This is a genomic window from Rhodococcus pyridinivorans (assembly GCF_900105195.1).
In the GTDB taxonomy this organism is placed as follows: Bacteria; Actinomycetota; Actinomycetes; order Mycobacteriales; family Mycobacteriaceae; genus Rhodococcus; species Rhodococcus pyridinivorans.
The window spans coordinates 288087-345757 of record NZ_FNRX01000002.1 but is presented as its reverse complement, the minus strand read 5'-3'; the positions used below and the strand labels follow the sequence as shown (position 1 = coordinate 345757).

The window sequence follows — 57671 nt, the reverse complement described above, 5'->3', positions numbered from 1 at the left end:
GCCCAGAACGGCAAGGCCCAGGTGCAGCGTCTGGCCGACCGGATCTCCGGCATCTTCGTGCCGATCGTCCTGCTGATCGCGGCCGGCACCCTCGGTTTCTGGCTCGGCACCGGCAACGGGCCCGCGGCGGCCTTCACCGCGGCGGTCGCCGTGCTGATCATCGCCTGCCCCTGCGCCCTCGGCCTGGCCACCCCGACCGCGCTGATGGTCGGTACCGGTCGCGGCGCTCAGCTCGGCATCCTCATCAAGGGCCCCGAGGTCCTCGAATCGACCCGCTCGGTCGACACCGTGGTTCTCGACAAGACCGGCACGGTCACCACCGGCCGGATGACCCTGCGCGAGGTCGTCGCCGACGACGGTGAGAACGCCGACGAGGTGCTGCGGTACGCCGGGGCACTCGAGTCGGCGTCGGAACACCCGATCGCACGTGCCGTCAGCGATGCTGCTGCGGACAGGTTCGGCGGCCTGCCCCAGGTCGAGGACTTCACGAACGTCGAGGGTCTCGGTGTCCAGGGAGTGCTCGTCGAGGGCGACACCAGCCGCGCGGTGCTGGTGGGACGCCCGAAGCTGCTGGCCGACTGGTCGCAGCACCTCTCCGAGAAGCTGCAGCAGGCGTTCGAGCAGGCCCAGAAGTCCGGTGGCACGGCCATCGCCGTCGGCTGGAACGGAAAGGCCCGCGGCATCGTCGTCGTGGCGGACGCAGTCAAGCCGACCTCCGCGAAGGCCGTCGCCGAACTGCGGGAACTCGGCCTGCGTCCGATCCTGCTCACCGGCGACAACGCCGCCGTCGCGCACACCGTGGCGGCCGAGGTCGGCATCGACGAGGCCGACGTGATCGCCGACGTGCTGCCCACCGACAAGGTCGACGTGGTCGAGCGACTCCAGCGCGAAGGCGCGGTGGTCGCGATGGTCGGCGACGGTGTCAACGACGCCGCGGCGCTCGCCCGCGCCGACCTGGGCCTGGCGATGGGCACGGGCACCGACGTCGCGATCGAGGCGAGCGACCTGACGTTGGTCCGCGGCGACCTCATGGTCGCGGTCGACGCCATCCGGTTGTCGCGCCGGACGCTGACGACGATCAAGGGCAACCTGTTCTGGGCGTTCGCATACAACGTCGCGGCACTGCCGCTGGCGGCCGCGGGCCTGCTGAACCCGATGCTCGCCGGTGCCGCGATGGCGTTCTCGTCGGTCTTCGTGGTCTCCAACAGCCTGCGACTGCGACGGTTCCGCGCACACGCGGCCTGACCGCTTTAGGCTGCAGGGAGGAGGACGGCCTGTCAGGATCGGATCCATGACACAGCAGTCCTCCTTCCGTGCCCTGGTCGTCGACGACACCGACGACGGCCAGGTGGCACAGTTCCGCGAACTGACCGACACCGACCTTCCCGACCACGACGTCCTCGTCGAGGTCGAGTACTCCTCGCTGAACTACAAGGATGGTCTCGTGGTCGCGGGACCGCAGAAGATGGCGCGACGCACCCCGCTGGTCGCCGGAGCCGATCTCGCCGGGACCGTCCTCGAGAGCAGCAATCCCGACTGGAAGCCGGGCGACCGCGTCGTCGTCAACGGCTGGGGTCTGTCCGAGACCCAGTCTGGCGGGTACACCCGGCGCCAGCGTGTGAAGCCCGAATGGCTCGTGCGCATCCCCGACGCCTTCTCCACCCGCGACGCCATGGCCATCGGCACCGCCGGCTACACGTCCGCCCTGTGCCTCGACGCGCTCGAGCGGTACGGGATCGCATCGGACGCGGAACTGCTCGTCACCGGCGCGGCCGGTGGCGTCGGGTCGATCGCCGTCGCCCTCGCCGCTTCCGCGGGACACACGGTCGTCGCCGCGACCGGCCGTCCCGAGACCCACGACTTCCTGAGCGAACTCGGTGCGTCGTCGTTCGTCGACCGCGCCGAACTGCAGGGCAAGGGCCGGCCCCTGGGCAAGGAACGCTGGGATGCCGCGGTGGACGCGGTGGGCGGTTCGACGCTCGTGAACGTGCTGTCGCAGATCCGCTACGGCGGTGCCGTCGCCGCGTGCGGTCTCACGGAGTCGCCGTCGATGCCCGATGCCACGGTGATGCCGCACATCCTGCGCGGCGTCGCCTTGCTGGGCGTCGACTCGGTGATGGCGCCGGCTCCGCTGCGCCGGTCGGCATGGGATCGTCTCGCCCGCGATCTGCCTGCGAGCACCCTGGATTCGCTGTCGCGGGTCGAACCGCTCTCGGACGTCCCACGACTAGCCGAGGAGATCCTCGCGGGCAAGGTGCGCGGCCGGGTGGTCGTCGACGTCACCGCCTGAGAACGGTTCCGGAGAACGACCGGTGGGCAGCCACTTCGACAAGTGACTGCCCACCGGGCCGAGACGGACGGACGCTACGAGGACGCGTGGACCTCGCGCTCGTTGGGCACGCAATGCGTCATCTGTAATCCGGTCACATCACGGGGACCGTTCTTGCCGAGATTCGCTGCGCGTTGCAGTTCGTCCTCGTCGAGGGTCTGGCTCTGCAACGGAGGTAGATCCCGTACGTCGTCGGCACTGATACCGAGTCCGTCGCCGACGCGTTGTCCGAGCTCGTCGTCGCACATGAAGAAGTGCCACACCATCCGCTCCTGCACGTCGCGGACGGCCTGACCGATACCGTCGACGAGGTTCTTCACCAGGTCGTCCTTCTCCCACTGCTCCATGAGCTGGTAGCGCTGACCTGCCTGCTCGTAGTCGTTGGTACGCGGAATACGTTTGCGCGTGAGACGACCCCGGATCTCCGGCCCCTGATCGTCGTGGGTCGGGAACTCGGCCTCGCGCAGACCGCCGGTGATGGACGGTTCGTAGTTCACGTGCGGGTTGTCGCCGACATCGTCGACGCCGTATGCCATCGGTCCGCCCTGCTGATTGGTGGCCACGTGGGCGTTCTTCGCCGAGTTGACCGGAAGTTGCAGGTAATTGGGACCCACCCGGTAACGCTGCGTGTCGGAATAGGAGAACGTGCGTCCTACGAGCATCTTGTCGTCGGAAAAGTCGAGTCCGTCGACGAGGACGCCGGTGCCGAAGGAGATCTGTTCGTTCTCGAGGAAGTGGTTCTCGACGTTGCGGTCGATCACCATCCTGCCGACCGGCATGGCGGGGAATTCGTTCTCCGGCCAGACCTTCGTGTCGTCCAGGGGGTCGAAGTTCAACTCCGGATGGTCGTCGTCGCTCATCATCTGTACGCGCAGTTCCCATTCGGGATGGTCACCGCGCTCGATGGCCTCGTACATGTCCTTGCTGGCATGCCCGAGATCGTGCGCCTGAATGGCCGCCGCGTCGTCCTCGGTCAGGCTCTTGACACCGATCTTCGGAATCCAATGGTATTTCACGAGGTGTGTCACGCCCTCGGCGTTGACCCACTTGTAGGTGTTGACCCCGAAGCCCTGCTGAGTCCGGTAGTTGGCCGGAATGCCCCGGGGACTGAACAGATTCACCAGCATGTGCATTGCTTCGGGGGTCTGCGACATGAAGTCGAAGATGCGTGCGGGTTCCTGCCGGAAAGTGACGGGGTCGGGCTTCAGCGAATGGATGACGTCGGGGAACTTGATCGCGTCGCGAATGAAGAAGACCGCGAGGTTGTTTCCGACAAGATCCCAGTTACCGTCCTCGGTGTAGAACTTGACCGCGAAACCTCGCGGATCGCGGGCGGTTTCCGACGAGTCGCGTCCACCGATGACCGTGGAGAGCCGGATGGCGACGTCGGTCCGCTTCCCCGGCTCGGCGAAGAGTTTCGCGCGCGTGTAGTTCGTGATGGGTTCATCGCCCCATTTCCCGGTGGCTTCGAAATATCCGTAGGCGACGAAACCGCGCGCGTGCACCACTCTTTCCGGAATGCGTTCTCGATCGAAATGGCTGATCTTTTCGAGGAACTGATAGTTCTCCAGCGTCGCGGGTCCGCGTGGGCCCACCGTCCTCTGATTCTGGTTGTCGTATACGGGATGGCCCTGGCGGTTCGTCAACACACGTCGGTCGTCTCTCCGGGCCGGGCCCTGCGACGAAACATCGGTCACGGTGTTCTCCCCTCGGATGCAGTTGATGGGCTTTCTCGTAATCGAGTTGTCGACCGTCCTGTGCGGGGGCGACATCCTCTCACTATTACGTTCTTTCCGGGTTCTCGTCGGCCTTTCGCGAACAACAACCCGGATGCCCGACAACCGGCGCACCGTCTACACGATCAACTCGCGGTCTCCGCGTTCGGCAGTTGTTTCGGTGAGGCGGAGTCCGGATCGGTCCGCCGACCGAAGGCGAGCCAGAGCAGGAATCCGAATCCGGCCGTGACGTAGAGCGTGCCGAGCAGGTGCTGCCATGCGGCCCAGCCGAGTTCGAGATCGCCTCCCGTGGGGAACAGGTGGTGCGGGCCGATCAGGAAAACGAGCGTGACGCCGACGGCGATCGCGGTGAGTCTCTGCGCATCGGTTGCGCGCCCCGCCGCTAGTGCGAGGGCCAGCAGTGCCGGCGCGACCCACACCCAGTGGTGCGACCACGACACCGGCGACGCCAGCAGCACGGCCGTCGCGTTCGCCAACAGGGCGAGCACGAGATCGCCCTGCTCGAGGGCACGGCGGATGGCCACCACCGCGACCAGCAGCATCACCGCGACGGCCAGCAGCCACAGCACGGAAGCCATGAGTTCGGGCGGCCCGAAGCGGGAGATCACGGCCTTGAAGGACTGGTTGGTGGCGAAGTACGCGGCGCCGATCCGGCCGGTGTCGGGCAGGGTGTCCAGCCAGTACTTCGCGGAGGTCGCGGGCATCACGGCGAATGCGAGGGCGGTGAACCCGAAGGTCGACGCGATGATGGTGGCACTGGTCCGCCGGTCGCGCCGCAGCAGGAACAGCAGCAGGAACGCGATGGGCGTGAGCTTGACGGCGGCGGCCAGTCCGATCAGCATTCCGCGCGGCCACTTCGGGGTCTTCACCAGGACGTCGAGGGCGACGAGCGCCATCAGGACGAGGTTGATCTGCCCGAACGAGATCGTCTCACGCACGGGTTCGAGCAACAGTGCTCCGGCGACCGCGACCGCGGTGACGATCCACGCCGTCCGCGCCTCGAAGTCCGGACGGAGCCGGTCCAGCACGACCCGTAGGGTGACGACGAGCGCGGCGACCGAGACGAGGGTGAAGACGATCTTGCCGAACGTCACGGGGATCAGCGCCAGGGGAGCGAAGAGCATCGCCGACAGCGGCGGGTAGGTGAACGGCAACGCGAAGTCATCGGTCACCGGAGGCATCTGCCCGTAGATGTCGGCGCCGTCGAGCAGGACCCGCGCGCCCATCCGGTAGACCAGGAAGTCGATGAGTTCGCTTCTGACGAGGATCGCGATGAGCACACCCGCGGAGACGAGCGACGCGATCACCGCGACGGCGGTACCGCGAGATCCGGTGAGGAACGGAGGCGTCGTCGAACCGGTCGGAGTCAGCCGTGATTGTCGCACCCGGCAACTTTAGTCAATTCCGATATTCGTTCCGGTCCGACGTGGGGAACGCCATACGGCCGAAATATCACGAATCGACAGGACGCAGCAGGTCGGGGTTGTTGTTCCGCGGCGAATTGACCGCCGTGCTCACCTCGTACGGTTCGAGGGTCGGTTCGGGAATCGAATTCAGCAGGGCGTCGACGTCGTCGCGGTTCTTCAGGTCGGGATCGAGCCACGGATCGACGAAGGTGTCGGGCAGGATCACCGGCGACCGTTCGTGGATGTGCCCGGCGGCGTCGGTCGCCGGACGGGTCAGCACGGTGCACGTCCACAACCAGCGGTCGGGATGGTCCTCCGGCAGCTCCGGGTCCGGCCACAGCTCGTAGAGCCCGGCCATCGAGATCGGCCCGTCCGCGTGCAGGAAGAACGGGATCTTCTTCCCGTCCTCACCCTTCATCCACTCGTAGTATCCGTCGGCCGGCAGCACGCACCGCCGCTTCGCCGCGGCCGCCTTGAAGGCCGGCTTCTGGGTGATGGTCTCGGACCGGGCGTTGATCATCCGCGACCCGATCTTCGGGTCCTTCGCCCAGAACGGCACGAGCCCCCACTTGATCTGCGAGGACACGATGCGGATCGGCTCGGCATCCGGGTCCTCGCGTGGCGCCCGCTCGAGCACGACGTTCACGCGCTGGGTGGGGGCGATGTTGTACGACGGGGGCAGTTCCTCACCCACTGCCTCGACGGCGTCGTAGGCCGCGAGCAGATCCCCACGGGTACTGGTGCTGGCATAGCGTCCACACACGATGCATCTCCCGTCGGCGACTCCGGAGCGACGATTCGATTCTCTCTCATCGATCGCTCCGGAGCGGATCGCTCGGACGGAGACGGAGCGGGGGGGGTCGCTCCATCGGAGACAGCGTGGATCGCTCAGACGGCGACCTCGACCCCCAGTGCCTCGAGCAGGGTGCGGCGGTACTCCGCGATCTCGACGACGTGATCGGCTCGCGGATGCGGCAGGTCGATGGTCAGTTCGACGGCGAACGAGCCGTGGTCGAGCACGAGCACGCGGTCGGCGAGAGCGATGGCCTCGTCCACGTCGTGGGTGACGAGCAGGACCGCGGGCCGGTGCTTGGCGCACAGTTCCTGCAGCAGTCCGTGCATCCTGATCTTCGTCAGTGCGTCGAGGGCACCGAACGGTTCGTCGGCGAGCAACAGTTCGGGTTCGCGCACGAGCGACCGCGCCAGCGACACCCGCTGCTGTTCACCCCCGGACAGCTCGGTGGGCCAGGCCTTCTCGCGTCCGGCGAGCCCGACCTCCGCCAGGGCCGTGCGGCCGCGCTCGGCGGCGTCGTCGCCGTCGAGGCCGAGGATCACGTTGTCGAGCACCCGCGCCCAGGGCAGCAGTCGCGAGTCCTGGAAGACCACCGCCCGCTTCTGCGGCACCTCGAGGGTGCCAGAACCGGGCACGCCGTGGTCGAGTTCGGCCAGGGCACGCAACAGGGTGCTCTTGCCCGAGCCGCTGCGGCCGAGCAGTGCCACGAACTCGCCGGGGGCGATCTCGAGGTCGATGTTGTTCAGCACCGCGCGTCCGTCGAAGCCGCGGCTCAGTCCCCGGGTGCGTACGGTCAGTTGCCGATCGTCCTGCGCCATGCCAGCGCCTTCCTCTCTGCCGCACGGACCAGCAGGTCGCTGCCGAATCCGAGGATCGCGTAGACCACCAGTCCGACGATGATGATCTCGGTCATGCCGTAATTGCGGGCCTGGTACATCAGGTAGCCGATACCGCTCGAAGCGTTGACCTGCTCGACGACCACCAGGGCCAGCCACGAGATGGTCACCGCCAGGCGCAGGCCGGTGAAGAAACCGGGCAGCGCCCCCGGCAGGGCGATGCGCCGGACGAACTGGGCGCGGGACAGATCCAGCGTCTCGGCCAGTTCGACGTAGCGGGCGTCGATGCCGCGTAGCGACGAGTAGGTGTTGATGTAGACGGGGACGAAGACCGACAGGGCGATGAGCAGGATCTTCGTCTCCTCGCCGATGCCGAACCACAGGATCGCCAGCGGCATCAACGCCAGGGTGGGGATGGAGCGCTTGATCTGCACCGGTCCGTCGATCAGCGCCTCACCGATGCGCGACAGGCCGGCGGCCAGTGCGAGCACCAGTCCGAGGACGACGCCGATGACCCCGCCGATCAGGGCGCGCTGGACGGAGGTCCACAGGTTCGACTGCAGTCGCCCGTCGCCGATCAGTTCCCATGCGGTGGTGACGACCGTCCACGGCGCCGAGAGGGTCTTCGGATCGAGTACCCCGGTGGCCGAGGTGACGATCCATGCCACCAGCAGCAGCGCCGGGCCGATCGCCAGGCCGAACTTGATCGGCTTGCCGGGAGCGAGGCGGCTGCGGGTCGTGCGCGGCGACAGGTCGGCCGTCGCGCCGGAGTCGGGCTTCTGGTCGGTGTCGGCGTCACCGGCCAGGCCACTGCCGAAACGCCGGGGTTCGACGGAGACGCTCATGGCTCCAGTCCTTTCGTCGGTTCGATCAGACGCCGGACAGTGCGAAGTCGCCGGTGGCGCCGCCCGGTGCGAAATCACCGGTGGCACCGGACAGGGCGAGTTCGTGTGCGTACTGGCTCTCCGGACGCGGCAAGCCGTAGTGGTCGCGCAGGGTGGTGCCGGTGTACTCGGTCCGGAACAGGCTGCGCTCCTGCAGGATCGGCACCACCTGGGAAGCGAACGCCTCGAGGCCCTGCGGGTACTGCGGCGGCATGATGTTGAAGCCGTCGGCGGCGCCGTTGGTGAACCACTCCTCGATGATGTCGGCGATCTGCACCGGCGTGCCCGCGACGACGTTGTGGCCGCGTGCGCCGGCGAGCTTGTGCAGCAGCTGACGCAGGGTCGGCTGTTCGCGCTCGACGATCTTCGCGAAGACCAGGCGGCGGCTGTTGTTGTTGTCGGTGATGTCGCCTGCGCCGGCGAACAATTCGACCGGCACCTTCTCGTCCAACTCGAGCCGGGACACGTCGATGCGGCCCATCTTCTGGAGCTGCCCGAGACCGTATTCGACGATGGTGAGTTCGTTGAACTCGCGATGCAGTTCCTTCGCTTCGGCCTCGGTTGCGCCGATGAACGGGCTCAGGCCGGGAAGGATCTTCACGTGATCGGGGTTGCGTCCGAATGCTGCTGCGCGGGTCTTGATGTCGGTGTAGAAGGCCTGGGCGTCCTCGATGCGCTGGTGCGCGGTGAAGATCGCCTCGGCGTAGGTCGACGCGAAATCGCGGCCGTCGTTGGAGGATCCGGCCTGCACGAGCACCGGGTGCCCTTGCGGCGAGCGGGCCGAACCGAACGGGCCGCGCACCTTGACGTAGTCACCCTCGACGTCGATGCGGTGGATCTTGTCCGGGTCGGCGTAGACGCCGGCGGCCTTGTCGAGGACGAGTGCGTCGTCCTCCCACGAATCCCACAGCTTGATCGCGGCGTCGACGAATTCGCGTGCCCGGGCGTATCGTTCGTGCACGTCGGGGTGTTCGGTGTACCCGAAGTTCGCTGCCGCTGCGTCGGTCGCGGTGGTGACGATGTTCCAGGCGGCGCGGCCACCGGAGATGTGGTCGAGCGAGGAGAACAACCGGGCGAGGTTGTAGGGCTCGTAGTAGGTGGTCGACGCGGTGGCGATCAGCCCGAGATGCGTGGTGACCGTGGCCATCGCGGCGAGCGTGGTGATCGGTTCGAGGCCGTAGTCCGGACGGTATTTCACCTCGGTGCGCAGAGCCGGACCGTCGGCGAAGAAGACCGCGTCGAGTTTCGCGCTCTCCGCGAGGCGGGCGAGTTCCTGGAAGTAGGTGACGTCGTAGAGACGCTCGGGCACGCTGCCGGAATGGCGCCACGAGGCCTCGTGGTGGCCGGTCGGGTAGATGAAGGCGTTGAGGTTGAGTTGGCGGTTCGTCATGTCGGATTTCCCCTCGGAAGGTCAGCTGCGGGTGTGGGAGGCGCCGGTCTCGGCGACCGCTTCGGTGACGACCTCGTCGAAGCGCAGATCGAAGGCGTCGGCGGCGTCGACGGGCTTGGGCAGTTCACCGGCGGCATTGATCACGTCGATGGTGTGCTGCTGGGTCGCGATGAGCTCCTCGTCGAGGTGTGGGAAGGTGGTGATCCCGGAGGTGTCGAGGATGCGCTCGCCGGCCTCGGCCGTCAGGCCCTGGCTCTTCACGAAGTAGGTGTCGATGTACGCGTCGCGGTTGTTGTCGGCCCAGTCGACGGACGTGATGTACGCGGTGACGTAGGCGCGGACCGCTGCGGCGGTCGCCGGGTCGGACAGGGCCTTCTTGCTCGAGTAGAGGTACGAGATGCCTTCGCTGAGGTCCTCGATCTCGGGGCGCGGCAGCGACGTCGCACCCGGGGTCTGCATGTACCGGGAAAAGACCGGCTCGCTCATCGGGGCGGCGTCGATCTGGTTGGAGCGCAGTGCATCCGGGAAATCCGGTAGCGACATCGACACGAGCTCGACGTCGTCGACCGACAGGCCTGCCTTGTCGAGACCGCGGAGCACGAAGGCCTGCTGCGAGGTGCCCTCGGCGTAGCCGATGCGCTTGCCCTTCAGGTCCGCGAGCGTCGTGACGTCCGATGCGTTCGGGGCGATGCCCATGTTGAGGCTGTTGTTCGTCTGCATGGCCGCGACGACCTGCACGTCGTCACCGGCGACCAGCGACTGGACGGTCATGATCTCGCCGGCCCACGCGACGTCGACCGCGTCGGCGCGGAAGGCCTCGAGGATCGCGGGCGCGCCCTGGAAGGTCGCGAACTCGTACTCGAACGGCAGGGCGTCGAGTTGTCCGGAACCGGTGAGGAGGGACAGCTGTCGCTCACCCTGGTCGGCGATGACGAGCTTGGTGCCCGCCGGGATCTCCGTGGGCAGCGCGCTGTCGGAAGCGAGGCCGTCGCCCGAGGAACCGGAGCTACATGCCGCGACCGCGGTCAGAAGGAGCGCGATGACGGCCGTCGATCCGGCACGACGTAGACGGGGCATGGACTTCCTCACGGTACTGGCGATGGGGGAGCGAACTTCGACGGCGTCGAAGTCGTCACCGATCCTGTGCGATCCGTCGGCGGGGGACCAGGGTTTGCGTCAGCGTGAGCGAAAGGTCCTCGATCCGGCTCATCGGTGCTGTTCGCGGGCCGATATCGCCGGTATCCGCGCATTGCGGCGGTTACCGTGCGAGGAGAACCGGAGGCGGGAGGTGGTGCGCATGGGTGCGGACGGTCGGCACATGTCGCAGCCGGATCTGATGTCGTGGCGGATGGAGAAGGACCCCGTCCTGCGGTCCACGATCGTCGCGGTGGCTCTGCTCGACCGGTCACCCGACCAGGAGCGCTTCGTCCGGATGATGGAGCGCGGAACACGTGCGGTGCCGAGCTTCCGCCGCAAGCTCGTCGAATCCCCGTTCGGACGGACCCCACCGCGATGGGTGGACGACCCCGACTTCGACCTGTCCTGGCATCTGCGGCGCATCGCGCTCCCGCATCCCGGGGGACTGGACGCCGTGCTCCCGCTCGTGCGCGCCGCGGCGATGTCGGCCTTCGACAAGGACCGTCCCCTCTGGGAGGCGACGATCGTCGGCGGCCTCGCCGACGGTCGCGCCGCGATCGTTCTCAAGGTGCACCACTCGCTCACCGACGGCATCGGCGGCATTCAGATCGCGAACGAGATGGTCGACTTCGAGCGCGACGGTACCGACCGCGGGCCACTGCCCGAGGATCCGCCGACCTCGGCTCCGGCGTCGGCCCTCGCCGATTCCGTGGGTTGGTACCTCTCGACGGCCGGCGAGATGGTGGGGAGGGGTGTGCCGTGGCTCGTGCGTTCCGGTCTGAGGTCGGTGACGAATCCGGTCGCGGCGCTGCGCAGCGTGGTGGACACGACCCGCTCGACGGCCCGGTTCGTGCAACCGGTGTTCACGACGCTGTCCCCGGTGATGGTCGGCCGCAGCACCGTCCGGGAGGTCGCAGCCCTCGATCTGCCGCTCGACGCTCTGCGGCAGGCCGGACGGGCAGCGAACTCCTCGCTCAACGACGCTTTCCTGGCAGGAATCCTGTTGGGGCTGAAGCACTACCATTCCCGGCACGGCGCGCAGGTCGCCGAACTGAGGGCGACGCTGCCGATCAGTCTCCGGCGCGAGAGTGACGCGATCGGGGGAAACCGGATCACCCTGGCGCGGTTCGCTCTTCCCCTCGATGTCGCCGATCCGGTCGCGTCGATGCACCGGGTGGACCGGATCGTCCGGTCGTGGCGGGACGAACCGGCCGTGCCGCTCTCGTCCGCCATCGCGGGTGTGCTGAACGTGCTCCCGGCCGGTGTGCTGGGTGGGATCCTCGAGCACATCGACTTTCTCGCGTCGAACGTCCCGGGTTCCCCGATCCCGCTGTACATGGCCGGTGCGGAGGTGCTGAGGTACTACCCGTTCGCTCCCACCGTCGGTTCGGCCGTCAACATCACGCTGATGTCGCACACGAGCCACTGCTGCATCGGAATCAACGCAGACTCCGCCGCCGTCCCCGACCTGCCCGTCCTCGTCGAGTCGCTGGTGGAGGGCTTCGGCGACGTGCTCGCCGTGGGAGGCGAGGGCACGCGCATCGAGGTCTCGCTCTCCGCTACGACGACCGCGCAAACCTGATCGTCAACCCAAGGTTGACGCAAACCATGCGTCAACTTAGAGTTGACGCATGGAACCCATTCGGCCGTCCCATCTCATCCGGCTCGACGACCTCATCGATGCGATCAAAAAGGTCCACGACGATCCGCTCGAACAACTCTCCGATGCCGTCATCGCGGCCGACCACCTCGGTGAGGTCGCCGATCACCTGATCGGCCACTTCGTCGATCAGGCCCGACGGTCCGGCAAGTCGTGGTCCGAGATCGGGCAGAGCATGGGCGTGTCCAAGCAGGCAGCCCAGAAACGGTTCGTCTCGAAGAGCGACAACGACCTCGACCCCGAGCAGGGGTTCTCGCGATTCACCCCGCGCGCGCAGAACACCGTGATGGCGTCGATGAACGAAGCGCGTGCCACGGGAAGCCCCGAGATCACGCCCGTCCATCTGATTCTCGGTCTGCTCGTCGACACCGAGTCGCTCGCCGCCCGCGCACTCGCGGCCCAGGATGTCGACTTCGCGGCGCTGCGCTCGGCCGCCGTGGCGACGCTCCCCGAACCGTCGAGCGACGTCCCCGAACTCATCCCGTACGACGCGGGTGCCCGCAAGGCCCTCGAGCTGACCTTCCGCGAAGCCCTGCGAATCGGGCACAACTACATCGGCACCGAGCACATCCTCCTCGCGCTCCTCGAACTCGAGAACGGCGACGGCGTGCTCTCGGCGGCCGGCGTGAACAAGAGCGCCGTGGAGAAGAAGGTCGCGGAGGATCTCGCCGCGATCGTCGAGGCACAGAAGGCCGAGGACGGCGAGGCCGGGTCGTAACACCGGGCAGGACCTGCGCGCCCCCGGCGCGGGCACGTTCCCCGCGGCCAGGTTCGCCGACGGCCCCTCGGGGTACGTCGAAGTCATGAACACACGTCACGCATGTCTCGTCGCGGGCTTCTCCGTCGCCACGCTCGTGGCTGCCGGGTGCAGCAGCGACGACTCGTCCACCGACACCGAGACCACCGTCGAGACCCCACCCACTTCGCTCACGACCACCACCACCGATTCCATGCCCACGCCGCTGCCCGGGATGAGTGGCGACGCCTTCGGGCTCCCGAACGAGGGAGGCGACGACGACAACGCCTTCACCTACGACGAAGCGGCCGTGCCGGTCGGCGCGACCTTCGACGTCGAATCCGAAGAGGAGAACGGCCGGACCACCGTCACCCTCAGGGTGATGGGTCTGCAACCCGATCGGGACTTCGGGGCGCACGTCCACACCCGGCCGTGCGGGCCGAACCCGTCCGATTCGGGGCCGCACTACCAGAACCGGGTCGACCCGGCGGCGAACCCCGACTCCCCGTCCACCGATCCCGCCTACGCCAATCCGCAGAACGAGATCTGGCTCGACATCACCACCGACGCGCAGGGCAACGCCGAGGCGTCCACGACCGTCGACTGGGAGTTCCGCGACGGCGAAGCCAACTCGGTGGTGCTCCACGCACAGCACACCAAGACCGCACCGGGTGAGGCCGGACAGGCCGGCGACCGGCTCGCCTGCATCGACGAGGACTTCTGACCCGACGGCCCCGCCGCCGCGTTTGGCCGCCGTCCTTCCGGGTAGCCGTGGAAAAGACGTGTCCAGCCCCGACGACAGCACACGAATCGGAGTTCCCATGCCCGCCGACACCCCGAAGATCCCCGGTGTTCCCTCGTCCACCGTGCCACCCGTGGAGGAGCCCACGACGCCCACGACTCCGCCCGAGCCCAAGCCCGATCAGGCGGAGCCCGAGGTCAGGACGGCCACCGGCACTCCCGCGGATCTGCCGCGCGGCCGTGCCCAGCAGGGCGAGTACCTGACGACGGCTCAGGGGGCGCGGCTGACGGATACCGACCACTCGCTCAAGGCCGGTCGGCGCGGGCCGATCCTGTTGCAGGATCATCACTTCCGCGAGAAGATCACCCACTTCGACCACGAACGCATCCCGGAGCGCGTGGTGCACGCCCGCGGCGCCGGTGCCCACGGCGTCTTCCGCGCGACGGGTGCCGCAAGCTCGATCACGCGTGCCCAGTTCCTCCAGAAGGACGTGGAGACACCGGTGTTCGTGCGGTTCTCGACGGTGCTCGGTTCCCGTGGCTCGGCCGACACGGTGCGCGACACTCGTGGCTTCGCGACGAAGTTCTACACCGAAGAAGGCACTTTCGACCTCGTCGGCAACAACATCCCGGTGTTCTTCATCCAGGACGCCATCAAGTTCCCGGACGTCGTCCACGCGGCCAAACCGCACCCGGATCGCGAGATCCCGCAGGCACAGAGCGCTCACGACACGTTCTGGGATTTCGTCTCGCTCCACACCGAGGCCACGGCGCACACGATGTGGAACATGTCCGACCGCGGCATCCCGCGCTCCTACCGCATGATGGAGGGCTTCGGCGTCCACACCTTCCGTGTGGTCAACGCCGAGGGTGATACCGCGCTGGTGAAGTTCCACTGGAAGCCGCGGCTCGGCGTGCATTCGCTGGTGTGGGAGGAAGCCCAGCTCATCAACGGCTTCGATCCCGACTTCCACCGCCGCGACCTCGCCGACGCGATCGAGGCCGGTGCCTACCCCGAATGGGATCTCGGCGTACAGGTCTTCCCGGACACCCCGGAGCAGGTCTTCGAAGGCATCGACCTGCTCGATCCCACCAAGATCGTCCCCGAGGAACTCGCGCCCGTGCAGATCATCGGCACGATGGTCCTCAATGCCAACCCCACCAATTTCTTCGCCGAGACCGAGCAGGTCGCCTTCCACCCGGGCCATCTCGTCCCGGGCATCGACGTCACCGACGATCCGCTGCTGCAGGGTCGCCTGTTCTCGTACCTCGACACCCAGCTGACGCGACTCGGTGGACCGAACTTCGGGCAGATCCCGATCAACCGTCCGCATGCACCCGTCAACGACATGTTCCGCGACGGCTTCCACCAGCACGCCGTCCACACCGGTGTCGCTCCGTACAAGCCGAACTCGCTCGACGCGGGATGCCCGTTCACGGCCGGTGTCACCGAGGGTGCCTTCGTCGACCTGCCGGTGGAGGTACCGGCGGCGAAGAAGGAGCGTGAGGTCTCCCGGTCGTTCGACGACCACTACACGCAGGTCCGCCAGTTCTACCTGAGCCTGTCGGAGATAGAGCAGGACCACGTGGCCTACGCCTACACCTTCGAGCTGGGCAAGTGCTACGAGCAGTCCATCAAGGAGCGGCAGCTGCAGATCCTGGCGAACATCGACACCGGGTTGTGCGAGAAGGTGGCGGCCGGTCTCGGTCTGCCCGCTCCGAAGCCGACCGTCGAGGTCTCCGATCTCCCGCAGAGCCCCGCGCTGGCGCAGGTCGGCAAGACGTGGCCCGTGCAGGGCCGGTTGATCGGCATCGTCGCCGACGACACCACCGACGTCGATCAGGTGCTCGCGGCCGTGCAGGCCGTGGACGCGGCCGACTGCGTCCCGCTGGTCGTCGCCCAGCACGGCGGGATGCTCGGGGGAGTCGTGCCGATCTCGCGCACCTTCCTCACGGCCCGCTCGATCGAGTTCGACGCGGTCATTCTGGCCGCTGCACCCGCAGATAAGAGGGTGCAGATCCTCGTGGACGAGACGTTCCGCCACCAGAAAACCTTGGCGGCGTGGGGTCCGGGAGCTGCGGCACTCGAGGGTCTGGCGGCACCGGGTGTCGTCGTCGCGGACGATCCCCAGACGGCGGTTACGCAGGTGCTCGATCTGCTCGGTACCCACCGGGTGTGGGAACGAGACACTTTGTGACAGACCTCACCTGAGACGGGCTTACGGTTTCGGGTGCCCCAAGTTATTCTTTCGTTACCTCTGGCCGCAGCTGATTCTTATCGCTGCGGCCAGTTGTTATTTACGGGCCGTTCATCTCGAGGTCAGCGCTGCCCGATCCCAGAGACGATGCGCCGGATACGCGGGTCGCCGGCCAACTCGACGCGCGCGTAGCGGGCCTGCTCGTCGGCGTCCGCGGATGCGAGGTCGTGAGCGGCGGCAATGCGAGTCGCGAGCACGTCCGGCGACCAGTTGTACGCCTCGGGCGGGATCTCGAGGGCGACGATGCGGCCGGTCGGGGTGACGCTGATACGGATGTCGTGGACCGATCCGTTGCCTACTATCCGTTCGATCGTGTCCTGCACACGCCTGACGGTGACAGAGAGTTCTTCTGGATACGTCAACACGGTTCCTTTCTCACCAGCCCGGGTAGGCGGGGAGAGTTTCGGGTGGGGTGGGGGAGATGATGAGCTCGGACCCTCTGTCCGGCACATCGGGTTCGATACTGCGACCCCACTCCTCGCAGCGATGCATCGTCTCGCCGAGGTCGGAGCCGAAGGTGACTGTCAGTCCCGTTCCGGTGAACAGATCTTCCGTTGGGGCAGACCATCGATGCTCAGAGGTGGGGAGCGCCGACAAGTATTGTGTTTCCGGCGCGGGGCGCGGTGGTTCGTGCCGTTGCATCCATTTTTCGTGGCGGTGCGCTTCGGTTGTCGGGCCGAATTCCACAAACTCTTCACGGCCGGAGAAAACCTTGATCCGATAGTCCTCATCGCGTACTCGTGTGGCCAAATTCGATTCTTGACTGCAGATGGTCGCTTTGAATCCCTCGTGTATGTCGTTGATTTCGAGGATATGTGCGCGGATGGTGCCAGCGAGAGATGTCTGCAGTGTTGTACTGATCCCGATTGCGTAGTGTGGATCGAGCGCCTCGGCGAAGCCCGGGTATGTGACATCGATTCCTGCGTAGTAGGCGATAATCTTCGATTCCTGTGCTGCACGAATCAACCTGCCACGTTCATCGAACAGGTCGACGTCGGGTTCTGCGGACCACACGAACGTGGTATTTCGGACCTGTTCGGGCGGCTGATATTCGGTGGAGGTCAACTGGGTAGCTCCCTCCGTATCCACTCGAGGTGATTCGGGCGATGCACATGCCGCTGCGAGAACCACAGTCAGCAGCATGATGTAGAGGGGCGGAGGTCCGGTTCGTTCAGTTGGGTCGAATCGATTCTTGGTCACGAGTAGTTCCACCGTTCACCGCCGGACGGGACGACATTGTTGGTCAGTACGTCTCGGAATCCTTGTTCGCCATTGCGTTGGTCTGCATAGACGATATTTCGAAGGTCGCCTGCTCCCGAGTTCGAAATGCGCAAGTACTCGGTTTGAGCCGAACTTTCGATCCCGGCTTCGTGGAGTAGATCGGGGACTTGATCGCTCAACAAACGTCCTTCCATGAGATCGCGGGGAACGAGAGAGCCGTCGGTCAACCAGCCTGGCGACACTTGTGCTGTGTCGATGGCTCCCGAATCCACCAGCGAGCTGAGCATGTTGTATCTCCGAGTATTCTCGGCACCTGTCTCGGTCAGATACATTTCGGAATCGAACCCCTCGACCCCCGACGGATGCCCCACGTATCGCCCTTCAGCATCGACGATTTCGGATTGCAACAGAACCCCTGTCGAGTACACGAGCGGACCCGTGACCACGCCACCCGGCAACGCCGTCACCGCACCGGTGACGAGGGTTTGGGCCACGGCATACGCGTCTGCTCTGGACTGGTTCCGGTTGTCGATCGCCGCCTGCTCGACCAGCTTCTCGTTCTCGTAGGTGCTGCTCAACCCCACCTCGACGAGGCTTTGCAACCGGCCCGAATACGTTCCGTAGCTGTACTTGTTCACACCGTCGAGTTGTTCGAGAGCGAACCGGCGGTCGAAATCGGTGGCCTGCGCGATTGCTGCACCGTTGAGAAGGGCACCTGCCGCGGGGTCGGTGTTCATGAGGGTGAATACGCGCGTCGCCGGGACGGGGCCGAGTTCACCGAAGCCGCTGGTGGCGGTGGCGTCGTCGACGGAACCGACCATGTCGCCGACAAACGGTGACAGGGCGGTCGCGAAGGAACGGACAGCAACAGGATTGACGTCACCTATGGTCAGGTCGGTTTCTTCCCGGGAGGCACCCGGCATATGGAGGAAACGGTTGAAGTTGTTGTCGGAGTTCCACTCAGACTCCGGCGCAGACAACACCTCGGCCAAACCGAATGCTGCCTCGCCCGCACGTTCGGCTCGGATTACTGCTGCGGGGTCACCCGGGTCGGCGGGCAACGCGTCGGCAGCGATCCACTCCGTCAGGCCGGCCAGAGTTGCTCCGTCGTCGGCCCATTCGCGGGTGAGCAGCGGAACGAGCACCTCGTCCCTACTGAAGTCCGCAGGGCTGCCGTCGACGTCGGTGCCGGTGAGCAGGTGATACGACGTGTCGGTGTTCCGGGTGGCGAGGTCGAGGAATGTGCTTGCCGTGTGGTCGTAATAGGAAGGGTCGGGGGTGGGAATGATGTGGGGATCGGCGTAGGTGGGGATGCCCGCCATGTATCCGGCGACCCGGCTCATCTCGATGCCCATCTCGGTTCCGGGTCGATACTGAGGGTTGGCCTCGCCGAGTATCGCGCCGAGTCGATCCAGCCGGTCCAGTGGTTCACCGGGGTGCTCGGCGTTCGGGTCGGGTTCGTAGCCGTATCGAATGGTGTCTCGGATGTCCTGCGGCACCGACTCCCACGACCCGCCGTATTCGGGATTCGACAGGATGAGCAGACCGTTGCCGAGACCGTCGGCCCAGCGCGCCGCGTCGGGGTTGCCTTCGGCTTCCCATGTCTTGTACGTCTCGTGCAGGTTCGCCAGTTCGTCCTCGTCGAGGCTGTTGTAGAAGGCGTCGAGGTACTCGATGCTCGCACCCGACGGTAGCGACAGGGTGCGTCCGATGCGTTCGAGATCGGTATCGCGTGCAGCCCCGGATGCTAGGAGCGCAGCGTCGGCAGCACCGTCCGGAGCATCGATGGAATGTGTGTTCTGGGAACGGAATTCACCGCCGAACGTGGAGAGCCGGTTGCTGACCTGCTCGAGTCGGACGGCGGCGTCTCGATCCAGTTCGTCGAATGTGCGCACCGCCGATTTCAGTTGGACCTCGAAGTTCATGGCGGTGTCGTCGAGACCCGCTTGCACGACGAGGTCGGTCTGCGCGTCGCCCGTGTGGGTTCGGGGTGCCTCGACCCGCGCGTCGTCGTGGACGGTGAAGCCGGCTGCAACCGCGTTGTCGACGATTCCGACGACGGTGGCGCGGGCGGGAATGAGCGTGTTCGCAGCGTCGCGGAGGGCGTCGACCTGCTCGTCGACAGCGTGGCTGATGCCTTGGCCGGCCACCCGATCACTCCACGCACGTGCCGCGGCGGCTGCCCCGCCTTCACCGTCCCATCCACCGAACGTGGCATCCACATTCCGGTCGACGCGGTGGGTCGACTCCCGGAATGTGTTGTTTGCGGACTCGACCGCCTCGGCAGCCGTGGTGAGCGCAGCCGGATCGAGCGAGCGGATCGCGGAAGGAGACAACATCTACAGGGACTTTCCTTCGAAGTCGGATCCGACGGCCGCGAGTTGGCGGCTGAATTCCTCCTCGGCCACCTCGTAGTTCCGTGCGGCCGCTTCGGTGGCCTCGGCCATGCGTCGCAGGCAGTTGGCCATAGCGCGGTAGGCGGTGTCGAGTGGTGCTCCCGCGCGTCCGGCGACACCACCGACCGCTGAGGATGGCATCGCGCCCGCTACCGACTCGAGCGCCGCGGACGGTTCCAACGCGTAGATGGTCTCGGCTTCTCCCTCCAGGGCATAGGCCAGGCTCTTCAACGAGTCCGGGTCGACCTTCAGCGCTGACATCAGCTCACCAACTCCTGTCCGGCAGACGTTCCATCAGGGTTGGACGCAGCAGCGTGACGATCGGTTCCCTCGACCGGGTGATTATCGGAACGTTTCAGGCGATGCGGCCGAATGCTGTGATGGAGGAGTCGCGGAGAGATGTCAGCCGGGACGCGGTCGCGATCCTGGCGACCGCCCGTGACGCGGGCACGAGGAGCTGGGTGCGGCGTCGACGGGCACGGTCATAGCGCTGCAGAGCGATCGGTACCGGATGCTCGGACAACAGCGTCGCGAGTGTCGTGGCGTCGACGATTGCTTCGCATGCGCCGCGGCCGAGATTCGGTGCCATCGCATGCGCCGCGTCGCCGATCAGTGCGGTGTTGCCGCGGAAGTACGACGGGAGGCGGGGGGATTCGTACAGGTCGTGGTACATGACGTCGTCGGGGTCGAGGCGGCCGAGGATGTCGCGTACGCCGGGGTGCCAGTCGTGGAAGCGGCCGTACAGGTCGTCGAGGGTGCCGCCGGTGCCTTCGGTGGTGCGGACGGCGGCGAACCAGTTGGTGAGGTCGCCGCCGCGGTCGGTGATTCCGAAGAGCGCGCCGGGACCCCAGGTTTCTCCATGGTTCGTGGTGGAGCCGCCGACCCAGCCGCGCCACGCTCCGTACCCGGTGTGCACGGGCCGGTAGGCCGGACCGAACACCTCGTCACGTACCGCACTGCCGATTCCGTCCGCGCCGATCATCACGTCGTATCCGGCGAGGGCCGTGAGCGGTGGCGCGGGGGCGTCGAACTTCACGATGTGGTCGGGGAGGCCGGACAGCAGGATGTCGAGGAGGGCGGGCCGGGAAACCATGACCGGTGCCCGGCGAAGGTCCCCGACGTGGGCGAGCACCACACCGTCCCAGCGTCTGAGCGTCGCGGAGCGCTGTGTCACGCCGAGTTGTTCCACCCGTCCGCCGACGCCGGCAACTTCGAGTGCGGCCAGGGCAGGAGGCCACATCCCGAGCGCGGTGCCGGTGCGCGGAGGCTCCGGAGATCGTTCGAACACGTCGATGTGCCATCCGTGGCGGAGGAGGGCGTTCGCGGCGGTGAGCCCTCCGATTCCGCCGCCGAGGATCGCCGCACTGCCTGGCTTCACGGTCATGTCATGACGGTACTACGTGTGTAGTGGACAGTCACTACCCCTGTAGTGATCCTCGTAGAATGTCTCTCGTGACCGACAAACGCGCCACCGTCCTCGACGCCGCAATCGAACTCGTGGGGACCGAAGGATTGCGCGCCCTCACCCACCGCCGCGTGGATGCCATCGCCGGTGTGCCGGCCGGCTCCACGTCGAACTACTTCCGCACCCGCCAGGCTCTCGTCGAAGGGGTGCTCGACAGGCTCCTCGAGCGGGACCGGGTCCAGCTCGAGGCGATCGGCGCCGCGTTGCCGGGGGACGCACGTGAGCTCGAAGACCTGGCGCACGGATATGTGATGTTCGTGACGGGGGACGACCTCGTGCGGACCCGCGCACGCTTCGCGATGTTCGTCGAGGCGATGGCGACGCCCGAACTGCGTGCCGGGGTCGAAACCCGCCGCAGCGAACTGCGCGGATGGATCGGGACCGTGCTCGCGGGCCTCGGCGTCGACGATTCCGCCACCGCCGCGCGGGTTCTCATCGACTACCTGGACGGACTGATCCTGCATCGCTGCACCTCGCAGGACGACGGGCCGGACCCGCGCGACGGCGTGTCCCGAATGGTGCGAATGCTGCTTTCCACGGCAGGGTGACGCCCGCGATTCCGGTGCGTTACGGCTGCGTTTCCGCAGGTGGGCGGAAGAATAGGGCAGGCTTGCTTGCATTACCCCCCGCCACCTGGCATATCGTTCGTTTCGAAGACGGTGGGACCACGACGTCCCACCGGTCGCCGGGTCCACGCTCGCGCTGCCGAAAAGGCACCCGCACCGTCGCGGATGAGCGGATACTGGCGATGTCGAAGGTATCGGGCACCCGGCCGATACCCGTCTACGGCAGTAGATGGCCATCAGCGCTGCTGGTCGTCGGTGCTATCGCATCAACGAAGGCTAGGTATGACTCATCTCCCCGGGCCTCGAGGGCTCTACCACCCGGCGAACGAGCACGACTCCTGTGGCGTCGCGTTCGTCGTCGACATGCATGGTCGTCGCAGTCGCGACATCGTGGAGAAGGCGATCACCGCCCTGGTGAATCTCGAACACCGCGGTGCAGCGGGAGCGGAACAGAACACCGGCGACGGCGCCGGCATCCTGATCCAGGTCCCCGACGCCTACTTCCGTGAGGTCGTCGACTTCGATCTTCCCGCCGAAGGCGCATACGCGACCGGTATCGCGTTCCTGCCCAAGGACACCGCCAAGGCCGACGCCGCGGCCGCCGAGGTCGACCGCATCGTCGCCGAAGAGGGCCTCGAGGTCCTCGGCTGGCGCGAGGTGCCGATCGACGAGTCCGAGCTGGGTTCCATGGCCAAGGACGCCATGCCCACCTTCCGGCAGATCTTCATCGCCTCCGGCGCCCGCGCGCTCACCGGCCTCGAGCTCGAGCGCCGCGCGTACGTCGTGCGCAAGCGCACCGAGCACGAGCTCGGCCACCACGGCGCGGGCGAGGACGGTCCCGGCAGCGAGACCGTCTACTTCCCGAGCCTGTCGGCGTCGACCTTCGTCTACAAGGGCATGCTCACCACGCCCCAGATGAAGGGCTTCTACCGCGACCTGCAGGACGAGCGCGTCGTCTCGGCCCTCGGTCTCGTGCACTCGCGGTTCTCCACCAACACGTTCCCGTCGTGGCCGCTCGCGCATCCCTTCCGCCGCGTGGCGCACAACGGCGAGATCAACACCGTCACGGGCAATGCCAACTGGATGCGCGCCCGTGAGGCACTCATCGACACCGAGGTCTTCGGCGGTCGCGACAAGCTCGAGAAGATCTTCCCGGTCTGCACGCCGGGTGCGTCCGACACCGCGCGTTTCGACGAGGTGCTCGAACTGCTGCACCTCGGTGGTCGCAGCCTGCCGCACGCCGTGCTCATGATGATCCCCGAGGCGTGGGAGCGCCATGACTCGATGGATCCGGCCCGTCGCGCGTTCTACGAGTACCACGCGGCCCTCATGGAGCCGTGGGACGGACCGGCCTCGGTGTGCTTCACCGACGGCACCGTCATCGGCGCCGTGCTCGACCGCAACGGCCTGCGCCCCTCGCGTGCCTGGGTCACCGACGACGGCCTCGTCGTCATGGCCTCCGAGGTGGGTGTGCTCGACATCCCCACCGAGAAGATCGTCAGCAAGCGTCGCCTGCAGCCGGGCCGCATGTTCCTCGTCGACACGGCCAAGGGCCGCATCGTCGAGGACGAGGAGATCAAGCGCGAGCTCGCCGCCGAGCATCCCTACGAGGAGTGGGTCGCAGGCGGCGTCACCCGTCTCGAGGATCTGCCCGAGAGCAAGTACACCTACATGTCGCACGAGCGTGTCGTGCTGCGGCAGCAGGTATTCGGCTACACCCGCGAAGAGGTTGATCTCCTCGTCAAGCCGATGGCGGCCTCCGGAGCCGAGGCGCTCGGCTCGATGGGCACCGACACGCCGATCGCCGTGCTGTCGTCGCGTCCGCGTCAGCTGTTCGACTTCTTCTCGCAGCTGTTCGCCCAGGTCACCAACCCGCCGCTCGACGCGATCCGCGAGGAGATCGTCACCAGCATGGGCGGCATGCTCGGCCCCGAGGGCGACCTGCTGAACCCGACCGAGGCGTCGTGCCGGCAGATTCTCATCGGTGCGCCGGTCATCGACAACGACGACCTGCAGAAGCTCATCCACGTCAACGACGAGAAGCAGTTCCCCGGCTTCAACAGCGTCATCATCCGCGGCCTGTACCCGGTCGCGGAGGGCGGTGAGGGTCTGCGTCGCGCCCTCGCCTCGATCCGCGAGCAGGTCTCGCAGGCCATCGAGAAGGGCGCACGCCTGATCGTGCTGTCCGACCGCGAGTCCGACGAGAAGCTGGCGCCGATCCCGTCGCTGCTGCTCACCTCCGCGGTGCACCACCACCTCGTCCGCGAGAAGACCCGCACCAAGGTCGGTCTGCTCGTCGAGGCCGGCGACGCCCGCGAGGTCCACCACATCGCCGCCCTGTGCGGTTTCGGTGCGGCCGTGGTCAACCCGTACATGGCGTTCGAGAGCATCGACGAGCTGTTGCAGAACGGCGACCTGCCCGAGGGCATGACCCTCGACAAGGCCATCGCCAACTACATCAAGGCGGCCTCGAAGGGCGTGCTCAAGGTGATGTCCAAGATGGGCATCTCCACGCTCGCCTCCTACACCGGTGCGCAGCTGTTCCAGGTCATCGGCCTGTCGCAGGAACTCGTCGACGAGTACTTCACCGGTCTGCAGTCGCAGCTCGGCGGTGTCGGTCTCGACGAGATCGCCGCGGACGTCGCGGCCCGTCACCGCACGGCCTTCCTCGACCGCCAGTCCGAGCGCGCGCACCGCGAGCTCGAGGTGGGTGGCGAGTACCAGTGGCGTCGTGAGGGCGAGTACCACCTGTTCAACCCGGACACGGTGTTCAAGCTCCAGCACGCGACCCGCACCGGCCAGTACTCGATCTTCAAGGAGTACACGAAGCTCGTCGACGACCAGTCGGAGCGACTCGCGTCGCTGCGCGGTCTGTTCGAGTTCAAGAAGGGCGTGCGCCCGCCGGTGCCGCTCGACGAGGTCGAGCCGGCGAGCGAGATCGTCAAGCGCTTCTCGACCGGTGCGATGAGCTACGGCTCCATCTCGGCCGAGGCGCACGAGACCCTCGCGATCGCGATGAACCGTCTCGGTGGCCGCTCGAACTCCGGTGAGGGCGGCGAGCATCCGAGCCGTTTCACCCCGGACGAGAACGGCGACTGGCGGCGCTCGGCGATCAAGCAGGTCGCCTCGGGTCGCTTCGGTGTGACCGCGCACTACCTGAGCAACTGCACCGACATCCAGATCAAGATGGCGCAGGGCGCTAAGCCCGGTGAGGGCGGCCAGCTGCCGCCGCACAAGGTGTACCCGTGGGTCGCCGAGGTCCGTGGTTCGACGCCCGGCGTCGGCCTGATCTCGCCGCCGCCGCACCACGACATCTACTCGATCGAGGATCTCGCGCAGCTGATCCACGACCTGAAGAACGCCAACCCGAAGGCCCGCATCCACGTGAAGCTGGTCTCCGAGCTCGGTGTCGGCACGGTCGCCGCGGGTGTGTCGAAGGCACACGCCGACGTCGTGCTCATCTCGGGTCACGACGGTGGTACCGGCGCGTCGCCGCTGACCTCCCTCAAGCACGCGGGTGCTCCCTGGGAGATCGGTCTCGCCGAGACCCAGCAGACGCTGATGCTCAACGGTCTGCGCGACCGCATCGTCGTGCAGGTCGACGGCCAGATGAAGACCGGCCGCGACGTCGTGGTCGCCGCTCTCCTCGGCGCCGAGGAGTACGGTTTCGCGACCGCGCCGCTCGTGGTCTCGGGCTGCATCATGATGCGTGTGTGCCACCTCGACACCTGCCCCGTGGGTGTCGCGACGCAGAACCCGGTGCTGCGCAAGCGGTTCACCGGCAAGCCGGAGTTCGTCGAGAACTTCATGCTGTACATCGCCGAAGAGGTGCGCGAGTACCTCGCCGAACTCGGTTTCCGCAGTCTCGACGAGGCCATCGGCCAGGTGGACGTCCTCGACACCCGCAAGGCCGTCGAGCACTACCGCGCGTCGAAGCTCGACCTGTCGCCGCTGCTCGAGAAGGTCACCTCCCCGATCTTCGGGGAGCAGGACATGCACTGCACCAAGGAGCAGTACCACGCTCTCGACAAGGCACTCGACAACGAGCTGATCGCGAAAGCGCAGCCCGCTCTCGAGTCGGGTACGTCGGTCTCGTTCGACACTCCGATCACCAACGTCAACCGCACCGTCGGCACGATGCTCGGCCACGAGCTCACCAAGAAGTACGGTGCGGAAGGGTTGCCGGACAACACGATCGACATCACCTTCGCAGGTTCGGCCGGCAACAGCTTCGGTGCGTTCGTCCCGCGCGGCATCACGATGCGGCTCAACGGCGACGCGAACGACTTCGTCGGCAAGGGCCTGTCGGGTGGTCGCATCATCGTGCGCCCGCCGCACAATGCGGCCGAGGGTTTCGTGCCCGAGGACAACATCATCGCCGGCAACGTCATCCTGTTCGGTGCCACCTCGGGTGAGGTCCTCATCCGTGGCATCGCGGGTGAGCGCTTCGCGGTCCGCAACTCCGGAGCCACGGCCGTCGTCGAAGGCGTCGGCGACCACGGCTGCGAGTACATGACGGGTGGCAAGGTCGTCATCCTCGGCAAGACCGGCCGCAACTTCGGTGCGGGCATGTCCGGTGGCGTCGCGTTCGTGTACAACCCGGACAAGGACTTCGAGAACAACCTGAACACCGAGCTGGTCGACCTCGAGGATCTCGAGGGCGAGGACTTCGCGTGGCTCAAGGGCGCCGTCGAACGGCATCGTGACGAAACGGGCTCCGAGGTCGCAGCCCGCATCCTGGCCGACTGGTCACAACAGGTCAGCCACTTCGCGAAGGTCATGCCTCGCGATTACAAGAAGGTACTCATGGCTATCAAGGACGCCACCATCCGTGGTGCGAACGTGGACGAGGCGATCATGGAGGCTGCTCGTGGCTGATCCCACCGGTTTCCTCAAGCACGGTTCCCGCGAGACGCCGGTCCGCCGGCCTGTCCCGCTGCGACTCCTCGACTGGAAGGAGGTCTACGAGCCGTTCCCGCTCGACACCCTCCGGACCCAGGCAAGCCGTTGCATGGACTGCGGTATCCCCTTTTGCCACAACGGTTGCCCGCTCGGGAATCTCATCCCCGAGTGGAACGACCTCGCCTACAAGGGTAAGTGGGAGGACGGGATCGAGCGTCTCCACGCCACGAACAACTTCCCCGAGTTCACCGGCCGGCTCTGCCCAGCGCCCTGCGAGGCGTCGTGCGTGCTCGGCATCAACCAGGACCCGGTGACCATCAAGCAGGTCGAGGTCGAGCTGGTCGAGAAGGCCTTCGACGACGGCCGCGTCAAGCCGGTTCCGCCGTCGAAGCTCACCGGCCGCAAGGTCGCGGTAGTCGGCTCCGGGCCTGCCGGTCTCGCTGCGGCACAGCAGCTCACGCGTGCCGGTCACTCGGTGACGGTGTTCGAGCGGGCCGACCGCATCGGTGGTCTTCTCCGTTACGGCATCCCCGAGTTCAAGATGGAGAAGCGCTTCATCGACCGCCGTCTCGCGCAGATGGAGGCCGAGGGCACCGTCTTCAAGCCGGGCGTGAACGTGGGTGTCGACATCACCGCCGATGAGCTGCGCGAGCAGTTCGACGCCGTGGTGCTCGCCGGCGGCGCGACCGTCGCCCGCGACCTGCAGATCCCCGGACGCGAGCTCGACGGCATCCACCAGGCGATGGAGTTCCTGCCGATCGCCAACCGCGTGCAGCTCGGCGATCTGCCGGCCCCGACCATCACGGCCGAGGGTAAGAAGGTCGTCATCATCGGCGGTGGCGACACCGGCGCCGACTGCCTGGGCACCTCGCACCGTCAGGGTGCGGAGAGCGTCCACCAGTTCGAGATCATGCCGCGGCCGCCGGAGCAGCGCGCCGAGTCCACCCCGTGGCCGACCTACCCCCTCATGTACCGCGTCTCGTCGGCGCACGAGGAGGGCGGCGAGCGCGTCTTCTCCGTCAACACCGAGGAATTCATCGGCAAGGACGGCAAGGTCACCGCGCTGAAGGCGCACGAGGTGCAGATGGTCGACGGTCGCTTCGAGAAGGTCGAAGGAAGCGACTTCGAACTCGAGGCCGATCTGGTGCTGCTCGCGATGGGCTTCACCGGTGCCGAGAAGCCGGGTCTGCTCACCGATCTCGGGGTCGACTTCGACCAGCGTGGCAACGTCGCCCGTTCGTCGGAGTGGTCCACCAACGTCGACGGTGTCTTCGTCGCCGGCGACATGGGTCGCGGACAGTCGCTCATCGTCTGGGCGATCGCCGAGGGTCGCGCGTGCGCCGCTGCGGTGGACCGCTTCCTCGAGGGTGAGACGGCGTTGCCGGCGCCGATCGCGACCACCACGATGCCGCAGCGCTGAACGAGGTACGACCACTGGGCCGCACACCGGAAGGTGTGCGGCCCAGTGGCGTTCGGGGGGCGGCGTTCGTGGGTGGGGTCAGGCGTCGACGAGCGACGCGGGATCGGTGTCGGTTGCGGTGGCCGGCGCCGGTTCGGGTGTGGCCTCCTCGCGCCGCCGCGCGAGGAGGCGATCCACGGCCCACGATCCGGAGCCGAGGAAGATCAGGACGAACATCGCCCAGCAGAACAGCGCGGCGGATTCACCGTCGTTCTGGATGGGCAGTGCGCCGTCGGCCTGGTGGCCCCAGAAGTAGGCGTACGCCATCGATCCGGAGCCGAGGAAGGCCGCGAGCCGGGTACCGAGACCGACGATCAGGGCGGTGCCGCACACGACCTGGATGATCGCACCCCACCAGCCGGGCCATGCGCCGAGTTGTGCGGTGGTTCCGCCGTAGGGTTCCGCCGGCCACGCCCACAGGCTCGTGGTGCCGTGGCAGAGGAACAGGAAACCGACGGCGATGCGGAAGGCGGCGACGGCGTGATCGCCGAAACGGTCCGGCCAATGGCGCACTGAGTTCATCGCGTGCGGAAGTAAAGCATGCCTACCCTTACATGCGGGGTGCTTGGTCATCGTTCCTCGGGTTTCGGTGGAGCTGCCCCTGCTTTCCGGGGGTGGATCCACAGAAATCCGCTCAACAGGGACCACCGGACGCGCTGCGCTTGTGATATTTCCGTGTCGCCGGGCGTCGCACCCGATATGGTTCTGCGCATGACGGCTACGAGACGGGCACTGGCGACGGTCGTGATGGGTGCGGGTGCCGTCGTGGCTGCCGTCGCGGTGGCTCCGGCCGCGACCGCGGACCCTGCGGACGCGTGCATCCGCAACGGTGGCGGGCTCGTGACGATCGACGGCGCCGAGCCCGTCCCACCGGTTTTCGGATTCGACGGTCCCCGCCTGCTCGGACTCCAGGGCGGCGTCGGCAACGCATGCATCACCAACGTGGGTCCCGGCGCCGTGACCGTCACGCATCCCGAGGGGCGTGTCCCGGGACGCACCGAGGTGTCCACCGCGCTCGTGGAGATGCGGGTCGACGGCGGGCTCGGCAACGTCGCCGTCACCAATGTCGGTACCGGTGCGGTCACGGTGCACCGGACGGAGGTCACGCCCGAGCCCGTTGCGGGGCCTGCACAGGCTCCGCTCCCCGGGATGCCGGAGCTGATCCTCGACGCGGGAACCGACGGCGTCTTCGTCACGAATGTCGGTACGGGCGGTGTCACGGTCGTCGACCGTGCCGTCGCGCCGGCGGAGCTCCCGGCCCCGCCACCGCCTCCGCCGGGCGCGGTGGTCACCGATCCGTTCAGCGGAAACATCTATGTGACAAACCTTTTCGGGCCCGACATCGTCGTCGCGGAACCCGCCTCGACCGCCGAAGGGAGCGTCGTCGAGCGGCCGGTTCCGGGAACGGCGGTCGACTACGGGACGGGCAACGTCTTCGTGACGAACATCGGTGGGGGACAGGTGACCGTCGTCCGCGGTTGATCCGCCGGCCCCGTCGTTTCCAGACAACGTTCCGGACTCGGATACATCACATCCGGTTCACGAATATGTCATCCTTCTACTCGATACTGCCGGGGAGGGACGCGGCACCAGGACAGTAGCGGGGCGGGGAGATGGCTATGAGAAGAGTGTGGGCGGCAACGGTGGCCGCAGTGGCGGCATGTGCAGCAGTATTCGCCGCAATGCCTGCGGCGCAAGCCAATCCGACCGGATGTCCGACCCTGAACGTGGTCGCTGTGCCTGGAACATGGGAGACCTCGGACACCCCCGACCCCGGCCGTGGGAACGGCATGCTCGCCCAGGTCACGTCCAATCTTCCCGCCGGGGCCCGCGTCGACTACGTCGCGTATCCCGCCACGGCCTTTCCGTGGGAGGGCGACGTGTACGCGGCCTCCCGCAATCGCGCCGTCGACAACGCGCGCGGCATCATCGCGGCCACCGCCGAGCGGTGCCCCCTCACGAACTTCGCCCTCGTCGGCTACAGCCAGGGTGCCGATGCCGCAGGCGATCTCGCCGCCGAGATCGGCACCGGGCTGGGAGTGATCGGTCCGCACCGCCTCGTCGCGGTGGGTCTGCTGTCCGATCCGCGCCGCTCCGAACTCGACCCGTTCGTCGGTCCGCCCGTCGCCGGCACCGGTGCGGGAGGTGCCCGCGCGGGAGGCTTCGGATTCGTAACGCCCAACGTGCGCACCATCTGCGCGGTGGGCGACCTCTACTGCTCGACGCCGCCGGAGGACTTCGTCACGCGACTGGCCGGCTTCCTCGCGATCTCGGCGGGCAGCCCGTTCGAGCAACTCGAGAACTACCGCGACGAGGCGACGGCGCTCTACAACGACATCATGACCGCCGGGGGCATCCCGATGCTGCAGCTACAGCTCACGCCCGAGGCGAACGAGCTGCGCGAGCAGAAGATCCGAACCTTCTACGAGTCGCAGATCCACCAGGACTACTCGAACTACGTGGTCGACGGTCGCGGAACGACGGCCACGCGGTGGCTGCACGACTGGATCGCCTCGAAGGCCTGACCATCAATCGATGTCGAATCGTGCGCCCACACGCATGACACGGGGCGCGAAGCGCATCAGCCACTTACGGACCTTCGCGCCCGGGGCGACCGTCACCACAGGCTTGTTGTGACGGACCGCCCCGACGATCGCCTTGGCCACCTTCTCCGGCGCGATGTGCAGGCGCCGGTACATCGCGAGGGTGCGGGTGCGTCGTGCTGCTCGTAGTTCCTTGTTCGGCGCGACGTACTCCGTCGCCCGGGTGAGGTTGGTGTCCACCAGGTCGGGACACACGACGGTCACGCCGATCCCGTGTTCGAGCAGTTCGGCGCGCAGGCACTCCGACAGCATGAACACCCCGGCCTTGCTCGTCGTGTAGGCGGCGAGGTTGCGTTGCGGCATGTACGCCGCGGCCGACGAGACGTTGACGATCTGCCCGCCCGTGCCGGCCTCGATCATCTGCTCCGTGAAGGCGCGGCAGCCGTAGACCACTCCCCAGAAGTTCACGTCCATCACGTTCTCGAAGACGCTCTGCGGAGTGTCGGCGAAGGCACCGATGACACCGATGCCCGCGTTGTTGACGAGCACGTCGGCGACGCCGTGCCGCTCGCGAACGGTCTGCGCGAACTTCCGGACCTGCTGTTCGTCGGAGACGTCGAGTTCGTAGGCGTGAGCGGCGCCGCCGAAGACGGCCTCGGAACCTCCGGCACCGGGAGCCGGGACGTTCACGAGCGCCACCGTCTCGCGGGCGCTGTCGAGATCCTTGTCTGCCACGACGACGATGGCACCTTCGGCGGCGAAGGCGATCGCCGAGGCCCGGCCGATCCCGCTACCACCACCGGTGACGACGACGAGGGCGCCGGTCAGGTCGCGCAGGCGGCTGCGTAGTGCAGCGCCGGCGCGCCAGCGGCGTATCTGGGCGATCCGAGAGGTCACCCCACCATCGTGACGCACTCGCCGCGTGTGGTCCGGTCAGTACAGGAACTCGCGGTAGAGCTCGCGTTTGCCCGGCTCGGCGTCGGCCGGGATCTCGATCGAGTGGAGTTCGGCGTGCATGTCGCGCATCGAGGGGACCGCCGCACGGTCGGGATAGGTCGACGGATCCCACAACTTGGCGCGGAGCAACGCCCGCGCGCAGTGCAGGAAGACCTCGTCGATCTGCACGATCACAGCAAGCTGCGCCGGCTTGTTCTGCAGCGACAGCTTCCCGAGCAGGTCGGGGTCGGTCGACAGCGTGGCGCGGCCGTTGATCCGCAGCACCTCCTCGTCGCCGGGGACGAAGAACAGCAGCCCGACGTGAGGGTTCTCGAGGATGTTCCGGTACGAGTCGGCGCGGCGATTGCCGGGCCGGTCGGGCAGCGCGATCGTGTGGTCGTCGAGGACGAGCACCGCCGACTCGATGTCGCCGCGCGGCGAGCAGTCGCAGTTGCCGACGGCGTCGGCGGTGGCGATCGTGAAGAACCGCGCCAGCGACAGGAAATGCCTGATGAGCGGCGTCAGGTGTGGTCGCGCCTTGTCGACGATCGCCGGGTGCGGAATGCCCAGGACGGCCTCGAGCTCGTCCTGTGTCCGTATCCCGCCCTGTACGAGTTCGTCGATCCTGTCCGCATCCATCCGGTGCACCTCCGGCGGTGACCGTATCAATCCTGCACGGGAAGATCATGTCGGCGTCCGTGTCATGCCCTGGTCAGGGGCTGCACAGTCGATTGCTTCCGGTCACCGGGACGACCCGGGAGGCAGGACTCCGGACCCCGGTAGAACGGGTGGCGACGCCCCCGCCCGGAAGGATCGAGATGACCGACTCCGCCCTGCTGGCCTCCCTCCTCGAACGCGTACAGCTCCTCGAGGACAAGGCTGCGATCCACGAGGTCCTCACGGCGTACGGCCCGGCCGTCGACGCCGGTGACGCCGAGGCGGTGGGGGAACTGTGGGCCGAGGACGCCGTCTACGACGTCGACATCCGCCTGATGGAGGGTCGCGACGCCATCATGAAGATGGTGCGCACCCGACCGCACCAGGACTACATCGAGGAGGGCTGCGGTCATCTGCTCGACCCGGTGCACATCCGGGTCGGCGGCGACACCGCCGTCGCGACCTGCCACTCCCTGCTGCTGCGCCGCAACGCCGATTCGGATTCGTTCCGGGTGTGGCGGGTGAGCGCCAATCGTTTCGAACTCGCCCGGATCGACGGCAGCTGGAAGATCGTGCGCCGCACGTCGCGGTTGCTCGACGGCAGCACCGCCGCCCGCGACCTCCTCGCGAGCGCACGGCGCTGAACCCACGACTCGCGGGTGGGCGCTGGGGGCTCACCCGCGGCCGACTCCCGGGGCGCTCAGACGCGCAGGGTGTCGCGTACGTGCCCGGTCTCGTTGATCGACGCGACGCGGCGCGCGCCGCTGCGTGAGACGAGGATGCGCGTCACCGACGCGTACTCGATGGGGAACATCAGCGGCCGGGGCAGCTCGAGCAGGTGCTGCAGCACGATGTTCACGACCCCACCGTGGGCGAACAGCGCCACGGTCTCGGCGTGGTCGCACGTGTCCACCACCTGGTCGATCCCTCGCAGCACCCGCGTGCGGAAGGCGTCCCCGTCCACGAAATCGGGCAGGTGACCTGCCAGGATGCGCTTGTAGGCGGCCGGTGCGACGTCCTTCGCGGCGTCGATCGTGAAGTAGTGGTCGTGGCCGTAGTCGTACTCGGCGATGTCCTCCATCTTCTCCACGTCGAGCCCGCGTCGTTCCGCGACCGGCTCGGCCGTCTGCAGGGCCCGCAACTGCGGGCTCGAGAACAGGCGGGTGATGTTGTAGGGGGACAGCGCGTCCGGCAACCGCGACGCCTGGAGACGACCGGCCTCCGTGAGCGGCGGGTCGGCGCCCCCGGTCTCGGCGCGGGCGTTGTTCGGCTCGGCGTGACGGATCAGGAGTAGCTGCACGACCTCACGATGCCAGGTGGAGCGGTTTCACGTGAAACCACCCGTCAGGAGCGCCGCGGCTTCGTGAACGGGAACGCCAGCGACTCGCGGATGCTCCCTCCGAGTACGAGCATCACGATCCGGTCGACACCCATACCGAGGCCGCCGGTGGGAGGCATCGCGTATTCGAGTGCTTCGAGGAACTCCTCGTCGAGTTCCATCGCCTCCTCGTCACCGCCCGCGGCGAGCAGCGACTGCTCCGTGAGGCGAGCACGCTGGTCGAGCGGATCGGTGAGCTCGCTGTAGGCGGTCCCCAGCTCGACACCCCAGGCCACCAGGTCCCACTTCGCCGCGACACCCGGCTTGCGGGGGTGCGGCCGGGTCAACGGCGACACCGAGGTCGGGAAGTCGGTGTAGAAGGTGGGGAACTCCGTCTTCGATTCGACGAGGTGCTCGTACATCTCCTGCGCGGTGGCGCCGGCGTCCCAGGCCGGGTTGTAGGGGATCTCGTGTTCGTCGCACAGGCGTCGCAGGACGTCGACGGGGGTCTGCGCATCGACGAATGTCCCGAACGCCTCGGAGATCGCGTCGTGGAAGGTCTTGACGGGCCACTCGCCGGAGATGTCGATCTCGACCGGGATACCGTCGGGTCCGGGCCGCAGGATGATCTCGCGTCCGTGTGCCGCGCGGGCCGCTGCCTGGATCAACTCGCGTGCGACCACCCGCATCTTCTCGTAGTCGCTGTGCGCCTCGTATGCCTCGAGGATCGTGAACTCCGGGTTGTGCTTGAAATCCGCACCCTCGTTGCGGAACACCCGGCCGATCTCGAAGACCTTCGCCATGCCCGCGACGCACAACCGCTTCAGATACAGCTCGGGGGCGATCCGCAGGTACAGATCGGCGTCGTAGGCGTTGATGTGCGTGATGAACGGTGCGGCGTTCGCGCCGCCGTGCACCGACTGCAGGATGGGGGTCTCCACCTCGAGATAGCCGCGCGCCTGCAGTTCGTCGCGTAGCGACCGCACCACCGCGCTGCGTGCCGCGAGGTGGTCGCGTGCCCCGCGGTCGATCGCGAGATGCAGATAGCGTTGCCGCACGCGGGCTTCCGGGTCGACGAGGCCGTGGTACTTGTCGGGCAGCGGATGCAGGCACTTGCCGTCGATGCGCCACGAGTCGGCGAGCACCGAGATCTCGCCGGTGCGGCTGCGTCCCACCTCGCCCGACACCTCGACGAGGTCACCGAGGTCGAACAGGAAGCGTTGTCCGGCAACCCGTTGCCGGTCGATGAGGATCTGGATGTCGCCCGACCAGTCGCGCAGCACCGCGAACAGCACACCGCCGAAGTTGCGGATGCGCAGCAGGCGTCCCGCCACGGTCACCGGGGTGCCGGACTTCGCGGCCCGGGCCTCGGCGGCCGTGTGGGTCGGGGGATGCGCGACCGGATAGGGATCGACACCGTGCTCGACGATCCGCTGCAGGGTGTTCATCCGCACCTGGACCTGTTCGGGGCGGCGACGTCCGTGCGAGACGGCGGGCGTGCCGTCGGCAAGCTCGACGTCGGGTGCGCTGCCGTCGTCGTGCAGTTCTGCCGCGGCCACCTGGTCCTCGGGGAACGCCGAGTGTGTTCCCGTGTGCTGCTGGGTGTTCCGACGACCGAAGGTGGGGAGGGTGAGGAAGCCCTCGGCGATCGCCGACGCGAGCGCGACGCGCGGGATGAGCCGGTTGTCGCGGAAACACAGGAAGCGGGGCACCCATTCGGGGTGGTACTTGACGTTGGACCGGTACAACGCCTCGAGCTGCCACCACCGTGAGAAGAACAGCAGGATGGACCGCCACAATCGCAGGATCGGGCCGGCACCGATCCGCGCGCCCTCCTCGAAGACCGACCGGAAGACCGCGAAGTTCAACGAGATCCGCTCGACGTCGAATTCGGCACCGCGTGAGGCGAGCTCGGAGACCATGAGTTCGACGACGCCGTTGGGGGCCTGCGGGTCGCGGCGCATGAGGTCGAGTGACACGCCGTCCGATCCCCAGGGCACGAGCGAGAGCATCGCGACGACCTTGCCGTCCGCGACCGCTTCGACGAGCAGGCAGTCGCCGTCGAGCGGGTCGCCGAGCCGGCCGAGGGCCATCGAGAAACCGCGCTCGTTTTCGGTGTCGCGCCAGGCCTCGGCGCGCTGGATCGCCGCCGACAGCTCGATGGGTGACAGTTCGCGGTGACGCATGATCCGCGCGGTCACACCGTGTTTGCGGGCGCGGTTGACGGCCTGCCGCACCGGTCGCATGTCGCGTCCGGCGAGACTGAAGTCGCGGGTGAGCAGGACGGCCTCGTCGCCGAGCTGCAGCGCGTTCAGACCCGCACGGTGGTAGGCCGTCGCACCGTCCTCGCTCGCCCCCATCACCGCGGGTGTCCACCCATAGGCGCGGGCGAGGTCGAGCCATTCGTCGATGGCGTGCGGCCACGCTTCGGGGTTGCCGATCGGATCACCGCTCGCGAGGCACACGCCGAGTTCGACGCGGTAGGTCACCGCGGCCTTGCCGCTGGGGGCGAACACCACGGCCTTGTCGCGGCGGGTCGCGAAGTAGCCGAGCGAATCGTCGCTCTGGGCGAGCAGACCGCGGATGGCCGATTCGTCACTGCCGGTGAGCGCGTTGCTCGCTCGCTGTGAACGGAACAGCACCACGACCGCCGCGAGCACGGCGAGGGCGCCGAGGAGGCCGAGGATCGTGTTGACCAGCCCGTTCGGGCGGCCACCGAACTGGTCGTTGTCGATGAACGTCAGCGCGGTGACGCGGTTGAGCGCCCACAGGAACCGGTCGGTAGCGGGCAGGGTGCCAGGGAACAGTTCCACCAGGCCCCAGCCGATGAGCGTCGCGACGACCAGACCACCCACGAGCACACCGAGTGCGGCCCAGGCGTTTCCGCGCCGCACGCGCGTGTAGAACTCGGGATAGGACAGCAGCAGGAGCGCGACGATCAGCAGGTGGACGACCAACGCGACGAGGTGGTTCGGGTCGCGCTCGACGATGCTCATCACGAGATTGGTGATCGAGAATCCGCCGAGGTAGATCGTCAGGATCCACCACGCGATGCGTTTTCGGCCGGCGATCGCACCGGCGAGCAGGCCGAGGACGAGCGCGAACGACAGGCTCGTGTCGGGGGCGTCGAAGTAGTACTCGTCGAGATATTCGCGCGGGGCGTGGATCCAGTAACGCAGGGTCGGGGAGATCGACCACAATGCGACCACGACCGCGTAGATGCCCAGGATCAGGCCGAAGATGTGCGGTACGGCGGACAGACGTCCACCGACACGGTCGGTCAGCGACGGCCGGGAGGGCGGTCGGGCGTCCTCCACCGGACGCGGGCGCTCGACAGGAGCGGCGGAATCCGCAGACATGGAATAGAACGGTAACGGGCAAACGCGGCAGCCGTGGGACGAACGGCCGCGGGACCGGATCACATACCCGGTCCCGCGGCCGTTCTCATCCGCTCATGCGCCTGTCAGTAGCACTGCGCGCTCAGCGCGCTCATGAGCGCGGCGCTCCCGCGGTCGCGACGTCCTCGGAGGCGTCCGGCTCGGACGGTTCGGCCCGCGCCAGCTTGCTCGGCCACCAGATCTTCTTGCCGATGTCGATCGTCAGGGCCGGCACCACCAGCGACCGCACGAGCAGCGCGTCGAGCAGGACACCGAAGGCGACGATGAACGCCAGCTGAGCCAGGAACAGCAGTGGGATCACCGCCAGCGCCGAGAACGTGGCCGCGAGCACCACGCCGGCGGACGTGATGACACCACCGGTGACGGTCAGCGCCCGCAGGGTGCCCGCACGGGTACCGACCTTCTTCGTCTCCTCGCGGACGCGGGTCATGAGGAAGATGTTGTAGTCGATACCCAGCGCCACGAGGAAGACGAACCCGAACAGAGGCACCACCGGGTCGGCGCCCGGGAAACCGAACAGGTGGTTGAACACGAGCGATGAGATACCGAGGGTCGCCGCGAACGAGACGATCACGGTGAGCATCAGCAGGATCGGTGCGACGACCGCCCGCAGCAACGCGATGAGCACCAGCAGCACCACGAGCGTCACAACCGGGATGATGACGGTGCGGTCGCGGGTCGCGGTGTCCTTCGTGTCGAGGTCGACGGCCGTGGGTCCGCCGACGAGTGCCTCGGCCCCGGGCACGGCGTGCACCGCCTCGCGGATGCGTTCGACGGTCTCCTCGGCGGCGAGGGAGTCGGCGGGATCCGAGAGCGTCGCCTGCACCGCGACCAGTCCGTCGACCACGCGCGGCGCGCCGTCGGGGCCGGGGACGGGCTGGACGGTCGTCACGCCCTCGACGCCCTCGGTGGCGCCGACGACACCCTCGAGCGCGCCTTCGCGGGCGACGACGATGCTGGGCGAACCGGTGCCGGCGTCGAAGTGCTCACCGAGCACCTCCTGGCCGGACTTCGAATCGGTTTGCAGGAGGAACAGATCCGAGGACGCGACACCGCTCGCCTTGAACTGCGGTGCCAGCAGGGCGAAGGCGACGAGCACGAGGCTGCACACGATCCAGATGGGACGCGGCTTCGACCCGACGAAGTCGGCCACCCGGCCCCACACCTTGTGGGACTTCTGCATGTCGTCGGCGTCGGCGTTCGGGTCGTAGACCGGGCGGGTGGGCCAGAACGCGACGCGGCCGAGCAGCACGAGCACTGCGGGCAGGAAGGTGAGCGACGCGAGGAACGACGTCGCGATGCCGATGGCGGCCACCGGGCCGAGACCGCGGTTGGAGTTCAGGTCCGACAGCAGTAGGCACAGCACACCGAGGATGACGGTGCCGGCCGACGCCGCGATCGGCTCGATCGAGCCGCGGAGCGCGCTGCGCATCGCGGCGTACTTGTCCTGCTGCAGTCGCAGTTCCTCGCGGTACCGGGAGACCAGCAGCAGCGCGTAGTCGGTGGCGGCGCCGAACACGAGGATGAACATGATGCCCTGGCTCTGGCCGTTGAGCGCGATCGCTCCGGCGTCGGCGAGCACATAGATCAGCAGGCTCGCGAGGGCGAGTGCGAACAGCGCCGAGATGATGACGACGAACGGCAGGATCGGGCTGCGGTAGACCACCACGAGGATGACGAGGACGACACCGCCCGCGACGAGCAGGAGCAGTCCGTCGATGCCGCCGAAGGCCGACGACAGGTCGGCGGCCTGCCCGGCGGGGCCGGTGACGTAGACGGTCAGGCCGTCCGGTGCGCCTTCGAGGGCCGTCCGGAGTTCCTCGACGGCCTCCTGGACCTCCCCGGAGGCGTCGAGCGGCACGATCATCTGCGCCGCTGCGCCGTCCTCGGACGGGATCGGCGGCGGTCCGGCCGATTCGGTGGCGAGGAAGGCGAGGTCCTCGTCGGTGATCCCACCGTCGCGTTCGGCGACGACGATCGCGGGGATGAACTCGCTCTCGTTGAACTGCGCGTACAGCTCGTCCGCGCGGGTGGATTCGGCCGATGCCGGGAGGAAGGTGCTCGCGTCGTTGGAGGCGACCTCGCTGAGCTTGCCTGCGAACGGGCCGCCGCCACCGGCGGCCACGAGCCACGCGATGAGCAACAGGGCGGGTAGCAGCCACCGCCATCGGCCGGTTCTACGTGGGGGCGCGGTAGCAGTGCTCAAGATTCCTCCTGGCGTGAACGGATATGTCGACCCACCCGGGGGCGTGGACGCCTACCGGCGTGTGATCGAACTCGAGCGCGACGACGCGACCGGTGGCGACTCTCCGGTCGCGGTCTCGGACCCGGCGACCCTGCGCAGGCTCCTGCTCGAGATCGTTCGTTCCCACAGCGCTCCTCGTGACAGCCCGCGGAATACCCATGATCGGGAGATTCCACCCCTTCACGGGGTGTGAGCCGGCCCCCGCCCCGGGAAACGGAGAGATTCGCCGGATGAGCGCGCGGTAGGGTTCCGCATGGTCTCCGCCCACCGGACCCACGCCGACGTTGTCTCCGCACTGCGAGCGGCCGGGTGCGTGTTTGCCGAGGAGGAGGCGCAGCTGCTCGTCGAAGCCGCTCCCACACCCTCGGATCTGGAGCGGCTCATCGCGCGGCGGGTCGGCGGAGAACCCCTCGAACACGTACTGGGACAGGTCTTCTTCCACGGCAGGCGCATCGCGGTGCGAGAGGGGGTGTTCGTCTCCCGTCGCCGCACCGAGTACCTGGTGGACTGCGCGATCGAACTCGCGCGGCCCGGCGCCGTGATCGTCGACATGTGCTGCGGGTGCGGTGCCGTCGGTGCCACGCTCGCCACCGCCGTCGAGGCCTGCGAGGTCTACGCGGCCGACATCGATCCCGTCGCCACCGCGTGTGCCCGCCTGAACCTGCCGCCCCACCGGGTGTTCGTCGGCGATCTGTTCGACGCCCTGCCGGGCACGCTGCGCGGTCGCGTCGACGTGCTCGTCGCCAACGCGCCCTACGTGCCGTCGGGGGCGATCGCGTCGATGCCGCGGGAGGCGCGCTGCAGCGAGCCGCGACATGCACTGGACGGCGGACCCGACGGACTGGACGTCCACCGTCGGCTCGTCGCCGACGCGGGTCGGTGGCTCACCGACGGTGGGTCGCTGCTCGTCGAGTCGGCCGCGTCGCAGGCACCCGTCGTGCGCGACCTCATGACCCGGGCCGGACTCGACGCCGACACGCGGGGTTTCGAGGAGGCCGACGCGACCGTCGTCATCGGCACCCGCCGATGACGTGCTCGCTGCCGCGAACATGTCAGTCGAGCGGCAGCTGAGCGAAGATCGCGGTCGGCTGGGTCGACCCGCCCGTCGGTTCCACGCTGAAGGCGAGCGCGGTGGCACCCGAGATGTCCTCGAGCACCGCGGTCGTCGACGGCGCGACGTCGTCGGGTGTCATCGTGCCTGCGGGCTCCATTCCCTCGGGCCCGACCAGCCACATCTGGTAGACGCTGCCCTCGGCCGGCGGGGCGACGTTGTTCATCACCAGCACGCCGGCGTCCTCCTCCTTGGAGAACACCACGGTCGCGGTGCCGCCACCGTCGAGCTCGCCCGACGAGGTCCGTACGTCCTCGGCGGCGAAGACCCGCTCGCTCGTGCCCGGCTCGGACGTGTTCTGCCATTGACCGGCCACCACGACGCCGCCGATCGCGACGATCACGGCCGCTGCCGCGGCGAGCAGGAAGTTCCGCCGTCGGGCCTGGCGGCGCTCGTCGAGGGAGACGGGCGGGGGAGGGTGATCGTCCTCCGCCCGAGGTGCCTCGGTCGCCTCCGGGTCACCGGGTCGTTCCGTGTGCGTCTTCTCGGCGGGCGTCTTCGCGGTGAGTTCGGCGTGGACCAGATCGAGCAGTCGCACCCGGAGTTCGGGCGGCGGCTCGGTCGCGGTACCGGCCGACATCGCTGCGAGGGTCTCGCGGACCTCGCGGACCTCGACGCCGAACCGTTCGGCCACCTCCGGGTCTGCTTCCGCGAGTCGCTCGGCAAGCTCTCGACGTTCGTCGGGCGTGACGGCATCCAATGCGAAGACGGGTGCCATGTCGAGCAGATCGTGCGAGGAATCGTTCGCCTCGTCAGCCATCCACACTCACCCCCAGACAATTCTTCAGTCGTTTCAGGCCGTCCCGGATGCGCGACTTGACCGTCGGCAACGGGGATGAAAGTTCTTCTGCCACTTCGGTATACGTAAAGCCTCTGTAGTAGGCGAGCTCGACCGAGCGTCGCTGCAGTTCGGTGAGCGAACCCAGACACTCGTTCACCCGGCGGCGATCGTCGCGCTGCGCTACCTCCTCGCTCACCGAGTCGAAGGCCGCGTCGACGTTCGTCGAACCGTACTGCGACTCGCGGTCGGCTCCGGACTGTTCGCTGCGGACCCGGTCGACGGCACGCCGATGGGCGAGCGTGATGATCCACGACAGAGCGGAACCCTGACGCGGGTCGTACTTGTCGGCCGACCTCCATACCTGGAGGTAGACCTCCTGGGTGGTCTCCTCGCTGTAACCGGGATCCCGCAGGACCCGCAGCACCATGCCGAAGACTCGGGAACGCGTCGCGTCGTACAGTTCGGCGAACGCCGTAGGGTCTTGCCGGGCCACCCGCCCGAGCAGTTCGCCGAGGGTATCGGTATGGCCTCCGACGCCGGTCATCGGCTCAGTCCGCTCATCGAGGGAAAGCCTAGCCTGGACATTCCCTCCACTCAAGGCAACCGTGTCGACCACGAGCGTCACCCCATCCACATCCGAGCACGTAGAACAGTCGTGAGATCGGCCGGCAGCCGTTCGCCGCTGACGGTCGCGGTGAACACCGGGACGCCGGGTCGCCGCAGGGCGACCGAGACCGCGAATGTGTCGCCGGCCCGGGTGATGACGTCGATCTCGTCCGAGCGCAGCGTGTAACAGTGCCGTCCGTTCCGGCGCGAATGGATCTCCGCGACCACGCAGGCCAGGGAACCGCTCGGATCGTGACACCAGAACAGGTTCAGCGGATCCGATCCGAGACCGAGGCGCCGGATGTTCAGCAGCGCAGTGATGCGCCCGACCGGAACCCGCACCCCGTCGGCCACGAGCTGATCCTCGACCCGCCCGCGGAAGGTGTCCGAATCGCTCGCGACGAAGTGGTCCCACGGCTCGAACCGCATCAGCGTGCGCAACCACCAGGACGAAGGCATCGATTCGTCGACATCCATGACCCAGCTGAAGCCGCGGTACTCGAGCGAGGGGCGCTCGGCCGAGCCCTGCGCGTGGCGGACGAAGGTCCGGTAGATCGCCGGCACGACCGCCTCCCGGCCACCCGGGAACTCGACGTCGTCGCCGATCATCGCGACTGCGCGGGGAAGGTCAGGATGCATGGTCGTCTCCGGGGCACGGGGTCGGTTTCCCCGACAGTGTGCACGTGAGGAAATCGGCTGTGGTGTCGGCCCACCAGCGCGGGTCGGTGAGGAGGAAGTGCCCGGCTCCGGGCAGGGGATGCCAGCGCGTGTTCACGCCCCGGTCTCCCGCCGCCGTCGTCCGGCTCTGCGCCATCCGCGGATCGGTCCGGGTGTCCTCCGACGCATGTGCAACTGCGACAGATGCCACGGACGCGGCGGTGTGGTGCCGACCGGACGCCCACCGGGCAACACGAATACGTGAGCCGGTCGGAGATCCTCGACGTCGTCCATGACCTGCATTCGGAGCCGACCGCAATACGGATGGGTCGAACACCGGATACCGATCCGAAAAAAAATCTCTCGATCCGACCCATCCGGGCCGACCCGAGGTTCGAATGACCGGTGACACACCTGATCGACGTGGCCGTTTCCGGCCACGGCCTACGAAGGGAACCACAGTCATGAACATCACTGCGCGCAAGAGCCTGGCCGTCGTCGGAATCGGTGCGATGTCCCTGCTGGGTGTCGCGGCGTGTTCGGATGATTCGGGCACGGACACCACCGACACCACCACGATGGAGACCACCCAGGAGACAATGCAGGAAACCACTACGGCTGCAACCGGTACCGCAGCCCCCGCTGCCGGCCCCGTCGGACCGGGCTGCGCCGATTATGTCGCCGCGAACCCTACCGGCCCGTCGTCCGTCGAGGAACTCGCGAACCAGCCTGTCGCCGAGGCCGCCGGAAACGTGCCGATCCTGACCACTCTCACGCAGGCCCTGTCCGGCCAGCTCAACCCCGACGTCAACCTGGTCGAGACGCTCAACGATGGCGAGTTCACCGTCTTCGCGCCGGTCGACGACGCGTTCGCCGCCCTGCCGCCGGAGACCGTCCAGACGCTGCAGACGGATTCGGCTCTACTGACCGACATCCTCACCTACCACGTGGTTCCCGGTGAGCTGACCCCGGCCGATATCGCCGGCACGCAGACCACCGTCCAGGGCGGCACCGTCGAGGTCGCCGGCGAGGGTGAGATGTGGACCGTCAACGACGCCAACGTGATCTGCGGTGGCATCGAGACCGAGAATGCCACCGTGTACCTGATCGACGGCGTTCTCATGCCCCAGCAGTAACCGATACCGGACGACGGAAAGGTAGAAGGCATGCGTAGATCCCGACACGGCGTTCGGGGGCTTGCGGCGGCGTTCATCGCCGCCGCAGGCGCGCTCCTGTTCGCCACGCCCGCCGCCGCAGCGCCGCTCACCCCGGTTCCCGAGCTCGACGTGAACCGGTATGTGGGGCAGTGGTACCAGCTCGCCGCCAATCCGGCTCCCTACAACATCGACTGCGCTCGCGACACGACGGCGTTCTACACGCTGCTCGACGAACGCAACGTGCGCGTGGAGAACTCGTGCACCACGTTCACCGGTGATCGTCGCGGGATCATCGGGAACGCCCGCGTGAACGACACTGCCGCACTGCATGTGTCTTTTCCGGGGGTACCCTTCCAGGATTCGCTCGACGGACCGAGCAACTACATCGTCACGTACCTCGCGAACGATTACTCGTGGGCAGTCGTCGGTGACCCGACGCGCATCTCCGGATTCGTGCTGTCGCGTTCGCCCGTCGTCAGCGACGACGCGTGGCGCGAGATCCGGAACGTCGTCGAGGCGAGCGGGTACAACTCGTGCCTGATGCTCACCTCGCCCACCACCGAGGGACTGCAGGACATCAAACCGCTCTGCGCCGTGTAACTCTCGGTCGATCGTGGTGGTGTGCGGATCCCGAGGAAGATCCGCACACCACCCAGATCCGTCGTCCCGAGAACATCCGCTCGCGAGTTCGCCGTCCGCTACAGCAATTGCTGCAGCGGATGGCGAACAACGTAGCGGATCGCTCTAGCGGCCGGCGGTGCCCGCGATGTTCTCGAGCATGCCGCGGAAGATGATGCCGTGGAAGGGAACCAGCGCGTACCAGTAGAGACGACCGGCGACTCCGCGCGGGAAGAAGATCGCCCGCTGGTGCACGCGCGACCGGCCCGACTCCAGCGGTTCGACCCGCCACTCGAGCCACGCTCCGCCGGGTGCCCGCATCTCCGCGCGCAGGCGCAGCAGCGTCGGACGTTCGATCCGTTCGACGCGCCAGAAGTCCAGGGCGTCACCGGTATGCAGGGTTTTCGGGTCGCGGCGACCGCGGTGGAGTCCGACGCCGCCGACGAACCGGTCGAGCCAGCCGCGGATGGTCCACGCCAACGGGAAGGAATACCAACCGTTCTCGCCGCCGATGCTCTCGACGACGGCGAACACCTTCTCCTGGGACGAATCCGACTCGAGTGACCGCTCGTCGGTGAAGACGACCTCGCCGGCCCAGTCCGGGTCGGACGGAAGCGGATCGGCGGGTGCACCGACCGGTGATGCGTTCGTCCACGTCGTCTCGACCTCTCCCCGTTCGATACGGCCGAGGGCGAGCCGGACCGCGTCGCGGTAGCCGGTGAGGCCGGATTCCGGTGGGGGGATGATCGAGTCGACGTCATGGTTGCGCATTACCGCGTCGGTCGACAGCGATTCGAGGAGCGCGCGACCGAGAGGCGGAGGAATCGGCGTGACCAGACCGATCCACAAACCGGCGAGCTTCGGTGTGAGGACGGGCAGGACGAGGATCCGGCGTTTCGTCAGACCGGCGACCTCCGAGTACTGCTGCATCATCTCGCCGTACCGCAGGACGTCGGGCCCACCGATGTCGTAGGTGCCGCTGCGGGGGAGGGGTGCATCTGCGGCAGCGAGCAGATAGTGCAGGACGTCGCGCACCGCGATGGGCTGGATCCGGTTGTTCACCCAGCGTGGGGTCGTCATGACGGGGAGCCGGTTGCTCAGATGCCGGATCATCTCGAACGACGCCGAACCTGAACCGATCACGACGCCGGCCTGCAGCACGAGCGTCGGAACACCGGAATCCGTCAGGATACGTCCGACCTGGGCCCGTGAATACAGGTGCGGTGAGAGATCACCCGACTCCGGGTGCAGCCCACCGAGGTACACGATGCGGGAGACGCCGTGGTCGCGTGCCGCGTCGGCGACGTTCTGCGCCGCTCGCTTCTCCGCGTCGACGAACTCGTCGCGACCACCCATCGAATGCACCAGGTAGTACACGACGTCGATGTCGCGGCATGCCGCGCGCAGCGATTCGGCGTCGTCGAGGTCGCCACGGACGATCTCGACGTCGTCGGCCCACGGCACGTCGCGCAATTTGTCGGGGCTGCGCGCGAGCACCCGTACCCGGTAACCCGCCTCGAGCAGGCGCGGAGCGAGCCGGCCACCGATGTAGCCGGTCGCTCCGGTGACCAGGACACGCTTTCCGCTCACGGTTCCTCCAGGATGTGGCCGAGTTGGTGGCGCAGCGACGCTTCGAGATCGGGACGCCGGAACCGGTGCCCGGCGTCGATCAGCGCCTTCGGGACGACGAACTGATCGGCCTGGGCGACCTCGCGTGCACCCTCGTCGCCGAGCAGCAACCGGGGGCCGAAACCGGGGACGGGCAGCAGTGCGGGCCGGTGCAGCACCGACGCCAGTACCCGGGTGTACTCCTCGTTGCGCACCGGCTGCGGTGCAACGGCGTTCACCGGTCCGGTCAGGCCGGGGTCGGTGAGGGCACGGTGGTAGACCTCGAGGAGGTCGTCGATGTCGATCCAGGAGAACCACTGCCGGCCGTCGCCGATCCGGCCACCGAGACCGCTCGCGAACAGCGGCCGCATCAACTGGAGCGTTCCGCCGCGGGGTGTCTGGACGATGCCGGTGCGTACGTGCACGACCCGCATGCCCTTCTTCTCCGCGGGATGTGCCGCGGCCTCCCAATCGGAGACGACGTCGGCGAGGAAACCCGTTCCACGTGATGCGTTCTCGTCGAGCGGTGTGTCTCCTCGGTCGTAACCGTAGAGGCCGATCGCGGACGCGGAGACGAAGGTCGCGGGACCGTTGGGTGTGGTCGCGGCGAGTTCGGCGAGTCGGCGTGTCGGTTCGATGCGGCTGTCGCGGATCGCGGCCTTGTGGGAGTCGGTGAACCGTCCCGCGATCGACGCGCCCGCGAGGTGGACGACGGCGTCGACGCCTTCGAGTAGGTCGGGCGCCGGATCCTGAGGGTCCCAGCATCGTTCGTCGGTGCGCTGCGGTTTCCGGCGCACCAGGCGGACTACCTGGTAGCCACCCGTGGACAGGAAGGCCGTCAGGGCAGTACCCACGAGTCCGCTCGATCCGGTCACCGCGACCGTCCCGGGTCGGATGCCCTGCGCGTGCGACCAGCGGTGGCTCGCGAGATCGTCGGCGAGCTGGCGGTGCCGGTAACGGAAGGTCTGGGTGAGGAAACAGCCCGGTACCGGCGTGTCGACGCGATCGGTGACGCGGGTGCGGAATTCGTCGACGACGTCGAAGCGGTGTTCGTGGCGCCACGAGCCGATGACGGTGGCGGGGCGCGACAACAGGCCGTCGTGGGAGAGTTCGTCCACGAAACGTGCTGGCGGGTCGTAATCCTCGGGTCTGTGCCGGGAGATCCAGCGCAGACCGCCGGGGAGACCGAGGACGGCCGTACCGGATTCGAGGGAGTCGGCCTCGGCGACGACGTTCATCGGCTGCCAGGGCGGGATCAGGCGGAGGATGGCGCCGGGCCGGGAGTGCCAGTCGAACACCTCGTCACGCGGTGCGTCGACGACGCTCGAGAATTCGATGCCCATGCCCTACCTCCTGTTTGCAGTGATGCTCACCCGGTGGTGACGGCGCCGGGGCGCCCGGTGGTGACGGCGCCGGGGCGGACTCCTGCACCGTATCCACTCAAGCAGGAAGGACGCTGATCAGAAAGGTGTATGCGTCGACGAGCGGGTTGTGGATGGTCATGAAAGCTGCCTCGACGAGAGCGCGCACTGCGATGTCCTTTCGTTGGGTGTACGGCGAACAGGTTGTCCGTCCAGAAGTTGTTCGGAGCACCGCCACGACCGGATGGGTCGTTTCGCCGTCTTCTTCATCGGGGTGAGCGAATCCGCTCGTATCTGTCCAGAGCGACGCGGCGTTCGTGTGCGTGATCGACGACCGGTTCCGGGTATCCGTCCGGAGGGCCGTCGGGCAGGCTGTGCACACGAGCGCCGTCGATGCTCCGCAGTTCGGGTACCCATCTGCGTACGTATTCACCCGTCGGATCGAACTTCTCGCCCTGCCGGGTCGGATTGAACACCCGGAAGTAGGGAGCGGCGTCGGTGCCGCTGCCCGCCGTCCACTGCCAATTGTGTTGGTTGGAGGCCAGATCGCCGTCCACCAGATGCTTCATGAAATGTCGCGCCCCGCGCCACCACGGCAGGTGCAGGTCCTTCGTCAGGAACGACGCGACGATCATCCGCACCCGGTTGTGCATGACGCCCTCTGCGAGGAGCTGCCGCATCCCGGCGTCCACGATCGGGAATCCCGTGCGGCCCTCGCACCACGCGGCGAACAGGGCGTCGGCGTCGGGTCCGGAATCGTAGGTGATGGCGTCGAAGTCGCTGTTGTAGTTGGTCCGGGCGGTCTCGGGCCGCTGGAACAGGACGTCGGCGTAGAAGTCGCGCCACGCCAGTTCGCTGCGGAAGGTGACGGCCCCCTCGTCCGACCGGTTCCTCATGTCGTGCAGCAGGGTCCGCGGATGGATGCAGCCGAACTTCAGATAGGGCGACAGGCCGCTCGTGCCGTCGTAGGCCGGCCGGTCACGGTCGGTGGCGTACCGTTCGAGACCGTCGTCGAGGAATTCGCGCCATCGCTCCAGTGCGGCCGCCTCTCCGGGGGGAGGTGTGGGTTCGTCGCCGGCTTCGGGAATCGGCACGCGTGTGGAGCAGCCGCTCGGGTCGACCCAGTCGGCGGTGTCCGGTCCGGTTGCCGCGGGTGTGTGCCATCCGTGGTCGTTCCAGGCGCGGCGGAAGGCCGAGAACACCTTGTATGCAGTGCCGTCGGGTTTCGTTATGCGGCCCGGCGTGACGGCATACGGCGAGCCGGTGGCCACCAGCGGGACGTCGCCGAGCGCTTCGGCGACCGCTCGGTCGCGTCCCGTGCCGTAGGGACCGTGGTCGGAACTGATGTGGACCGCGGCCGCATCGAACTCGGCGGCGACTTGCGGCACCAGCACCATCGGGTCTCCCTGGACGACGAGCAGGCGCCCGTCGAGATCCCGGTCGAGGGCTTGCAGGCATCCCATGAGGAAGTCGCGCCGGCGGGCACCGGACGGGCGGAGCAGTGCGTCGTCGAGGACGAACAGGGCGAGGACGTCGTCGGCGGCCTCGGTGGCCGAGAGCAGGGTGGGCAGATCGTTCAGTCGGAGATCACGACGGAACCAGATGATGCTGGGGCGGGCCATGGATCCAGTGTCGGGGACAATGGGTGCCATGTCCGACGCATTCGATGTACCGATCCGTGACGAGTCGATCCGGCTCGGTCAGTTCCTCAAGCTCGCAAGCCTCATAGAGTCGGGTGCGGAGGCCAAGGAAGTGATCGCCGACGGCCTGGTGTCGGTCAACGGTGAGGTGGAGGTGCGTCGCGGCCGTCAGCTGAAGGTGGGCGACGTGGTGGAGATCGCCGGGGCGAGCGCGCGGGTCGCGCACGAATAGCGGGTCGACCCGCGCGCTCGGCTGATCAGTTCTCGACGCGGACGACGACGCCGTCGGAGTCGCTGTAGACGATCTCGCCCGGGTTGAACGTCACGCCGCCGATCTCGACGGGCACGTTCTTCTCGCCGGAGCCGGTCTGGGTGCTCTTGCGCGGGTTGGTGCCGAGGGCCTTGATGCCGATGTCGAGTGTGCGCAGGATGGCGGAGTCGCGGACTGCGCCGTTGACGATGACCCCGGCCCAGCCGTTGTCGACACCGCGACCGGCGATGATGTCACCGACGAGCGCGGTGTGGATGCTGCCACCGCCGTCGACGACGAGCACGCCGCCGTTGCCCGGCTCGGAGAGGGTCTGCTTGACGAGCAGGTTGTCCTGGAAGCAGCGGATGGTGGTGATGGGGCCGACGAACTCGGTGCGGCCGCCGAACTGGATGAACTGCGTGTCGCAGCTGCGGATGTCCGGGCCGATCTCGTCGGCGAGGTCTGCTGTGGCTGTGAAGGCAGGGGTGTCACTCATGGTGCGAGGATAAGCGGACACGCTGCCCCGCACCGTGGGAGGTCCGGTCAGGACGCGCGACCGAAACGGCGTTCGTAGTCCTCTCGTTCGCGGGCGGCGCGGGCGCGTGCCTTCGCGCTGAGCAGTTCCGGATCGAGACCGTGCTGCTGGAGGCGGTGCCGCTGCCAGATGGGCATCAACGCCACCGAGAAGTAGACCCATGGCAGCAGCAGCAACAGCATCATCGCGATCGGGATCCACACCGGCCCCGGGATCAGCAGGAACAGCAGGAGCAGCGGGATGATCGGCAGGTTCCATCGCAGCAGGTAGCGGCGTGTTCCGCCGGGGCCCAGGACGTCGTCGCGTACCCACTCCCGCATCTCGGGCGGTAGCGCGCGACCGAACATGTAGCCGATCCGCTGCAGGAAATTCGGTCGTGCACTACTCATCATGAGACCCAGGATAGGCCGTCACCTTTCGTAGAGGCCTGCCAGCCTGTCGGCGAAGTTGTCGACGACGACCTTCCTGCGCAGCTTCATGCTCGGCGTCAGATCACCCGATTCGACCGACAGTTCACGCTCGATGATCGTGAACTTCTTGATCTGCTCCCACCGGTTGAGCTGCAGGTTCAGCTCGTCGATGTATCCGGAGATCAGATCGTGGGTCTTGTCGTGCCGTGCGATGTCCTCGAACGATCCGCTCACACCGTTCTTGTTCGCCCACTCGCCGACGGATTCCGGATCGAGCGCCACCAGCGCCACGCAGTAGGGCTTGCCCTCGCCGTAGACGACGATCTCCGACGCGTACGGGCACATGCCTTTGAAGGTCGCTGCCAGCGACGACGGGGCGACGTACTTGCCCTGCGACGTCTTGAACATGTCCTTCTTGCGGTCGGTGATGCGCAGGTAGCCCTCGTCGTCGAGGCTGCCGATGTCGCCGGTGTGGAACCATCCGTCGTCGGAGAGCGACTCGGCGGTCGCGTCGGGCCGGTTGTGGTAGCCGGTCATCACACCGGGGCCGCGGACGAGCACCTCGCCGTCCTCCGCGATGCGGACCTCCGTGCCCGGGACGGGCCAGCCGACCGTGCCGATGCGGTTGGCGTAGGGACGGTTGACGAACGTCGCGGCAGAGGTCTCGGTGAGTCCGTAACCCTCGAGGACGGGGATGCCGACGGCGTCGAACCATTCGCCGACCTCGGGGTTGAGCGCCGCCGAACCGGAGATGAAGAACCGCAGGTGACCGCCGAAGCGTTCGCGGATGGTGGAGAAGACCAGCTTGTCGGCGAGGCCGTGCTGCAGTTTGTCCAGCAGTCCGGGCGACCTGCCGGCCTGCTTCGCTTTCGACACCTTCCGGCCCACGCCTACGGCCCAGTCGAAGATCTTCTTCTTGGCGCCGCCTTCCTCCTCCATCATTGCCTCGACGCGCGCGTGGGCCTTCTCGAAGATGCGCGGGGCCGCACCCATGAAGGTCGGGCGGACCACCGCGAGGTTCTCGACGATCTTGTCGACACGTCCGTCCACCGCGGTGGGGAAGCCGATCTGCAGAGGGAGGGTGAGCAGCACCTTGCCGAAGACGTGCGACAGCGGCAGCCACAGATACTGCAGGTCGTCGGAGCTGAGCATGTGCAGCGCGTCGATGGCGGCGGCCTCGTAGGTCCACGCCGAGTGCGGCAGGCGCACGCCCTTCGGCTTGCCGGTGGTACCCGAGGTGTAGATGAGGGTGGCCAGGTGCTCGGCCCTGATGCTGTGGATGCGGTTGAGCACCGCTCCGGAGTCCTCGGCGAGCAGGCCACGGCCCAGGTCGGCGAGCTCATCGAAATTGATGACCCAATCACCGTCGCCGGTGCCCTCGACGACCACGACCTTCGCCACCTCGGGCAGATCGCTGCGGTGGCTCACGAGCTTCTCGACCTGCCCGGCGTCCTCGGCGATGACGATCCGGCTGCCAGAGTCGGCGACGATGAACGCGACGTCGTCGGCGTGGGTGGTGGGGTAGACGGTGGTGGTTGCGGCGCCCGCGCACATGACGGCGAGGTCGCCGAGCACCCATTCGTAGCGGGTGGACGACGCGAGGGCCACGCGGTCCTCGGCCTCGATACCCAGGGAGATCAAGCCGGCCGCGAGCAGTCGTACCCGATCCCCGGTCTGTTCCCAGGTGACCGACGTCCAGCCGTCCTTCCCGTCGGGGTAGCGGAAGGCCTCGGCGTCGGGTGTGGCGGCCACTCGATCGAGCAACAGGCGGGCGACCGAGGGGGCCCGTTCGTCGATGACCGCTCGGTCGACCTTTTCCTCGGAGACGCGCGTCGTTGTCGTCATATGTCGAAGTCTAGGTAGCGGAACCGTCCTTCTGGTGAATATAAGTAGGAACTTATATAGTTGGTTCATGCACGGGTTCGAGGTCCTCGCAGATCCGGTTCGCCGCCGCATTCTCGAACTGCTCGCGGGCGGTCCGCAGGTGGCCGGTGAAATCGTCGCGGCGATCGGCCGGGAGTTCTCGATCTCCCAGCCGGCGGTCTCGCAACATCTCAAGATCCTGCGCGACCAGCGGTTCGCCGCCGTCCACAAGGACGGCACCCGCCGCTACTACGAACTCGATCCCGAGGTCCTCGTCGAACTCGAGGACTGGCTCGCGGGTCTGCATACGCCGGTATTCGCGGCGCTGGACGCCCTGGAGACCGAGATCGCGCGCGGCAAGCGTGAGCGGCGGAGCCGCGACGCCGTCCCGCCCGCGCTCCCTGCTTCCGACGAGAGAAGGAAATCCTCATGAAGAACGTGATCACGAGCAACGAGACGAGTCGCCGCACGGTCGGTCGTCGCACCGTCGAGGGCCACGAGGCCAAGGTTGTCACGATCTCGCGCAGCTACCGCACGAGCGCCGAGGACCTGTGGGAGGCGTGCACCGACCCGCAGCGCATCCCCCGCTGGTTCCTGCCCGTCGAGGGCGACCTCGAGGTCGGTGGCCGGTACCAGCTCCAGGGCAACGCCGGCGGTGAGGTCCTCACCTGCGAACCGCCCCGGACGTTCAGGGCCACCTGGGAATTCGCTGGTCGCGTGAGCTGGATCGAGGTGTCGGTCCTGCCCGAACCGGGAGACCGGGCGCGCCTGGAACTGACGCACATCGCCCACCCCGACGAGCACTGGGAGCAGTACGGTCCGGGCGCAGTCGGTATCGGCTGGGACCAGGCGCTTCTCGGACTCGGACTGCACATCGAATCGGGAGAAACGGTGGATCCGAAGGAATTCGAGACCTGGTCAATGTCCGAGGAAGGTCTGCAGTTCGTCCGCGACAGCAGCGAAGGCTGGTGCGAGGCCGACATCGCCGCGGGCGAGGACCCCGAACAGGCACGCGCAGCCGCCGAGCGGACGAGTGCGTTCTACACGGGCGAATAGAACGGGCTCACGCTGCGTCTCCGACGCACGGGGTCAGGCCGGGGCTCCGACGCCGATCACGTCGAGGTCGTGGCCGATGACGAGGCGCCCGTCGAATCCGGCGCCGCATCCTTCCCAGGTGGAATCGGGCCGATTGCCCGGGACCATGTGCGAGAGCACCAGGGTTCCCACTCCGGCTTCCTGGGCGATCGGGCCGATCCTCGATGAGGGTGGCGTGCCGGATCTGCTCGGCGTCCATGACGGCGGGGACGTCCTCGGCCTGCTGTTCGATCGTGGGCACGTGGTCGACGGGATCGGAGAGCCCGAAACCGCGGCGCTGGAAACAGACGGCGCGCGAACAGGTGGCGAGGCGTTCGAAGAGCGAGTGCATGTACGGATCGGTCCACAACAGGTCCAGACGCATCTGGACCTCGAAGAACCACACGACGTCGGTGGGGCCGGTTCCGGCCACCCCGTAGGCCGGATTGTGACCATCGCGGGGTAGATACCGGGTCACCGGCGGATCCATCAGTCCAGACTATCGGGGTAGAAATGGAAGAGGTCGTGTTCTGATGAGGAGGACGGCGGTGTAGAGCTCGCTGAGTCGGGCAATACGGTCGGCGGATCCGCGGGGTTACGAACTCGGTGGAGAAGGGATGAACCCATGACACGTGCGTCGGAAGCGGGCGATCTCGGGCGGCGTATGGCCCAGCTCGCTCGCGGCTTCTACCATCCGGCCGATCTCGACGAGACCCTGCGCGGCGTGACCGCGGCCGCGGTCGAACTGGTGGAGGGGGCCGACTGCGCCGACATCCTCATCGTGACCGGAAGGAAGCATTTCCGCTCTCTCGCCGCGACGTCGGAACTCGCCGAGCATCTCGACGACGTCCAGGAACAGTTCGGGGAAGGTCCGTGCCTCGATGCGAGCTTCAAATATCTCGTGGTGCGCTCCGAAGACCTGCGGACGGAGACCCGCTGGCCGCGTTTCGCGAAGGCCGCGGTGGACGCGGGTGCGTTCAGTGCCTTGTCGTTCCAGCTGTATCTCGATCAGGAGAGCATGGGAGCGCTGAACATGTTCTCTGCGAAAGCCGAGGCGTTCGGTCCTCCGGCGGAGGCGACCGCCGAGGTCCTGGCCGCTCATGCCGCGATGGCGATGAGCGCGGCCCGCAGTCGGGGACAGTTCGCGTCCGCCCTGGCGACCCGCGACATCATCGGGCAGGCCAAGGGCATGATCATGGAGCGTTTCGGTATCGATGCCGTTGCGGCCTTCGAACTGTTGCGCCGGCTCTCGCAGGACAGCAACGTCCCTCTCTCGGAGGTCGCTCAGGGGATCGTCGAAGCAGGTCCCGAGCGACGCGACGATCGGGAGACGGGCCTCGACGCCACGCCTGTGTGACAGCACACACGCACCCGGGTAGGTTTAGTGAAACTGCAAGTACTACTCACCGGTAGGGGTGCAACATGCCAGCTCCGAGCGCTGCGACCTTCCAGCGTCTTGCCGACCTCATCGCGATCCCCGACGCCGCCGAGCGGACCACCCGCCCCGTCGTCGAGGCGTTCACCGGACGGGAGCTGGCCACCGTGCCGGTCGGCACGGCCGATGACGCGAAGGCCGCGATCGACCGGGCCCGCACCGCGCAGGTCGCGTGGGCGAAGCTGCCCGTCGAGAAGCGCGCCGCGATCATGCACCGCTACCGCGAGCTCGTGCTGTCCCGACGCGAGCAGCTCATGGACATGGCGCAGGCCGAGACCGGCAAGTCCCGAGTCTCCGCGCAGGAAGAGGTGCTCGACATCTCGATGACCGCGCGGTTCTACGCGCGCGTCGCACCGAAGCTCCTGCGCCCCCGCAAGGCCACGGGCATGCTGCCGGTCCTGACGAAGACCACCGTCCTGCACCATCCCAAGGGCGTCGTCGGCGTGATCGCGCCGTGGAACTACCCGATGACGCTGGCCGTCTCCGACGCGATCCCCGCCCTGCTCGCCGGCAACAGCGTGGTGCTCAAGCCCGACAGCCAGACGCCCTACTGCGCGCTCGCCGTCGTCGAACTCCTCTACGAGGCCGGGGTCCCCCGCGACGTCTTCGCCGTGGTCACCGGTCCCGGCACCGTGGTGGGCACCGCGATCGTCGAGAGCACCGACTACCTGATGTTCACGGGTTCGTCGGAGACGGGACGTCTGCTCGCCGAGCAGGCCGGCCGGCGCCTGATCGGGTTCTCCGCCGAACTCGGTGGCAAGAACCCCATGATCGTCACCTCCGGGGTGAACCTGCGCGAGGTCACCGACGCCGCCGTGCGGGCATGCTTCTCGAACTCCGGGCAGCTGTGCATCTCGATCGAGCGGATCTACGTCGAGAAGTCGATCGCCCCCGAGTTCATCCGGATGTTCGGGGCACGGGTGCGCGAGATGTCGCTCGGTCCCGACTACGACTTCGGTACCGAGATGGGCTGCCTCATCAGCGAGAGCCAGGTCAAGACGGTGACCCGGCACATCGAGGACGCCGTCGCCAAGGGCGCGACCGTCGTCGCCGGCGGGAAGACGCGGCCCGACCTCGGACCGCTGTTCTTCGAACCCACCGTGCTCACCGACGTGCCCGAGGACGCCGAGTGCTACCGGAACGAGACGTTCGGCCCGGTGGTGTCGATCTATCCGGTGGAGAATGTCGAAGAAGCGATCCGCGAGGCCAACGACACCGAGTACGGGCTCAACGCATCGGTGTGGGGCGCGACGAAGGCGCAGGGCGAGGCCATCGCCGCGCGGGTGCGTGCCGGCACGGTGAACGTCGACGAGGGATACGCCCCGGCATGGGGCAGCACCGACGCACCGATGGGCGGTATGGGCATCTCCGGCATGGGACGCCGCCACGGCGCGGAGGGCCTGTACAAGTACACCGAGGCGCAGACGATCGCGACGACGCGCCTGCTCAATCTCGACGGCCCGCGCGGACTTCCGCGGCGGATGTGGGCGAAGGTGCTCGCCCCCTTCGTCAAGTCGATGCAGTGGCTGCCGGGTCGCTAGGAGCCGGATCGCTCTTCCACGCGATGGTGGTCGCGAGGGGTTTCTCGACGACGAGGCACAGCAGGACCCCGGCGACCACCACGAGCGGCGCAATGTACAGGTAGATCGGCACGAGCGCGTCGTTGTACGCCTCGAGAACCGGAATTCTGCACGATCAGCACGAGAAGCTGCATGGACGTGCCGAATCCGATGCCGAGCACGGCGAACCAGCAGCCCAGCACCCAGATCGGGTGTCCGCGCCGAGGGTCGACAGGAGCACCAGCCGATCGCGGGTTCGGCGACGCGTCGTTCCACCGCGACGAACAGCACCGCACCGGCCGCCGTAGCGGCGATCAGCGCGTGCGTGTAGAAACCTCCGCTTGTTCTGCGATGGTCTCGACGGTGATGTCGGACAGGTGGGTGTAAGGCCGCGCATACTGATCGCCATGTCCTCGACCAGGATGGTGAACGGAGTGCTGGGAATACCGCTCACCACCCCCACGGCGACCGCGGTGTTCGCGATCCTCACGGTCATCGGTCTGATCGTGTTGCTCCTCCGCCGCTACCGGGTGTGGTTCGCACACGGAGTACCCCTCGCAGTAACCGCCGCCCTCGGCTCGACGGTGGTAGCCGCGCTCCTGATCGAGAAGGTGTGGAAACCGTTCCCGGATCGTCTGCCGTGGGCGGTGTACGGGTGGGCGGCAACGGCACTGCTCGCCGTCTCCCTACTGATCGGACGATGGTTCGTGCGACGTCGCGACCGGGCCCGACCACTCGTCGCGACGGCACTCGTGGTGTCTGCGGTACTCGTCGTGATCTCCGCCGCGGGCCGGATCGACGCGGTCTACGACGCCTATCCCACCGTTCGGACTGTTCTCGGAATCAGCGACTACCGGACCGTCCCCTTCGACGACCCCTCCCTCCGGGCATCGCAGACCGTGCCGGTGGAGGACTGGTCGGCGTCGGACGATCTGCCTGCGACCGGTGCGGTCACCTCTGTGACAATTCCCGGAACAGTCTCCGGATTCCGGGCGCGGGAAGCCCGCGTCTACCTCCCGCCGGCCTACTTCTCGGATCCACGACCGGAACTGCCGGTGCTGGTACTGCTCGCCGGACAGCCCGGCAGTCCGGAGGACTGGCTCGTGGGCGGACATCTCCCGTCCACCATGGACGCCTATGCCGCGCAGCATCACGGCCTGGCGCCGGTCGTCGTGCTCGCGGACGGCACCGGAGGTCAGTTCGACAACCCGTTGTGCGCCGACTCGCATCTCGGCAACGTGGCGACCTATCTGGCCGTCGACGTTCCGGCGTGGGTACGGGACGACCTGCAGGTCGACGACGACCCACGGGCACGGGCCGTGGGCGGACTCTCGTACGGCGGAACGTGCGCACTGCAACTCGCGACCACCCGGCCAGATGTCTACCCGACCTTTCTGGACATGTCGGGACAGGCCGAGCCGACCATCGGTGACCGGGCGTCGACGATCCGGGACGTGTTCGGTGGTGATGCGGAAGCATTCGCGCGCAACAATCCTGCCGACCTGCTCGCACGCAATCGGTATCCCGATTCCGCCGGTGCTTTCGTGGTGGGACTCGACGATTCCGAATACCGTGCCGGGGTGGAACAACTCGCTTCGTTGGCTCGGAGCGCGGGGATGGACGTCCACCTCACCGAACTGCCGGGCACACACAGCTTCGCCCTGTGGTCCGCAGGGCTCGAGAAGGAGTTGCCATGGCTCGCACAACGGCTCGGGCTCGGCAACTGATGCGCCGCACAGGGGCGGGGGTGCTGATGTCCCGCACCGGGACGGTGGTGCTCCGGGCGCCCGTCTCGTGCGGACTGCTCGTGCTGATCTGGTTCCTGGCGGTCGTCACCGGTTCTGTGAGGAACGGGCCGTCGCACGCAACGGCATCCGAGATGTCGCTCGGGATCCCGAATATCACCGACGGCCACCTGTGGACACTGTGGACTTCAGGGTTGTTCGCCTCCGGTCCCGGTGAGTATGTGCTCGGAAGCATTGCGATCCTCGCCG

At 67.4% G+C, this 57671-nt stretch carries 52 protein-coding genes (2 of these 52 cut by a window edge); 23 read left to right on the top strand and 29 right to left on the bottom strand.

The window, feature by feature from the left end; translation table 11 throughout:
- Positions 1–1245 carry the 3' portion of a heavy metal translocating P-type ATPase gene (locus BLV31_RS02220; RefSeq protein WP_064061438.1) on the top strand. It extends 1038 nt beyond the left edge of the window, so 1245 of the gene's 2283 nt are visible here — the last part of the coding sequence; its start codon lies off the left edge, out of view; its stop codon occupies positions 1243–1245.
- Between the two features lie 46 nt (positions 1246–1291).
- Positions 1292–2290: an MDR family oxidoreductase gene (locus BLV31_RS02215; protein ID WP_064061439.1), complete on the top strand. Its 999-nt coding sequence runs from the start codon at positions 1292–1294 to the stop codon at positions 2288–2290.
- A gap of 74 nt (positions 2291–2364) precedes the next feature.
- Here BLV31_RS02215 and BLV31_RS02210 read toward each other — a convergent pair whose 3' ends face one another.
- The 7 genes from BLV31_RS02210 to BLV31_RS02180 all read right to left on the bottom strand — a co-directional run bounded on the left by BLV31_RS02210 (position 2365) and on the right by BLV31_RS02180 (position 10451).
- Positions 2365–4026 (bottom strand): catalase, encoded by a 1662-nt coding sequence (locus BLV31_RS02210; protein WP_006553313.1) that lies wholly within the window; start codon positions 4024–4026, stop codon positions 2365–2367.
- Positions 4027–4190: 164 nt separating this feature from the next.
- Positions 4191–5450, bottom strand: coding sequence for a glycosyltransferase 87 family protein (locus BLV31_RS02205; protein WP_064061440.1), 1260 nt, complete (start codon positions 5448–5450; stop codon positions 4191–4193).
- Positions 5451–5517: 67 nt separating this feature from the next.
- The gene (locus tag BLV31_RS02200) at positions 5518–6234 is read right to left on the bottom strand and encodes an SOS response-associated peptidase (RefSeq protein WP_019290436.1); all 717 of its coding nucleotides are present in this window, start codon (positions 6232–6234) and stop codon (positions 5518–5520) included.
- Between the two features lie 125 nt (positions 6235–6359).
- Positions 6360–7082: an ABC transporter ATP-binding protein gene (locus tag BLV31_RS02195; RefSeq protein WP_019290435.1), complete on the bottom strand. Its 723-nt coding sequence runs from the start codon at positions 7080–7082 to the stop codon at positions 6360–6362.
- On the bottom strand, positions 7058–7945 hold the full coding sequence (locus tag BLV31_RS02190; protein WP_064061441.1) for an ABC transporter permease: 888 nt from the start codon (positions 7943–7945) through the stop codon (positions 7058–7060). The genes BLV31_RS02195 and BLV31_RS02190 overlap by 25 nt, the downstream gene beginning before the upstream one ends.
- 25 nt (positions 7946–7970) lie before the next feature.
- Positions 7971–9374 (bottom strand): LLM class flavin-dependent oxidoreductase, encoded by a 1404-nt coding sequence (locus tag BLV31_RS02185; protein ID WP_064061442.1) that lies wholly within the window; start codon positions 9372–9374, stop codon positions 7971–7973.
- Between the two features lie 21 nt (positions 9375–9395).
- The gene (locus BLV31_RS02180) at positions 9396–10451 is read right to left on the bottom strand and encodes an ABC transporter substrate-binding protein (protein ID WP_064061443.1); all 1056 of its coding nucleotides are present in this window, start codon (positions 10449–10451) and stop codon (positions 9396–9398) included.
- A 220-nt stretch (positions 10452–10671) separates the two neighbouring features.
- On the opposite strand from BLV31_RS02180, the gene BLV31_RS02175 reads away from it, so the two are divergent.
- The 4 genes from BLV31_RS02175 (at position 10672) to BLV31_RS02160 (ending at position 15846) form a co-directional block, all read left to right on the top strand.
- Positions 10672–12093, top strand: a complete 1422-nt coding sequence (locus tag BLV31_RS02175) for a wax ester/triacylglycerol synthase domain-containing protein (protein WP_064061470.1) — start codon at positions 10672–10674, stop codon at positions 12091–12093.
- Positions 12094–12142: 49 nt separating this feature from the next.
- A complete protein-coding gene (locus tag BLV31_RS02170) occupies positions 12143–12889 on the top strand; it encodes a Clp protease N-terminal domain-containing protein (protein WP_064061444.1) in 747 nt (248 codons plus the stop codon).
- A gap of 85 nt (positions 12890–12974) precedes the next feature.
- Positions 12975–13631, top strand: a complete 657-nt coding sequence (locus BLV31_RS02165) for a superoxide dismutase family protein (protein WP_033098111.1) — start codon at positions 12975–12977, stop codon at positions 13629–13631.
- Between the two features lie 97 nt (positions 13632–13728).
- On the top strand, positions 13729–15846 hold the full coding sequence (locus BLV31_RS02160) for a catalase (protein WP_064061445.1): 2118 nt from the start codon (positions 13729–13731) through the stop codon (positions 15844–15846).
- Positions 15847–15968: 122 nt separating this feature from the next.
- On the opposite strand, the gene BLV31_RS02155 is transcribed toward BLV31_RS02160, so the two are convergent.
- The 5 genes from BLV31_RS02155 to BLV31_RS02135 form a co-directional block, all read right to left on the bottom strand.
- Positions 15969–16229 (bottom strand): YbaB/EbfC family nucleoid-associated protein, encoded by a 261-nt coding sequence (locus tag BLV31_RS02155; protein ID WP_064061446.1) that lies wholly within the window; start codon positions 16227–16229, stop codon positions 15969–15971.
- 52 nt (positions 16230–16281) lie between these two features.
- Complete coding sequence (locus BLV31_RS02150; RefSeq protein ID WP_231781327.1) at positions 16282–16971, bottom strand: hypothetical protein; 690 nt, start codon at positions 16969–16971, stop codon at positions 16282–16284.
- Positions 16972–17102: 131 nt separating this feature from the next.
- Complete coding sequence (locus BLV31_RS02145) at positions 17103–19466, bottom strand: TPR repeat domain-containing protein (protein ID WP_064061447.1); 2364 nt, start codon at positions 19464–19466, stop codon at positions 17103–17105.
- Positions 19467–19784: a type VII secretion target gene (locus BLV31_RS02140; RefSeq protein ID WP_016931838.1), complete on the bottom strand. Its 318-nt coding sequence runs from the start codon at positions 19782–19784 to the stop codon at positions 19467–19469.
- A gap of 94 nt (positions 19785–19878) precedes the next feature.
- Positions 19879–20907 carry an FAD-dependent monooxygenase gene (locus tag BLV31_RS02135; RefSeq protein ID WP_064061448.1) on the bottom strand — a complete coding sequence of 343 codons (1029 nt, stop codon included), beginning with the start codon at positions 20905–20907 and terminating at the stop codon, positions 19879–19881.
- A 59-nt stretch (positions 20908–20966) separates the two neighbouring features.
- Here BLV31_RS02135 and BLV31_RS02130 point away from each other — a divergent pair, with 59 nt between their 5' ends.
- From BLV31_RS02130 to BLV31_RS02120, 3 genes are all read left to right on the top strand, one after another.
- Positions 20967–21536 (top strand): TetR/AcrR family transcriptional regulator, encoded by a 570-nt coding sequence (locus tag BLV31_RS02130; protein ID WP_269064397.1) that lies wholly within the window; start codon positions 20967–20969, stop codon positions 21534–21536.
- Between the two features lie 300 nt (positions 21537–21836).
- Positions 21837–26432: a glutamate synthase large subunit gene (gene gltB / locus BLV31_RS02125; protein ID WP_019290422.1), complete on the top strand. Its 4596-nt coding sequence runs from the start codon at positions 21837–21839 to the stop codon at positions 26430–26432.
- Positions 26425–27876, top strand: coding sequence for a glutamate synthase subunit beta (locus BLV31_RS02120; protein ID WP_006553332.1), 1452 nt, complete (start codon positions 26425–26427; stop codon positions 27874–27876). Before gltB ends, BLV31_RS02120 begins: the two co-directional genes overlap by 8 nt.
- Before the next feature lie 78 nt (positions 27877–27954).
- On the opposite strand, the gene BLV31_RS02115 is transcribed toward BLV31_RS02120, so the two are convergent.
- Positions 27955–28437, bottom strand: a complete 483-nt coding sequence (locus BLV31_RS02115) for a DoxX family protein (RefSeq protein WP_019290420.1) — start codon at positions 28435–28437, stop codon at positions 27955–27957.
- A 189-nt stretch (positions 28438–28626) separates the two neighbouring features.
- Between BLV31_RS02115 and BLV31_RS02110 the strand changes: the two genes are divergently transcribed.
- A complete protein-coding gene (locus BLV31_RS02110; protein WP_248846284.1) occupies positions 28627–29397 on the top strand; it encodes a YncE family protein in 771 nt (256 codons plus the stop codon).
- Between the two features lie 200 nt (positions 29398–29597).
- Positions 29598–30440 carry a cutinase family protein gene (locus tag BLV31_RS02105; protein WP_081263481.1) on the top strand — a complete coding sequence of 281 codons (843 nt, stop codon included), beginning with the start codon at positions 29598–29600 and terminating at the stop codon, positions 30438–30440.
- Between the two features lie 3 nt (positions 30441–30443).
- On the opposite strand, the gene BLV31_RS02100 is transcribed toward BLV31_RS02105, so the two are convergent.
- Both BLV31_RS02100 and BLV31_RS02095 read right to left on the bottom strand, forming a co-directional pair.
- The gene (locus tag BLV31_RS02100; protein ID WP_019290417.1) at positions 30444–31355 is read right to left on the bottom strand and encodes an SDR family NAD(P)-dependent oxidoreductase; all 912 of its coding nucleotides are present in this window, start codon (positions 31353–31355) and stop codon (positions 30444–30446) included.
- 36 nt (positions 31356–31391) lie between these two features.
- A complete protein-coding gene (locus tag BLV31_RS02095; RefSeq protein ID WP_006553337.1) occupies positions 31392–32033 on the bottom strand; it encodes an MSMEG_1061 family FMN-dependent PPOX-type flavoprotein in 642 nt (213 codons plus the stop codon).
- A gap of 179 nt (positions 32034–32212) precedes the next feature.
- Between BLV31_RS02095 and BLV31_RS02090 the strand changes: the two genes are divergently transcribed.
- Positions 32213–32695: a nuclear transport factor 2 family protein gene (locus tag BLV31_RS02090; RefSeq protein ID WP_033098119.1), complete on the top strand. Its 483-nt coding sequence runs from the start codon at positions 32213–32215 to the stop codon at positions 32693–32695.
- Positions 32696–32751: 56 nt separating this feature from the next.
- Here the strand turns inward: BLV31_RS02090 and BLV31_RS02085 are convergent, their stop codons facing one another.
- From BLV31_RS02085 to BLV31_RS02075, 3 genes are all read right to left on the bottom strand, one after another.
- On the bottom strand, positions 32752–33351 hold the full coding sequence (locus tag BLV31_RS02085) for a histidine phosphatase family protein (RefSeq protein ID WP_033098120.1): 600 nt from the start codon (positions 33349–33351) through the stop codon (positions 32752–32754).
- 44 nt (positions 33352–33395) lie between these two features.
- A complete protein-coding gene (gene lysX, locus BLV31_RS02080) occupies positions 33396–36728 on the bottom strand; it encodes a bifunctional lysylphosphatidylglycerol synthetase/lysine--tRNA ligase LysX (protein ID WP_371850691.1) in 3333 nt (1110 codons plus the stop codon).
- Between the two features lie 130 nt (positions 36729–36858).
- Complete coding sequence (locus BLV31_RS02075; RefSeq protein ID WP_174556254.1) at positions 36859–38973, bottom strand: MMPL family transporter; 2115 nt, start codon at positions 38971–38973, stop codon at positions 36859–36861.
- A gap of 292 nt (positions 38974–39265) precedes the next feature.
- Here BLV31_RS02075 and BLV31_RS02065 point away from each other — a divergent pair, with 292 nt between their 5' ends.
- Positions 39266–40042, top strand: a complete 777-nt coding sequence (locus BLV31_RS02065; protein ID WP_064061453.1) for a putative protein N(5)-glutamine methyltransferase — start codon at positions 39266–39268, stop codon at positions 40040–40042.
- Between the two features lie 22 nt (positions 40043–40064).
- Here the strand turns inward: BLV31_RS02065 and BLV31_RS02060 are convergent, their stop codons facing one another.
- The 3 genes from BLV31_RS02060 to BLV31_RS02050 form a co-directional block, all read right to left on the bottom strand.
- Positions 40065–40883: an anti-sigma factor gene (locus BLV31_RS02060; RefSeq protein WP_064061454.1), complete on the bottom strand. Its 819-nt coding sequence runs from the start codon at positions 40881–40883 to the stop codon at positions 40065–40067.
- On the bottom strand, positions 40876–41448 hold the full coding sequence (locus BLV31_RS02055; RefSeq protein ID WP_064061455.1) for a sigma-70 family RNA polymerase sigma factor: 573 nt from the start codon (positions 41446–41448) through the stop codon (positions 40876–40878). Before BLV31_RS02055 ends, BLV31_RS02060 begins: the two co-directional genes overlap by 8 nt.
- A gap of 77 nt (positions 41449–41525) precedes the next feature.
- Positions 41526–42149 (bottom strand): DUF1365 family protein, encoded by a 624-nt coding sequence (locus BLV31_RS02050; RefSeq protein WP_064061456.1) that lies wholly within the window; start codon positions 42147–42149, stop codon positions 41526–41528.
- Positions 42150–42631: 482 nt separating this feature from the next.
- Between BLV31_RS02050 and BLV31_RS02040 the strand changes: the two genes are divergently transcribed.
- Together BLV31_RS02040 and BLV31_RS02035 are read left to right on the top strand one after the other, a co-directional pair.
- Positions 42632–43303: a fasciclin domain-containing protein gene (locus BLV31_RS02040; RefSeq protein ID WP_064061457.1), complete on the top strand. Its 672-nt coding sequence runs from the start codon at positions 42632–42634 to the stop codon at positions 43301–43303.
- 30 nt (positions 43304–43333) lie between these two features.
- Positions 43334–43924, top strand: coding sequence for a lipocalin family protein (locus BLV31_RS02035; RefSeq protein ID WP_019290406.1), 591 nt, complete (start codon positions 43334–43336; stop codon positions 43922–43924).
- Between the two features lie 144 nt (positions 43925–44068).
- On the opposite strand, the gene BLV31_RS02030 is transcribed toward BLV31_RS02035, so the two are convergent.
- From BLV31_RS02030 to BLV31_RS02020, 3 genes are all read right to left on the bottom strand, one after another.
- On the bottom strand, positions 44069–45532 hold the full coding sequence (locus BLV31_RS02030) for an SDR family oxidoreductase (protein WP_019290405.1): 1464 nt from the start codon (positions 45530–45532) through the stop codon (positions 44069–44071).
- Positions 45529–46893, bottom strand: a complete 1365-nt coding sequence (locus tag BLV31_RS02025; protein WP_006553351.1) for a TIGR01777 family oxidoreductase — start codon at positions 46891–46893, stop codon at positions 45529–45531. The genes BLV31_RS02030 and BLV31_RS02025 overlap by 4 nt, the downstream gene beginning before the upstream one ends.
- A 284-nt stretch (positions 46894–47177) precedes the next feature.
- Entirely contained in the window at positions 47178–48533 is a 1356-nt protein-coding gene (locus tag BLV31_RS02020; RefSeq protein WP_064061458.1) for a cryptochrome/photolyase family protein, read from the bottom strand.
- Positions 48534–48561: 28 nt separating this feature from the next.
- On the opposite strand from BLV31_RS02020, the gene BLV31_RS02015 reads away from it, so the two are divergent.
- Entirely contained in the window at positions 48562–48783 is a 222-nt protein-coding gene (locus tag BLV31_RS02015) for an RNA-binding S4 domain-containing protein (protein ID WP_006553353.1), read from the top strand.
- Positions 48784–48808: 25 nt separating this feature from the next.
- Here the strand turns inward: BLV31_RS02015 and rraA are convergent, their stop codons facing one another.
- From rraA to BLV31_RS02000, 3 genes are read right to left on the bottom strand one after another with little or no spacing between them, the layout of a single operon-like run.
- Positions 48809–49297, bottom strand: coding sequence for a ribonuclease E activity regulator RraA (rraA, locus tag BLV31_RS02010; RefSeq protein WP_006553355.1), 489 nt, complete (start codon positions 49295–49297; stop codon positions 48809–48811).
- A 47-nt stretch (positions 49298–49344) separates the two neighbouring features.
- Positions 49345–49728 (bottom strand): DUF5313 family protein, encoded by a 384-nt coding sequence (locus tag BLV31_RS02005; protein WP_006553356.1) that lies wholly within the window; start codon positions 49726–49728, stop codon positions 49345–49347.
- 18 nt (positions 49729–49746) lie between these two features.
- Entirely contained in the window at positions 49747–51591 is a 1845-nt protein-coding gene (locus BLV31_RS02000; RefSeq protein WP_064061459.1) for an AMP-dependent synthetase/ligase, read from the bottom strand.
- Between the two features lie 67 nt (positions 51592–51658).
- Here BLV31_RS02000 and BLV31_RS01995 point away from each other — a divergent pair, with 67 nt between their 5' ends.
- Both BLV31_RS01995 and BLV31_RS01990 read left to right on the top strand, forming a co-directional pair.
- The gene (locus BLV31_RS01995; RefSeq protein ID WP_006553358.1) at positions 51659–52042 is read left to right on the top strand and encodes an ArsR/SmtB family transcription factor; all 384 of its coding nucleotides are present in this window, start codon (positions 51659–51661) and stop codon (positions 52040–52042) included.
- A complete protein-coding gene (locus BLV31_RS01990) occupies positions 52039–52665 on the top strand; it encodes an SRPBCC family protein (protein WP_064061460.1) in 627 nt (208 codons plus the stop codon). The genes BLV31_RS01995 and BLV31_RS01990 overlap by 4 nt, the downstream gene beginning before the upstream one ends.
- 33 nt (positions 52666–52698) lie before the next feature.
- Here the strand turns inward: BLV31_RS01990 and BLV31_RS24900 are convergent, their stop codons facing one another.
- Positions 52699–52836, bottom strand: coding sequence for a hypothetical protein (locus tag BLV31_RS24900; RefSeq protein ID WP_019290400.1), 138 nt, complete (start codon positions 52834–52836; stop codon positions 52699–52701).
- Between the two features lie 43 nt (positions 52837–52879).
- Between BLV31_RS24900 and BLV31_RS24895 the strand changes: the two genes are divergently transcribed.
- From BLV31_RS24895 to BLV31_RS01975, 3 genes are all read left to right on the top strand, one after another.
- Entirely contained in the window at positions 52880–53149 is a 270-nt protein-coding gene (locus tag BLV31_RS24895; RefSeq protein ID WP_019290399.1) for a hypothetical protein, read from the top strand.
- 159 nt (positions 53150–53308) lie between these two features.
- On the top strand, positions 53309–54040 hold the full coding sequence (locus BLV31_RS01980) for a GAF and ANTAR domain-containing protein (protein WP_064061461.1): 732 nt from the start codon (positions 53309–53311) through the stop codon (positions 54038–54040).
- A 65-nt stretch (positions 54041–54105) separates the two neighbouring features.
- Positions 54106–55659 carry a succinic semialdehyde dehydrogenase gene (locus tag BLV31_RS01975; RefSeq protein WP_064061462.1) on the top strand — a complete coding sequence of 518 codons (1554 nt, stop codon included), beginning with the start codon at positions 54106–54108 and terminating at the stop codon, positions 55657–55659.
- Here BLV31_RS01975 and BLV31_RS24890 read toward each other — a convergent pair.
- Positions 55628–55771: a hypothetical protein gene (locus BLV31_RS24890; protein ID WP_024102617.1), complete on the bottom strand. Its 144-nt coding sequence runs from the start codon at positions 55769–55771 to the stop codon at positions 55628–55630. The two genes, BLV31_RS01975 and BLV31_RS24890, sit on opposite strands and share 32 nt — an antisense overlap.
- 313 nt (positions 55772–56084) lie before the next feature.
- On the opposite strand from BLV31_RS24890, the gene BLV31_RS01965 reads away from it, so the two are divergent.
- Both BLV31_RS01965 and BLV31_RS01960 read left to right on the top strand, forming a co-directional pair.
- On the top strand, positions 56085–57404 hold the full coding sequence (locus BLV31_RS01965) for an alpha/beta hydrolase (protein WP_033097879.1): 1320 nt from the start codon (positions 56085–56087) through the stop codon (positions 57402–57404).
- A protein-coding gene (locus BLV31_RS01960; RefSeq protein WP_496559997.1) for a bifunctional lysylphosphatidylglycerol flippase/synthetase MprF crosses the window boundary here: on the top strand, positions 57404–57671 show its start. 2240 nt of this gene lie beyond the right edge of the window; only the first 268 of its 2508 coding nucleotides appear in the window; it begins with the start codon at positions 57404–57406; the stop codon falls past the right edge of the window. The genes BLV31_RS01965 and BLV31_RS01960 overlap by 1 nt, the downstream gene beginning before the upstream one ends.

Bases quoted from the DNA above. Each gene is read 5' to 3' on its own strand.
- BLV31_RS02060 (WP_064061454.1), bottom strand. From the start codon at position 40,883: ATGGCTGACGAGGCGAACGATTCCTCGCACGATCTGCTCGACATGGCA.
- BLV31_RS02050 (WP_064061456.1), bottom strand. From the start codon at position 42,149: ATGCATCCTGACCTTCCCCGCGCAGTCGCGATGATCGGCGACGACGTC.
- BLV31_RS02175 (WP_064061470.1), top strand. From the start codon at position 10,672: ATGGGTGCGGACGGTCGGCACATGTCGCAGCCGGATCTGATGTCGTGG.
- BLV31_RS01975 (WP_064061462.1), top strand. From the start codon at position 54,106: ATGCCAGCTCCGAGCGCTGCGACCTTCCAGCGTCTTGCCGACCTCATC.
- BLV31_RS02165 (WP_033098111.1), top strand. From the start codon at position 12,975: ATGAACACACGTCACGCATGTCTCGTCGCGGGCTTCTCCGTCGCCACG.
- BLV31_RS02090 (WP_033098119.1), top strand. From the start codon at position 32,213: ATGACCGACTCCGCCCTGCTGGCCTCCCTCCTCGAACGCGTACAGCTC.
- BLV31_RS02015 (WP_006553353.1), top strand. From the start codon at position 48,562: ATGTCCGACGCATTCGATGTACCGATCCGTGACGAGTCGATCCGGCTC.
- gltB (WP_019290422.1), top strand. From the start codon at position 21,837: ATGACTCATCTCCCCGGGCCTCGAGGGCTCTACCACCCGGCGAACGAG.
- BLV31_RS02195 (WP_019290435.1), bottom strand. From the start codon at position 7,082: ATGGCGCAGGACGATCGGCAACTGACCGTACGCACCCGGGGACTGAGC.
- BLV31_RS02130 (WP_269064397.1), top strand. From the start codon at position 20,967: ATGTCTCTCGTGACCGACAAACGCGCCACCGTCCTCGACGCCGCAATC.
- BLV31_RS02185 (WP_064061442.1), bottom strand. From the start codon at position 9,374: ATGACGAACCGCCAACTCAACCTCAACGCCTTCATCTACCCGACCGGC.
- BLV31_RS01995 (WP_006553358.1), top strand. From the start codon at position 51,659: ATGCACGGGTTCGAGGTCCTCGCAGATCCGGTTCGCCGCCGCATTCTC.
- BLV31_RS02115 (WP_019290420.1), bottom strand. From the start codon at position 28,437: ATGAACTCAGTGCGCCATTGGCCGGACCGTTTCGGCGATCACGCCGTC.
- BLV31_RS02135 (WP_064061448.1), bottom strand. From the start codon at position 20,907: ATGACCGTGAAGCCAGGCAGTGCGGCGATCCTCGGCGGCGGAATCGGA.
- BLV31_RS02160 (WP_064061445.1), top strand. From the start codon at position 13,729: ATGCCCGCCGACACCCCGAAGATCCCCGGTGTTCCCTCGTCCACCGTG.
- rraA (WP_006553355.1), bottom strand. From the start codon at position 49,297: ATGAGTGACACCCCTGCCTTCACAGCCACAGCAGACCTCGCCGACGAG.
- BLV31_RS02005 (WP_006553356.1), bottom strand. From the start codon at position 49,728: ATGATGAGTAGTGCACGACCGAATTTCCTGCAGCGGATCGGCTACATG.
- BLV31_RS02040 (WP_064061457.1), top strand. From the start codon at position 42,632: ATGAACATCACTGCGCGCAAGAGCCTGGCCGTCGTCGGAATCGGTGCG.
- BLV31_RS02055 (WP_064061455.1), bottom strand. From the start codon at position 41,448: ATGACCGGCGTCGGAGGCCATACCGATACCCTCGGCGAACTGCTCGGG.
- BLV31_RS02170 (WP_064061444.1), top strand. From the start codon at position 12,143: ATGGAACCCATTCGGCCGTCCCATCTCATCCGGCTCGACGACCTCATC.
- BLV31_RS02110 (WP_248846284.1), top strand. From the start codon at position 28,627: ATGACGGCTACGAGACGGGCACTGGCGACGGTCGTGATGGGTGCGGGT.
- BLV31_RS01990 (WP_064061460.1), top strand. From the start codon at position 52,039: ATGAAGAACGTGATCACGAGCAACGAGACGAGTCGCCGCACGGTCGGT.
- BLV31_RS02105 (WP_081263481.1), top strand. From the start codon at position 29,598: ATGCCTGCGGCGCAAGCCAATCCGACCGGATGTCCGACCCTGAACGTG.
- BLV31_RS02035 (WP_019290406.1), top strand. From the start codon at position 43,334: ATGCGTAGATCCCGACACGGCGTTCGGGGGCTTGCGGCGGCGTTCATC.
- BLV31_RS02020 (WP_064061458.1), bottom strand. From the start codon at position 48,533: ATGGCCCGCCCCAGCATCATCTGGTTCCGTCGTGATCTCCGACTGAAC.
- BLV31_RS02140 (WP_016931838.1), bottom strand. From the start codon at position 19,784: ATGTCAGCGCTGAAGGTCGACCCGGACTCGTTGAAGAGCCTGGCCTAT.
- BLV31_RS01980 (WP_064061461.1), top strand. From the start codon at position 53,309: ATGACACGTGCGTCGGAAGCGGGCGATCTCGGGCGGCGTATGGCCCAG.
- lysX (WP_371850691.1), bottom strand. From the start codon at position 36,728: ATGTCTGCGGATTCCGCCGCTCCTGTCGAGCGCCCGCGTCCGGTGGAG.
- BLV31_RS01965 (WP_033097879.1), top strand. From the start codon at position 56,085: ATGTCCTCGACCAGGATGGTGAACGGAGTGCTGGGAATACCGCTCACC.
- BLV31_RS02190 (WP_064061441.1), bottom strand. From the start codon at position 7,945: ATGAGCGTCTCCGTCGAACCCCGGCGTTTCGGCAGTGGCCTGGCCGGT.
- BLV31_RS02180 (WP_064061443.1), bottom strand. From the start codon at position 10,451: ATGCCCCGTCTACGTCGTGCCGGATCGACGGCCGTCATCGCGCTCCTT.
- BLV31_RS02095 (WP_006553337.1), bottom strand. From the start codon at position 32,033: ATGGATGCGGACAGGATCGACGAACTCGTACAGGGCGGGATACGGACA.
- BLV31_RS02215 (WP_064061439.1), top strand. From the start codon at position 1,292: ATGACACAGCAGTCCTCCTTCCGTGCCCTGGTCGTCGACGACACCGAC.
- BLV31_RS02025 (WP_006553351.1), bottom strand. From the start codon at position 46,893: ATGGGCATCGAATTCTCGAGCGTCGTCGACGCACCGCGTGACGAGGTG.
- BLV31_RS02145 (WP_064061447.1), bottom strand. From the start codon at position 19,466: ATGTTGTCTCCTTCCGCGATCCGCTCGCTCGATCCGGCTGCGCTCACC.
- BLV31_RS02000 (WP_064061459.1), bottom strand. From the start codon at position 51,591: ATGACGACAACGACGCGCGTCTCCGAGGAAAAGGTCGACCGAGCGGTC.
- BLV31_RS02065 (WP_064061453.1), top strand. From the start codon at position 39,266: ATGGTCTCCGCCCACCGGACCCACGCCGACGTTGTCTCCGCACTGCGA.